A 56,985-nucleotide genomic window follows, 5' to 3' on the forward strand; every position below is an offset into this window, starting at 1 on the left:
AACCTATGCACAGCAGCTGCTGGACGAGGCCAAAGTACCGGGAGCTGCGATCGGGGTAGCCCGTTACGGGAAAATGCTGTACAGCAAAACGTTTGGCTATCGCGACAGAGAACGTGAGCTGCCACTCTCCATGGATACCGTGTTTGGCATCGCGTCGATCACCAAGTCCTTTACCTGCGTCGCCATCATGCAGCTGCAGGAGGCGGGTAAGCTATCTATTCATGACCCAGTCGTTATGTATTTGCCCGAATTCCGTGCGGGTGACCAGGAGCTGTCTACTCGTATCACTATTCATCACTTCATGACGCATACGCCGGGAATGGCACCCTTGCCTTTTTTGGACGGAGCCATGAAGCGCAGCATGGAGCAGGACCCTGCGATTATCGGTACGGAAGCCGAGACTGACCTCTTAGGCCTGCCGTATTTGGATACGTACGAACAGGTGATGGAGGCAATCGCCGGATTTGATGGGAAGCCACTCGGTGAGCCAGGGACTGCTTTTAGCTACAACAATGACGCGTATGGCCTTTTAGGTGCGATCATTGAACGAGTGAGCGGGAAAACGTACGAGGAGTACGTGGCAGAACATATTTTACAGCCGCTCGGCATGACGCGGACAGTCTTTGATGTAGAAGCCTTGGCGGATCAGGACGATGTCACCGTTCTGTACACGAACAAGAAAATCGAGGGCGTGGACCAGGTGATTGCCGCTCCGTTTTGGCACGATGCACCAGCCATGCGGGCAGCTGGCTTTCTCAAATCGACCGTAAACGATCTGCTCGCCTATTTGGAAGTATTCCGTACAGGTGGAGATAGTGGTGCAGCGAACGTATTGTCGGCAGATAGCGTTGCCCAGATGCTTTCCCCGCACGCCAGATGCGATGGCTATCGCTACTACGGCTACGGGCTGATGGTTTCGCCTGCTTTTCCTGATGGACAATTGATCGAGCATGGAGGCTCGCTGAAGGGCATTAGTTCGCACATCTTTGCAGTTCCTGACAAAGGTTTGACGGGTGTCGTGCTGATCAATGTTGATGGAGTCGCTGTACGGGAGCTGGTCGTGGGCTTGCTGAATACGATCGCTTCTAGGCCCGCAAACGAGCCGCTTTATCCAGTCGTGCGCTATGAGATGACCGAGGAGCAGCTATCCGAGTACGCGGGGAGCTATGAGTCGAAGGAGTGGACCAAGGCCCTGATTGAAAAAAGAGAGGGTGAGCTGTACCTCGAAGTAGACAGCCTTTCATATCCTCTCATCCCCACAGACAAGGACAGCTTCCTTTTCAAGAGAAGAGATTCGTTTGTCTGGATTGACTTTTTCCGATCACCTGAAGGTCAGATCGAGAGAATGAGTTATTCCTTGCGCCAGTTACTCAAAACAGGTGCGAACTAAAGCCTGCAACGGTTGTTGCTACAGGAAAAAGGACAATTCGTTTTTCTAGCGAATTGTTCTTTTGTTTGCTGGGAATTCCTGGCGGCACAGTAGGCACAATGGGAGACGAGAAAGATGGATTGGGAAGCGGCTAGGAGCCAATGGTTACATATTTTTCTTGCGGTAAAGGAAGAGATCTTGGAATTGCATATGAGAGATATGCTCTTATTTGGTGAACCCGTTTCTCGTTATTACCGTAAGTATCAGAAGCAGCAGCGAATGGGAATTCAAGGTATGCTGACGGAAGCCTTTCAACAAATTTTCGCCGAGGAGAAAGAGTATGCAGAGTATTTGCATGCTTTGGCTGCCGAAGCGTACATCTGGGGTGAGCGCTGGGCGCAAAAGGAAATTCCCAAAGAAGTGTTGCTCGAAGTCTTATTTAATCTGCGGCAAAATGTATTCGATGAAGTCAACCGTTGCAGCGGGGCGAGCGAGATGAAAGAAGCGCTGTTTGCACGCCTGTACCATATTTTAAATGTACGCTATCACCATACGATACGCGGGTTTCTGGCTTCCAAGGATCAGATGATCAGCCATTTACATCAGCAGAAGATCGGAATCATCGGGCAAATGGCTGCGGGAATGGCACATGAGATTCGCAATCCCCTCGCTGCCTTTCACGGATTTCTTCAGTTGATGGGTCAGAGCATAGAGCAGGAATCCGAGGAAATCAATCGGAAGCAGTTTACCCAGTACATTCAAATTTGCCAGCATGAGGTGCAAGCACTGGAAAAGCTGGTAACCAATTTTTTGATATTAGCCCGCAAAAACGAACAAATGGACAAGCAAAATGAGGCGATAACATTGCGGCCTCTTCTTGAGCGGGTAAACGATCTGGCCAAGCATTACAGCGTTGAAAAGAATGTCTCTCTGTCTTTTACGTATGAAGAGGATTCCTGCCTGGTATGGGCGATACCGACTCATGTGGAGCAGATTTGTCTGAACCTGATCAAAAATGCAATAGATGCGGTAGCCATGAATGGTACTGTAATGGTCCGCACCAAATTATTGGTGATTGAACCGTATGTCTGCATAACGATTGAAGACAACGGCTGTGGCATTTCAGAGCAGCGCTTGAAGCATCTCTTTGAACCGTTTTATACAACCAAGGAGAAAGGGACAGGGATTGGGTTATCCGTCTGCAAGAAGCTCATTGAGGAGATGGATGGGAAAATTAACGTTGAATCAATAGAGGGGATAGGGACAAGAGTGGACATTCGACTGGCTGCAGTCACTTCGTCAACATACGTTCAAGGAGCCGGACATGCTTGACACCTGAGCGGGTCAGGCTTTTTAAATTGTCGTGGTCAAATCAGGCTTCGAACCGCAGTAAGTAACCCTCGTCTGCCTGTGACAGTCGGGGTTTTTGTTTGGTTAAAGGGAAGGGAAATTACCAGGATTTCGTGTTTTAATAATGATTCCATAATTCAATTGTGTCGTTCTTTTCAAAACGATATACTGGCATAAAACTGAGGATAAAGAATGAAGAAGGCAGGTGAAGGGGTTTGCATCACCAGATACACGGAACGTACGATAGCTTCCTTGTTATTCTGTCTTATTTAATCGCTGTTACAGCTTCCTATTCTGCTCTCGATTTGGCAGGAAGAGTGACTATGAGCAAGGGGAAACACCGACTCCTCTGGTTAGTCTTTGGTGCAACCTCGATGGGACTAGGAATCTGGTCCATGCATTTTGTCGGTATGCTGGCGCTTACTCTCCCGATAAAGGTTCTCTATGACATAGAGTTAGTGGTTCTTTCGGTTCTCCTAGCTATTTTTGTTTCAAGTATTGCGTTGTTTACTGTAACAAGAGATGAGCTGAGGATAAAGGACCTTGTCATCTCCGGCGTACTGATGGCTGCCGGTATATCGGGGATGCACTATGTCGGGATGGCAGCGATGATCATTGAAATAACCTATGACAGCTGGGTGGTTGTTCTTTCTGTTATCATTGCAGGCACTGCCTCTGTGGCGGCTTTGTGGCTGTTGTTTTATTTTCGTAAAGATCAATCGAAATTTGCCTACTTGTACAAGCTGGGCAGTGCCCTCATTATGGGAGCGGCGATTGCTGGGATGCATTATACCGGAATGGTTGCGGCACATTTCCATGCAAGTGAGCAGATCATGGGTACTATGGATATGCAGATTGAAACGGGCACATTAGCTTATATTATCGTGTTGGCCACCTTTCTGCTGCTCGGGGTTACTTTGGCTGGGGTGTTTATTAATAAACAGTTTTCACAAAAAGATTCCGTCATTCAAGAAAATGAAAGCTGGTATCATTCGCTTTATAAAAATAATGAGTACGGCATTATTTCCTTGGATACGAATGACATCATCATCAATATGAACCCGGCAGTAACCAAGATTTCTGGACTTCGACTGGATGAATACATGAATCAGCATGTTTCCAAGCTTGGGTTGCATATAGCATGGGAGGAAAGAGACAAAGCCAAAAAATTATATAACCAAGTTCAGAGGAATCTCCCTAAAAGCTTTGAAACGGTTTTGCATCATGCAAATGGGAGCAAAGTCGAGCTGAGTGTAATGATCGTACCGGTAGATATTGAAGGAGAAGTAGTAGGGAACCATATTATTATTAAGGATGTAACCGAAGAAAATTCGGCTAAGGAGAAAATCAAGCATTTAGCCTATCACGATGAATTGACTGGATTACCCAACCGAAGAAAGTTCAATCAGATCCTCAGCGAGACGATTGAGAGAAGTGATCACGACTCATCCACATTTGCTGTAATGGTTCTCGATATTGATCGGTTTAAAATGATCAATGATTCCTTGGGGCACACCTATGGAGATATATTTTTACAAGGGGTCAGCAAGAGAATTACGAAAAGCGCAGAAGGGTACAATGCGACCATTGCCAGAATGGGCGGGGACGAATTTACGATCATCTGTGAGACGGAGGCAGACGGTGGGAGAGCGGCTGAATTGGCTGAAGGGATGATTGATGCCCTCAAGCAGCCATTTCATTTAAAAGATAACGACTTCTACATTTCAGCCAGCATTGGCACGGCTATATTTCCCTTACATGGGACAGATGCTGTCGAGTTGCTCAAGAAAGCGGATGCCGCGATGTATGAAGTGAAGAAACAGGGAAAAAACGGACATCTTTTTTACACGCCGGCCCTTGATGTCCAGCTGATAGAGAATATTGAGCTGGAAAGTGATCTTAGAAAAGCCATTGAACGAAATGAACTGGTGGTGTATTACCAGCCGCAATTTCATGCTGAGCACAATAATATGATCGGATTGGAAGCACTCGTCAGATGGAATCATCCTTCCAAAGGGATGATGTCTCCTGGGACGTTTATCCCCATTGCTGAAGAGACAGGTTTGATTTATGAAATTGGTACATGGGTTCTTCGGGAGGCTTGTAGACAGATGAAAAAGTGGCATGACGAAGGAGGACCGCTTATACCGGTGTCTGTGAACCTTTCATCGCATCAATTCCATCAGCCCAACTTGGTGGAGTATATCAAGGACATACTCGAGGAAACGAAGCTGGACCCCAAATATTTGGAGTTGGAGATAACAGAGAGCATGATGATGGATCCGGCCGTATCCATTAGTATACTGGAGGAGCTTAACAAGATCGGAGCCCGGATCAGTTTGGATGACTTCGGAACAGGCTATAGCTCACTCAGTTATTTGAAAAAATTTCCGATTCATAAATTGAAAATTGATCGTTCCTTTATCACGGATATATCAAAAAACAATAACGACAAAGCGATTGTGGCCACTATCATCGCCATGGCCCAGCATCTCAAATTGGACGTAATTGCAGAAGGAATTGAAACAAAGGATCAACTCGACATTCTTACCGAAAACGACTGTATGGAAATTCAAGGGTACTATTTCAGCAGACCATTATCTGCCGATGAAGTGGAAAATGCGTTCTTTGTTCCGTCTAGATTGCAGTAGTTATTTCTCGAATAGTGCTGTGTCAAACAGAAAAAAGGGGGCCATATACAGTCTATTCCCAAGGCCCGACTATCTCTATGAAAATGGATGTCTATATAAGGAGTTTTTAACCAAAGACCTCGTCTCTCCATATGGAGACGAGGTTGAACTCTATCTCACATTTAATCAGCACGCTTGGTTTCCATTCCATTCCCTTTTTCCTTTTCTAATGGTATACAGGCATTATTTATTCCCTAAAAAAACGCACTTTTTTTGATTTCTGGTCCCAATACCCGGCATAATAGAGCTATTACGTTCAGGATGTGATTATACATTGCAAATTATCGTGTTTGACTTGGAAACCACACTTACTCATCAAAAAGACAAGATACCCGAAATTATCGAAATAGGAGCTGCGAAAGTCGTACCGGGGAAAAACGGAGTGGAAGTAGAGACCTTTCAGCGCTATACTTTTCCCGCAATTGAGCGCAGAATTACGGAGCGGACGCGCAAGTTTATCGGTCTGGATAAAGAAAACATGCCGACCTTCATCCCGTTTCGCAAAGCCTTTGCCTCCTTTTTGGAATGGATCGGGGAGGATTCCGATTACTATTTGTGCACGTGGGGAAAAGACGACAAACGGCTGATGATTGAGCACTGCGCCCGCTTCGGTCTTGATTTTTCTTGGCTCTGCAACTATAACGATATCCAGCCTCCGATCAGCATGCTGCTCGCTGACCGCAAGCAGATGAGTTTAAAAGAAGCGATTGATACGGCGGGAATCATCCAGGAGGGGAGACTTCACTCTGCCTTGGTAGATGCGATCCATACTGCCCATCTGCTCATCAAATTCAACAAGACCGTCCACCTTGTTGAAAACACACCAGAAGAGAATTACAGCTTATCCAGCTCGCTTTATATTACGTGCCGTTCGTGCAAAAAGAGTAAATACTATACGGCTTTTGGCAGAAAAAGCAGAAGATGTGCAGCCTGCCTGGAGCAGCGCAAGCAATCGGAGCAAGCGGCAGTAGAAGCTGCAACTGTACAACAAAGCTAATATAAGAAGCAAATGGGAGAGAGCAGAAGGGGGAGCATAATGATTCGAGAATGGCTGCCACCAGAGAGAGAGTCAGTCGTGAAGATGATTGGAGAAGGCATCCTGTGGCGACTGGAAGAAATTGCGGCAATGCTGCAGAACTCTACGGTCTATGTTTATGAGGAAAAAGGACAGATCCGGGCCTGCGCCATGTATGATCTCACGTCTTTCGGAGATGATGGAACAGCCGAAATCCATCTGTATACACATCCAGCCAGCCGTAATCAGGGGATTGGCTCCGCGCTTTTCGACAAGGTCTGGACAGAATTACAGGATAAAAAACCGGCCGCCGTTGCCACCACCTATCGGGTCGATCAACAGCCGTCTACCGATTTTTTTGCCCAACGAGGCTTTCAGCCCATCTGGGGCCATCATTTTATGAAATACATAGGTGAAGCTGGTCCTGAGCCAGTGCTTTCGGTACGAAAGTTTGAGGAAAAAGACCTGGATATGTACATACAGTCGCAAAGTGATGCCTACTATGAGGTGCGAAAAGGAATAGATTTAAAGCCGTACAAGCTGACAGACTACACAGAGAAAACGATGACTTCCTGGAAAACATGGATTTTAAACGACATGCGGGAGGATATTTATTTGTTTTACGATCAGGAGTCGTTTGTAGGCTCGCTGATTTTGACTCCACATGGAGAAGTGTATGATGTGTTTGTAGACCCGGTTCATCAAGGAAAAGGCTTTGGCGAACAGCTCGTTCGTTTTTTCGTCAACCGCACACTGGAAAAAGGGCTGCAGCCGCACCTAATTACAGGTACACATAATCATCCTGCCATCCACTTGTATGAAAAGGCAGGCTTTCAAATTTGTCAGACGACGACAACCGGGAAGCGAGAGCTTGCATAAAGCTGCACGGGTCGCGATAACCCCACAAAAAAATGCCGCGGGCGAATGACCCAAGCGGCATTTTTGTATGTATTCCTTGTTACACTCCGAGCAAGAGCAAGATGATGGAGGTCAAACTAAAGCACACGCTGATCAAGCAGAGAAACGCGACGACTTGCTTAGGATTGAGTCCCATGCGAAGCAATCGGTAATGCACTTGACTGGCATCGGCTTGATAGATTGGCTTCCCTTGCATAAAGCGCTTCGTCACGACAAACAGATTATCGAAGATCGGCACACCGAGAGCCAAAATCGGGATGAACAGGGAGAGCACCGTAGCTTGCTTGAAAGCACCGTCCAGCGCGATGACCGCCAAAATAAAGCCGAGGAAGGTCGCTCCCGCATCCCCCATGAAAATCTTCGCAGGTGGTTTGTTGTAACGCAGATAAGCGAGAGCGACACCGATCAGACTGATCGCCATGATTGCCGAGGTGCTCTGCCCTTTTGCCAGTGCGACGACGAACAGGGTTCCGGCCGAGATTGCTGATAGTCCTCCGGCCAACCCGTCCATGCCATCAGAGAAATTGATGACGGTGGTGACGCCAAAGATCCACAGGATGGTCAAGACGAATTGCAGCCATACAGGGAGCAGAATGTATTCGCCGCTCAGCGGATTGTAAAAGCCGGAAAAGGTGATGCCAGACAGGTAGACGATGACAGCCGCCGATACTTGGACAATCAGCTTAGGCAGCGCGGAGAAATCCTTGCCTTGTGTTTTATACCAATCATCGATCGTTCCGATGACGAGCAGCAGTAATGATCCTGTCAGGACAGCAATTGTTTGCTCAGGTGATTCTTTTGAAAAAAGAACAAACGATGCTGCAAAACCAATGAAAATGGCATAGCTAGCGGTTAACGGGATGGGTTCCCTGTGAATTTTCCGTTCTACGTCTTTGCGAGGCTTGTCCACAAAATCAAGTCGAAATGCCAATTTGCCGAGTGGCGGAATCAACACAAGAACAATAAAAAAGGACAGCAGAAAGGAAATCGCATATGTAATCATAATCATCTCCTAGAATGAGAGAGCTTTTTTCTACAAATCTATTATAGGTAGAATCCCAAATTTTGTCGACTCTTGTTGTCCGACAGGGGAGGTACCAGAAAAAATTGGTACTTATGACATCTGGGGCAAAAAAAATATAATCCCTTTTAGGAGGGATCGAAATGGAATACATGGCATTATGGTTCATCTTGGGCATTATTTTTATGATTACGTTGATCACATCCGGCGTCAGGCTGTGGCAAAAAGCAGTCATAATTTGCTACTATCTCGTGCTTTCCTACATCTTTATTTCGCGAAAAGAAGAGATATACCGCCAGTACCATACGCTGCCTGTTCCGGAAAAGTACTGGGAATCCAATTCGGAGTGGGTCTATTTCATGCTCGATTTTTATTTTCTCCCCTTCCTTTTGATTCTGTTGTTCAACTACTTCCAATGGTTCAGGAAAGCAAAGGGGACGAAGAAAAAATGGTGGATTGCTCTGTCGCTTCTTCCTGCCGGGGCTTTGTACGGGTGCATGGTCATTATTTTCGGGATGTACGGATATCGTCCCTAGGGCATGGATGGAAAGTAACTGATCAAGGTGGTTGCATCATAGTTCGTAAAAAGGCTGTCTGTCGCTACAGATGGCTTTTTTGTTGCCCCTGCAAGCAAGAATACCCTTTGGAGTATTAATTTTCGAAATTTATTATCCATTTACTTAATTTTTATTTATTGTATAATTGCTTACTAATCTTATTTTTGTGATTATTATGGAAAATAAAGGGAGTTGACTAAGCCAAAACAAACGGTATTTTGAAGCTAGCAAGAGGTTTATAGCGCAAAAAAAGAGCTTCTTGCAGCCAGATCAACTGGCAGAAAAATGAACATTTGAAAGGAAACGAAACGATGCTTCAATCTCTTTTACACCGCTTACAAGAGCTTCATCCTGACATGATTGAGATTCGCAGAGACCTGCACATGTATCCCGAGCTGTCCTTTGAAGAGGTGCGAACACCGCAAAAAATCGCCGAGTTTTTGCAAGAGCTGGGTCTGGACGTAAAAACCGGAGTCGGAGGTCGCGGAGTAGTGGCCACGCTCACAGGCGGAAAGCCGGGCAAGACAGTGGCGGTACGCGCCGATTTCGATGCGCTGCCGATTGAGGAACAGACAAATACACCGTATGCCTCGAAAAACCCGGGCGTCATGCATGCCTGTGGTCATGATGCGCATACAGCGATCGTACTGGGGCTAGCCAAGGCTTTCTCGGAAGTACGCGAGCAGCTGCAAGGCAGCATTGTCTTCATTCATCAGCATGCCGAAGAGGTACTGCCTGGCGGAGCGATCCAGATGATTGAGGATGGCTGTCTGGAAGGGGTGGATGCGATCTTTGCCACCCATATGGAGAATGATTATCCTGTCGGCACCGTTGCGTATCGCAGCGGGTACATCATGGCTGCGGCCGACGATTTTTTCATTGATGTGATTGGCGTAGGCGGACATGCCCAGGCTCCACATCAGGCCAGGGATGCACTGGTTGCAGCGGCACAGATCGTTTGCAACCTGCAGCATATCGTCAGCCGGCGTGTTGATCCGTTCAAGACCGCGATCGTTTCCATCGGCTCGCTGCATTCCGGCACAGCCACCAACATTATTAGCGGGGAAGCGAGGATCGAAGGGACGGTTCGGGTGTTTGACGAACAGATTCGCAACAATATTCAGGAAATGATAGAGGATATCATCGCATCAACCTGCAGGGCTGCGGGCGTGAGCTACAAGCTCAATTATGAGCGCGGGCTTCCGGCTACGTGGAATCATCCGATGGAGACAGAGCTTTTGGTTGAGGCCGCCAAACAGGTACTGCCCGCGGAGAATATTGTGGAAATGGATGCCATTATGGGCTCGGAGGATTTTGCCTACTACTTGCAAAAAGTGCCGGGTTCCTATTTCTTTACGGGTTCAGCCAATCCCGAGCTGGGAGAGGTTTATCCATACCACCATCCCAAGTTTGACATTGACGAACGCGCTTTACTGATTGCCTCCAAAACCTTGGCAGCAGCTATACTCCAGTTTTTGCAAGAGACTTGAAATCAAGGGGGAATTGGTTATGAAGAAGTATGCTTTTTCCATAGCAAGTATCTTTCTTGCGGCAAGTATGATGATGGCAGGCTGTACGGGCAGCAGCGTCCAGCAGGGACAAGCAGAGACGACATCTGATCAGGGAACCGAACAAGCGGCCAAAGGAGGAAAGCAAGTATTACGGCTGAATTTTCATACCGAACCGCCTACGGCTGACCCGGGGATCGCGGACGACAATACGTCCAGCGTCGTGCTGCGGGCTACGTTTGATGGCTTGACACGGCTTGACCCAGATGGGAAGCAAAGCCCTTCTGTCGCCGAGACCATCGATGTGTCACCTGACCTGAAAACCTACACATTCCATCTGCGCGACAGCAAGTGGAGCAATGGAGATCCTGTAACGGCGCACGATTTCGAGTTCGCCTGGAAACGGGTGCTGAATCCGGAAACGGCTTCTACGATGGCCTATGAAATGTACGTGATCAAAGGGGCAGAGGCGTATAATAAAGGGAATGGCAAAGCAGAGGATGTCGGCATCAAGGCGACAGATGACAAGACACTGGTCGTTGAGATGGAAAATCCATCCCCGTATTTCCTGGAGCTGACCTCTCTCTATACGTTTTATCCGTTGAACAAGAAAGCGGTTGAAGCGAACAAGAACTGGGCGACGGAGGCTGCCACACATATCGGAAACGGTGCTTTCAAAATGGATGTTTGGCAGCACAAAAGCAAAATGACGCTGTCCAAAAACGGGGAGTATTGGGACAAGGACAAGGTGCAGATTGATAGAATCGAGTTTTCCATGGTGGAGGACGAGAGCACCGAGTTGTCCATGTTTGAAAACGATGATCTCGATTGGGTCGGCTCACCGATGAGCCAGCTGCCTGTGGATGCGATTGGACCGCTCAAGGAGAGCGGCCGCTTGCAAATCCAGCCGATTGCGGCTACCTATATGCTCAAATTCAATACGAACCAGGCTCCATTCCAAAATGCGAAAATTCGCAAAGCGTTCGCCTATGCCATCAATCGTCAGACGATTGTGGACAATGTACTGCAAGCAAATCAGGAGCCTGCGACAGGGATTGTTCCGGGTGTGATGCCCTTGAACAGGGACGGATATTTTAAAGACAACGATGCAGAGAATGCCAAGAAGCTGCTGGATGAAGGAATGAAGGAGCTGGGGATTACCGAGCTGCCCAAGATCACCTTCTCCCTCAACTCCTCGCAAACCAACAAGACTATTGCCGAAGCGATGCAGGATCAATGGAAGAAAGTGCTGGGCGTTGATGTGAAGCTGGAGCTGCAGGAATGGAAGGTATATCTGGACACGATGCGCTACGGCAAGTATCAGTTGGGACGGATGACCTGGTCTGCTACATACAAGGATCCTGTTACTTTCTTGAATATTTTTAAAGACAAAACAGGAGAAAACAATGAAACCGGCTGGGAGAACCCGCGATTCAAGGAATTGATTGAAGCCTCCGGCAAGGAAGCGGACAATGATAAACGCCTCGGCATGCTGGCTGAAGCAGAGCAGATTTTGATGGACGAAATGCCGATTGCACCGGTTTATTTCAACGCTCATTCCTGGATGACCAATCCCAAAGTCAAGGGTGCCTTGCCAGACGGATTGGGGAACATCGACTTCAAGTGGGCAACGATTGAATAAAGAACGGAGTTAGCGAAATGATGATTCACTCCACAGTGGAGCAGTTCAAACAGCTCGATCGACGTATCAGTCACTACCAGGATATCGTCAGCCTGATCAACTGGGACGCGGCTGTCACCGCACCGCGAAAGGGAATACCGCTCATGGCGGAAGCAAAAGGTACGCTGGCAGCCGAGCTGTTCCAGCTGACGACATCCGAGCAAATGAAAAACTGTCTGGAAGCGTTGAGTGACCCCCTTGTATGGGAGCAGCTTGATGCGCTAACGCAGGCCACCATTCGCCAATATCGGCGGCGAATGGACAAAACGGCAGCGGTCCCCGTAAAGCTGTATGAACAGTACGTGGTTCATGCCGCCAAGACGCAATTGATCTGGGAGGAAGCGAAGGAGAAGAATTCCTTTGCGCTGTACCACCCGGCTTTGGCAAGAATGGTTGAGCTGGCCATAGAATTGGGGCAAGCGTATGAGGTAGGAGACCATCCATATGACGGTTTTCTCGATCAATACGAGCCGGGCCTGACGGTGAAAGCGTTGGACCCGCTATTTTCACGGTTGCAAAGCGCTACGGGCGAACTGCTGGGGCGGATCGGGCAGGCTCGGAAAAGCTTTGCTGAAGACGTTTTTTTGCAAAGTTATCCGGTCGCCAGGCAACGGGAGCTGATCCGTGTGCTATTGACCAAGCTCGGATACGATTGGGATGCCGGTCGGGTGGATGAGAGCGCCCATGCGTTTGCCGCTGCGATGAACACGGGTGATGTACGCGTAGCGGTACGGATTGTGGAGCATGATTTGCGCCGGGCGATTTTTAGCACGATCCATGAATGCGGCCATGCTTTTTATGAGTTGGGGATTGATCCGGCATTGGAAGGTTCTGTTTTGCGGGGAACAGCCTCGATGGCTATCGATGAGTCGCAGTCGCGCTACTGGGAAAATTTCATCGGGCGCAGCCCGGAATTCTGGCATTTCTTCCTGCGAGAGGTGAAGAAGCTGTTTGGCAGCCAGCTTGAAGCACTGACACCGGAAGACGTGTACAATTCGATTAATCAGGTTCAGCCTGGAGCAATTCGCGTCGGCTCTGATGAGGTGACGTACAACCTGCACATCATCGTCCGCTATGAACTGGAAAAAGCGCTGTTAACAGGGGAGATCACGGTAAAGGAGCTGCCTGGGTTGTGGAACGAGCAGATGCAGAGCCATTTGGGCGTCACACCCGAGACGGATGCGCAAGGTGTTTTGCAGGATAGTCACTGGGCCTGCGGAGAATTCGGTTACTTCCCCTCCTATGCTCTTGGTAACATGTATGCAGCACAGTTTCATCATACATTGAAGCAGCAAAAGCCAAAGCTAGGGGAAGGGATAAAGCAAGGCGATTTCGGTTCAATTCGTGAGTGGTTCGCACAGAATGTTCATCGCCACGGCAGACTGTACACGCCATCTGAAATCATTGAGCGCGTCACAGGAGAAGCGTTGAATACAGAGTATTTGATTCGTTATTTGGAACAGAAGTATACAGGAATCTATCAAATGTAGCGCTTAGCCGCCATGACAGCCTGATGGGGGCGGGTAGGAAGGGGATAAGCCATGAAAATCACAAAAGTGACTCTGCAAACAAGCAAACTGGAAGAAATGGTTTATTTTTATCATCACAGCTTGCAGATGTCTCTCATGGAAAGGACAACTCACTCGTTTGCCGTCTCTGCAGGGCGTACGATTCTGGCATTTGAGCAGACGGAGGAAAAGCCCTTTTACCACTTTGCCCTGGGGGTTGCCGAGGCTGCATTTGATCGCTATGCCGCACGGATCAAGGAAGTGGCCCCGATCCTGACGAGCAAAGAGGGAGAAGAGATCATGCGCTCGTATATGTGGAAGGGAAGGCAGCTTTATTTTGAAGATCCGGAGAAAAACATTCTGGAGATTCTCTCCTTTCCTTCCGAGACAGGGAAGGAGTGGCTGGGTGTCCAGGAGGTAGGAATACCTGTGCCTGATATTGCGCAATTTGCGAGCGGACTTTCACCGCTGGAGACCGAATTTTCCGCTGAATCCGATTCCTTTTGCTTTTATGGGGATCAGGAGGGGGTGTTCGTGCTCGTCAAAGAAAAACGCCCGTGGTATCCGACAGATCGAGCCGCCTCAATCAATCCGATCAGCATCGAGCTCGCCCATCCCTCGGGCTTTGTAAGCGATTTTGCGAAGCAGAACCTCCCTTATCATGTTGTCTCTGTTAGCAAGTAGAATACATCAAGTTATATGCAGTGATGACAAGCTGAAGCTCCCTGGCGGGCTTCAGCTTTTTTAACGCCGTAACGGATTATGTAGGGAAAGGAGTTGTGCACCGATAGAAAAACCCAATATAATAAAAGGAAACATACTTAAAAGCACAAGAAAACAACAAAAAGCATTCGTTGAAAGCGAAAAGCGTACAGGCAAGTTCAACGCAGAAAGCCGTTGTTGTCCTGATAAGTCCAGAAATAGAGAGAGTGTGTGCAGAAAGAACAGGGGATTTCCCGGGACAAACGGCAATAGGGAGGGAAGAGCATGAAAGTAGATTATCACGTACATCTGGAGGAAGGTCCGTATTCATTGCGGTGGTGGAGTCGTACAGCCGAGGCTCTGCTCCACTTTCGTGAGCCAGCGCAGGACAGGCACACACGGGAGTGGATGGAGGAGCTGGCGTCATGGATGCATGAGAGGATTAACCGTGGTGCGTATTCCCATGAGTGGCTCGATCTGTACCGTGTGCGCGCCAAAAAACTGGGCCTCTCTCATGTGGGAATCGTCGATCATCTATACCGTTTTAAAGAGTTCAAGCCTTATTTTGAGCACCATATGCACCTTAAAGACGGTGATCTCGGACGCTTGCAGCGCATCTGGCTGGATCAAGTCTGCACGAATTCGATTGATGAGTTCGTCGGGTTTATTCAGGAGCAGCAACCGATTTGGGAGGCAGATGGTATTGCGCTCAAACTCGGAATCGAAGCCGATTATTTTTCGGGCGGGGAAGCTGTACTCGCTCCCATGATTAAGAGCTATCCGTGGGATCATGTCATCGGTTCGGTTCATTTTGTAAACGGTTGGGGCTTTGACAATCCAGAGACGCAGGAGAGGTTTAGGGAGGCAGACTTGCTCTCGCTTTATCAGCAGCAGTTTCAAGTGGTAGAAGAAGCGATTGCATCCGGATTGTTCAATATAGTGGCTCATCTGGACAATTTGAAAGTATTCGGATACCGTCCGCCGGAAGAGGAATTGCTCCCGTACTACCACCGTATTGCCGAGCTTTTACAGAAACATGGGGCAGCGACGGAAATCAATACGGGATTGTACTATCGCTATCCTGTCAAAGAAATGTGCCCTAGCTACAGCTTTCTGCAGATACTTCGGGAGTATGGAGTGCCGATCACCACTTCCTCCGACTCTCATTTTCCAGATCATTTGGGCAGCTATCTGGATGAAGCACGGCAAATGTTGATTCGTGCAGGGTATCGGCAAATCGTCACTTTTGATAAGCGCATACGGCAAACAGTCGAGCTTTTGGACGAAAACTAGAAATTGGTTTATGAAAAAATAAACTGTTGAGTCTGTCAGATACAGATCCAGCAGTTTTTTTGCGTCTCTAGAAAAACTGTATTTTACGGACTGTCGGAGATGCTCGTGAGGAAACATAAGCGATGTACCCCTTTATCTCACAAATACACAGGGAGGAATCTGCGATGAACTACGTTTTGTCCTTGATTCCGCTGATGCTGATGCTGACGCTTCCGCCCCAGCAAACCGTCGATGCTGCCAGAGCGGAACAAGCGTATCGAAACAACTGTATGATTTGTCACGGACAGGGTTTGGAAGGAGGATTCGGCCCTGCACTTCTGCACGTCGGCTCCCGTAAAACGAAAGAGCAGATTGCCCAGCAAATTAGGTATGGCGGCGCCATCATGCCGGCTTTTGGCAGCCAATTGGATACGAGGACCATCGATGCGCTTGCCGAATGGCTGTCTCTGAAAAAGTGAGGGAAACCCTTTGAGGACTCTGCACATATTCTTAGGAAAGATAGGCAGTAGTCGCTTGGGAAAGGGGATAAAAAAGATGGACGGATCTCTTGAACAACGGCTTCCCGTTTCGTTTCCCGAATGGGAGTTTCGGGCAAGAGCGGTTTTGCCAGACGGGCCATTCGGCTATATTGCCGGTGGAGCAGGCGCAGAGGATACGATTCGAATGAACAGCGAAGCGTTTCGAAACTGGAGGCTTCAGCCGCGTTTCCTGCGGGACGTATCCAAGCGTGATAAAAGAGTTACCTTGCTCGGCGAGACGTATCCTGCTCCTGTTTTGCTCGCCCCGATCAGCATTCAAGGCATTGCCCATCCAACGGCCGAGCTGGCATCCGCACGAGCTGCTGCCGGGTTAGGAGTTCCATTTATCCTCAGTACAGTCTCCTCCAAGCCGCTTGAAGAAGTTGCTGCTGTGATGGGAAAAGCGCCTCGCTGGTTTCAGCTATTTTGGCCGAGTGATCCTGATGTGGCTGCCAGCCTGGTTCGCCGGGCAGAAGCCGCTGGATACTCTGCAATTGTGGTTACTGTTGACTTGCCACTGTACGGCTGGCGGGAGAGAGACGTGCGAAATGCCTACAATCCTTTCCTGGCTGGAGAAGGGATTGCTAATTTTGTGACAGACCCGGCTTTTCGCTCGAAGCTGAAAAAACCGCCGGAGGAAGACTGGAAAGCAGCGATCGCCTTGTTCGGGAGCATGTTTTTTCACCCAAGCTTGACATGGGAGGACTTGCCGATATTACGTCGCTATACCAGGTTACCGATCCTCCTCAAGGGGATTCTGCACCCGCGCGATGCGGAATTGGCTTTGCAGAATAACGTGGATGGCATCATCGTCTCCAATCACGGAGGCAGGCAAGTGGACGGAGAAGTAGCTGCACTGGATGCTTTGCTGGATGTCCTCGACATCGTACGTGGACGGATCCCGGTCCTCATGGATAGCGGTATACGTGGAGGCTCCGATGTCATCAAGGCTATCTCGGTCGGGGCGTCGGCAATCCTGTTCGGCCGCCCTTATATTTATGGATTGGCCGTGGCGGGTGAAATGGGGGTTAGACGGGTCATCCAGAATTTACTTACGGATTTGGATCTGACGATGGCAAACTGCGGGATGAGATCCATCGCTGAAATGAACCGTTCTTTTCTAATCAGACGGTAAACCAGGTACTCCTCCAGGCGTATGCACATAGGCTATATATCGAATGTTAAAACGGAGGGAAGGCCTTGGAAGATCGCAATTATCAGCAGACGGCGTCGTTTGAGCATCAATTTTGGCTGCAAGTTTTCGGGGATCACGCCCGGATGATCTATAATGCGTTGCCACGGCAAGCGGAGACGGACAGTCAGCGGGCTTTCTATTTCATTTCCGCCTATGACCGTTTATTGATGCAAGCACGCAAAGGGTTGAGCGGTAATCAACTGCAATTGGTAAATCAGCAGGCGTATGCTTTGACGCAGGAGCTGTCGGAAGTAACAGACGTTCAATAACCATCGTGCAATCCGGCTCGCCCGCGCTTGCAATCATAACAGAATCCTGGTGCGGGGATATTTTGGGAAACGAAAGGAATAAATTTGATCCAAAATAAAACAATAACATTGGGTACGCAATACAACAGAGGGTGAAAAACTCATGCTAAGAAAGAAGTACTGGATCGCATTTCTTATCGTTTCCTTTGTTTTGCTGATCAATTTGGGGTTCACGTACGCAAAGCAAAAACAAGCAGAAGCCATAAGCGAACGCCTATCTGCCGACACAGAGCAAAACGTTGGCGAAAACGAACCCGCTTACGATCTTTGGGGGCGGACCATCACCAAAAAAGAAGCAGAAGAGTTAAAGAAGACGGAACAAGGGCGGGCCATGCTGTCGCCGCAAAACGGCGCGATAAAAATGGACCAAGCGCTGATTGACTTGGGGAAAAAAGCGTTTTATGAAGAAACGTTCGGCAATGAAGTGTTTATCACTGACATCATGGGAGCTTTTAACGGCCCTATTACGCTTGCCAACGTGAAAAAGGCGATTGGGGAGCTGAATGGACAGGGGACAAGCAATCTGCAGGTGGAACTGGAGAAGACCGTAACCATCGGGGGTAAAACCTTCAAAAAAGGGACGAAGATCGACACCGGATTAGATGTTCCAAAAGGATGGAATCAAATCCTGGGAATGCCGCTCAAGCAATCACAAGGAACATGGAAAGCAGGCATATCCTGTGCCGCTTGTCACGCGACGGTGGACCGTGACACCAAACAGATTATTGAAGGTGCGCCAAACGTTGACTTGAACGCAGGCCTGTTTATAGCCATGGCGACCAATTCGGCGGCTTACTTTGCACACACGGATATAGAGTCACTGCAAAAGTACATGAAAAATCTGGATCGGACGGTTGAGACCAGCGATGGGAAAAGGGCCGCGTTGCCTGATCCTAAAGCGTTGGAAGACGCAGTTGATGCAAACGCTCTGAAATGGCCAAAAGGGAATTTTGATTCTACGATTGACATGAAAAGCAATCCGGCACAAATTCCCGATTCGTTTACCCTTGGGGATTTTCCGTACGGCTGGAGCGGACATGCTATGGCTGGACCATTTAAGGGCTTAAGTACCTTTAACAACAATGTGCATGCGCAAAATTCGGATTCTCTGACCCAATCGGAAGTCAGCCGCGAGCTGTTCGGCATCGACAAGGAAGTGTATATCGGAACAATTCTTCAAAATGCTGCGAGCCCTACATACCGCTTTTCGACGGAAATGGGAATTAAGCCATCAGAGTTTTTTGCTAAAGTGGACCCGACGCCTGGAACGCCAGGAGTAAACCAGGTCATTTTGCCGCCTTCGTTTCCGAAAGCGACGCTGATTGCCCCGGATGGGCTGATCGTGAGCTCTCCCGGAACGAAGGTCAATGAACAAAACAATGCCATGTCCGTTTGGCAAAACAGGCTCGTGCCGCCTAAACCGCCGATAACGGCCAATGCGTCGACACTAGATTTGGGCCGGGACGTATTTCAACGGGCGTCGTGTATCAAGTGTCACGCTGGCGATTTTTATACCAACAATCGGATTGTCCCAGCACCGGAAATCGGAACCGATCCGTCCCGGGCACAAGCCCTGAAGGTGACGGAAAAAATCTGGGGAGAAGCAACGATCTTCTCGCCGGATACTCCGGTGCCCGTACCTCCAGACGCCAAAGTATTGAAGGTTCCTACAGACATGCTAGATCCCGAGCAAATCAAATTGGCATTCGCCAAAGGGGATTCTCCCGGCGGATACAAGACACCCAGTTTGATCGGATTGTATTGGACAGCCCCTTACCTGCATGACGGCGGGGTAATCGTAGGGGCAGACGCCAAAAAACAGCTCGGATTTCCAGGAACCTTGGACAAAGGCATCCAGCCTGATCCTGCAAATAGCTTGCGGGCGCTCGTAGACAAGAAGCTGAGGGAAAAGGTGATTGCCGCCAACCGATCGGCCAACCTGCAACAGGTCCACGTACAGGGAATTGGCCATGAATACTGGGTGGACGGGACCACAGGATTTTCTCCCAAGGAACAAGAGGCATTGATCAAGTATTTGCTTTTATTAAAGTAAACAAGGGAGTCGATGTTCAAGAACTGAGCATCGACTTTTTTTACCAGTAGATTTTAAATTCAAAAAATTCAATAAATAATGCAGGAATTTCGTTTTTGAGCTTGAATATACATATTGCAGAATGACAAAAGTACAGATCATGAGCATTTGTAACAGAGAGGTGTATTCCTATTCTTCCAGATGAGAGAAAAATGTTGATCAAAATTGCCCACTATTATTACAAGCAAGGGCTGACGCAGGATGAGATTGCGAAAAAATTGTCCATTTCTAGACAAAAAGTGAATCGGCTTTCGCAACGGCTGATCGAAGAAGGGATTGTCAAAATTGAAATTGTGGAAGATGGCGAGTTATGTATTGAGCTTGAAAACAAACTGGAAAATACATTTGAACTGAAACAAGCCATCGTCGTTCCAATAGAAAACAATGAGTTTTCGCTGGAGCGATTAGGAAAAGCAGGAGCCAACTATATTAACAATCTGATTCAGACAGACACCATCATAGGTGTTTCGTGGGGGAAGACTTTATCTTCTGTCGCTAAACATCTTGTCCCTAATCATTCCGCTGAAAATGTTTCTGTAATTCAGTTAGTCGGTGGATTAAACTCTGCTGATCGTTCTAGCAAAGCCGATGAAATTACGAGAAGTTTTGCAAGCCAACTGGGTGGCACACCCTATTTGATGTATGCACCCGCTGTCGTCAAAAACAAGGAAATGAAAGACGGACTCATGTCCGAACAATCCATCCAACAAGTATTTGCGATGATACAAAAATGTCATGTGGCTATGGTAGGGATTGGTGAACTGGATGAACAAGCAACGCTTTTTAAAGAAAATTATTTGGAGCTGCAAGATTTGAATTCGCTGCAACAACTTGGCTGTGTTGGAGATATTTGCTCCAGATTTTTTAATCTCGAAGGCGAAATCAAGATCACTCCTCAGTACGAGCGTGTCATTGGCATTAGTCCCGAAGAGTTGAAAAAAATACCTTTGGTCATCGGAATAGCAGGAGGGGATAAAAAAGTAGATGCCATTGTCGGTGCTTTGAGAAGCGGGTATCTGGATGTTTTCATTACGGACGATCATATGGCTGCCAAATTACTCGAATCTTTTTGAGTGGGGATGTTCAAAAAGTCCGGGAAACATAGCTGTCGAATTTCCGCGTTGCGTTGCCCCTCCGCTGCTCACGTAGACTCACCTACGCTCCGCTGCTCGGGCCTGCCGCGCCTTGAACTTCTCGGCTCTGTTTGTACCCTCTCATCGGGGTATCGAAACATCCTCCTTCTTGAACAGGATCAAATAGACAGGGGGGAAGGTGAGGTTATTGCTTCGAGAATATTTGCTGGGAATTGACGCTGGTACGAGCAGACTGAAAGCAGTGTTGTTTGATGTACATGGCAAAGAAGTTGCGGCAATCGGTAAAGAGAACCAAATCATCGGAAAAAACGGCAATTGGGTTGAGCAAGATATGAATCAACTGTGGTTCACACTTGCCTCAATGATTCGAACGCTCCTGAAGAACCAGCATGTGGACCCCTCGCAAATCAAGGGGATCGGAATCACCGGTCAAGGAGAAGGGTGCTGGTTAGCGGATCAGAATGGCCGACCCGTGCGTCCCGCAATCCTATGGTCAGATGGAAGGGCTGTCCGAATGATAGCGGAAATCAAGGAAAATACGGAAATACGCAATACGATCAAGCAAATTACAGGCTCTTTTCCGTATGCGGGAGCAACCTCAATCCTTCTCAAATGGCTTAAGGATCATCAGCCAGAGGTATTCAAACAAGCCCATTACTGCTTCTTTTGCAAGGACTGGTTGAGGTTCAAGCTAACAGGCAACGCCAATCTGGAGCTAACGGACGCATCTGCATCGCTAGTGGATCTAAAAAAGCGGACCATTTCAGCTTCATTGTTTCACATGCTGGACATTCCGGAAGCGATCGGGCTTTTTCCAAATGTTCTAAAGCCTCATGAGCTGGCAGGGTACATAACACCAGAAGCTGCTCTGGAGACAGGACTGCAGGCAGGGACACCAGTTTGTGCGGGGATGATCGATATTGCGGCAAATACAGTGGGCACCGGAACCATTCAGCCTCATGATATTTCTACGATTCTAGGCACCACTTGCAGCAATCAAATTGTCGCAGACCATGCGGAGTGTTTCAGCATGGAGGGAGCCGGGACCCAATGCTACATTGATGATCACTTATACCTGCATATCGTTGCTTCCATGTCGGGTACGCCTAATCTGGATTGGTTTATTCGAAATTATTGCCAGGAAGAACGGAATGAAGCCATGCAAAAAAGGATGGATATCTTTCGTTTACTTGAGAATGAGATCAAAGCGATCCCCCCAGGTTCAGGAGGAGTGATTTATCATCCGTACATTAGTCCTTCCGGTGAAAGGGCGCCCATGAACAATCCAAACGCAAAAGCCCAATTTTTCGGGATCTCTTCCCAAACAACGAAGCATCATATGCTCAGAGCGATCTATGAAGGAGTCGCGCTATCTATCAAAGATTGTCTAACAGAGGTGAAAACGAAGCGGAAAATCATCCTTGCAGGAGGTGGTGCCAAAAGCGCAGTCTGGTCGCAAATGATAGCCGATTGTACCGGAACATCAGTAAGCGTTTTACAAGGGAACGAGCATACGGCAAAGGGAGCAGCCTTGGCGGCAGGTGTGTGTATCGGAATATACCCTGATTTTAGGCAGGCAGCCTGCCAAACAGTGCGCGAACAACAAGTATTTTATCCCGACCCCCAAAATGCTGCACGATACGATGAGATGTACAGCGTGTATACACAGGTAAGAACAGCAAATGCTGCTGCATGGGATTTGCGCAGCAAGATTCAATGGTAACGGGAGGAGAATGAGATTGGAAGCTCTTGTCACAGCAGAATTGGATCTCTCTTTACTAGAACAATTGAAGGAATGTTGCGAAGTCACCATGGCCGGTTGGGCTGAAAATTTGCAACTGTTACCTGAAAATGAACTGATCGAATTGTTGAAAGGCAAACAGATCGTAATCACTAGCTACGATGAAGTCACCAAAAGAGTGATTGATGCATGCGAAGATTTAAGGCTAATCGCTTGTACGCGATCAAGCCCGGTAAACATCGATATCGAAGCCGCAACACTGCGTGAAATACCTGTCATCTACACCCCCGGAAGAAATGCGGATTGTGCTGCAGAGTATACGATCGGGATGATGCTCGGTATCGCCAGGAACATTCCGATGGCCTATAAAAGCTTGAAAGAAGGCCATTTTGTTTCGGAGCAGCAGACAGAAAAGATCACAAAAGAAGGGCTAAAAGAAGATGTGACCTGGGCACTCAGTGCCGAAAGCCCGTATGTCCTCTTCAAAGGATTCCGCTTAAAAGGGAAAACGCTCGGTTTGATTGGGCTTGGAAGCATTGGCAAAAAGGTGGCAACCCTTGCCAAAGCATTTGGCATGAACATTTGCGTGTTCGATCCGTATGTTCCCCAGAAAGAGATGGAAGACGTCGATGCGAAAAAGGTAGAGCTGGAAACATTGCTGCGAGAATCCGACTTTATCAGTTGCCATGCTAAGGTAACCAGGGAAACAACGAGATTGATCGGTGAGCAGGAATTCAGAATGATGAAGCCAACGGCCTATTTCATCAATACATCCAGAGGAGCCATTATGGACGAGCGGGCTTTAATTCACGCGCTGAAAACCAAAACGATCGCCGGTGCGGCCCTGGATGTGTTTGAATCAGAACCATTGTCTATAGAACACCCCTTTATCCAAGAACTGGATAATATTGTCGTTACCCCTCATCTTGGTGGCGCCACATACGATGCGATCACTAACCATACAACAATCATCATCGAAGAAATCAGAAGATTTGTAGCAGGTGAAAAATTGCTGTTTCAAATTAATCCATTCGGGGAGGATGCAAAATGAATAAAAACTGGAGTTTTGAAACGAAGGCTGTTCACGTAGGTTCAGAGCCAGATCCGCACACAGGGGCTGTTGTAAAACCAATCTATCAAACGTCAACGTATGTGTTTAAAAACACCGAAGAAGCGGAGAAAATTTTTTCAGGAGAATCGTTTGGCTATATTTATGGGAGAACCCAGAATCCGACGCAATCCGAATTGGAGGAAAAGATTGCCGCTTTGGAAGGAGGAGAAGCGTGCAAGACGTTTGCGTCAGGAATGGCCGCCATTACAGCTGCGACAATGGCGATCCTCAAAGCAGGCGATCATGTGATTTGCGATGATGTGGTATACGGAGGCACATATGGACTGCTTACAAAAATATTTCCACGGTATGGAATAGAGGTCACCTTTATAGACACTTCCGATATAAAAAATATCGAAAATGCACTGAAACCAAACACAAAGCTGGTTTACGTTGAGACGCCGGCCAATCCGACGTTGAAAATCATCCACATCAAGGAAGTGGCGGATTTCTGCAAGAGCAACCGCTTGCGCTTCGTCGTTGACAACACCTTCATGACCCCTTATTTCCAGCGTCCTTTGGAATTAGGAGCTGATATTGTTGTCCACAGTGCAACCAAATATATGGGCGGTCATGGTGATTTGCTCGCAGGCGCCGTGATCGGATCAGAAAATTTTGTTCATGAAGAACTGCATGATCCTGCATCGAAATTGGGCGGAGGCATTTCTCCATTTACTTGTTTTCTCATCAAAAGAGGATTGCAGACTCTGCCATTACGGATGGAGAAACATAACTCGAATGCAATGAAGGTCGCTGACTATCTGAAAAATAATCCGAAAATTAGGAATGTTGTGTATCCTGGTCTACCGGACTTTCCGCAGCATGCGTTGGCCAAAGAACAAATGTCTGGTTTTGGCGGCTTGATTTCTTTTGAGGTAGAGGGGGGATTGAAACAAGCCCGTCAATTTTGCGACAGCTTGAATATGATCGGATTTGCTGTCAGCCTGGGTGATGTAGGGACTTTAGTACAGCTTCCGGCCTTAATGACACATCGATCGGTATCAGCAGAGGATAAAAAAGAAAGCGGAATCTCTGATGGTTTACTAAGACTTTCTGTTGGTTTGGAAAATGAGATTGATATTATCGCTGATATAGAGCAAGCGTTAGAAAAAGTAAAATAGGGGGCAGCGATGTGATGAACAACTTGATTTCGGTTGGCATATGGGCGTTTGGTTCAATTCCCGACCGGTTCTGCGAAAAGGGCTATCAGGAAAAGAAGTCCTTTGCCGAAAAAGTGAACGCAGCTTCCAAAGTAAAAGGTTTGGATGGCGTTGAGATTCACTATAACGGAGATATCAACAAAAACAATGCCTACGAAGCGAAACAAATAATAGAAGCTTCAGGTTTAAAAGTATCCGCAATCAATTGTGAAATTTTCGGCGACAGTATGTTTAAAAAAGGCGCTTTAACTTCAAGGAACAATGAGATTCGCCAAAAAGCGGTCGATTTGATTAAAGAAGCAAGCGAAATAACGGAATTCTTTGGAGCAAGTTTGGTGAATATTTGGCCGGGAGCAGAAGGTCATGATTACCCGTTTCAGGTCAACTACTTTCAGCAATGGGATGTGTTAATCGAATCGATCAATGAGTTTATCGTTACAAAGCCGGATGTGAGGTTTTCCCTGGAGTACAAATTAAGGGAACCGAGAGTGCGGTCAACCATCAGTACAGCAGGTACTGCGCTTGTAGTTGTAAAAGAATTAAACCATGAGAATCTTGGAGTTACTATTGACTTTGGGCATTCATTGCAAGCAAGGGAAAACCCGGCTGAAGCGGTCACTCTGCTGCAAAGATACGGAAAGTTGTTTCATGTACATGTAAATGATAACAGCAGAGATTGGGATGATGATTTGATTGTTAATTCTTATCATATATGGGAAACATTAGAATTTATTTACTATTTAAAAAAAGCGAACTACACAGGATGGATCAGTTTAGATGTAGCGCCAGCCCGTGAAAATCAAATCGATGCTGTCGAATATTGCATTGAAAGCATCAAAAACATGTCTGCTCTGATAGAAGAAATCGATACAGAAGAGCTCCATCAGGCACTTTATGACATGGATGCCGTTAAGGCTCACCGCTTTATTTCAAGCAAACTGTTTCGATGATTTCGAGGAAGGAGATGATCAGAAACATGTACGTTATGGATTTAACAGGAAAAGTGGCAATTGTCACAGGAGGAACGAAAGGTATTGGGAAGGCGATTGTTCAAGCTTTCATTGACTGTGGGGCCAGGGTAGCTGTCGCAGCCAGAAATATTGACGCAGCAGAGAAGCTGGCAAATGAGATCGGGGGTGAGCGGGCAATAGCGGTCAAAGTGGATGTATCAAGAAGTGATGACGTGATACAGATGTTCGATCATGTGCAAGACACTTACGGCAGATTAGACATTCTTGTCAATAACGCAGGTGTTTCGACAATGGATTTTGTTGAGAACATGAAAGAAGAACACTGGGATAAGGTGATGGACATTAACGCAAAAGGTAGCTTTTTGTGCAGCAAGCTAGCCGCTCAGGTCATGAAAAAACAAGCTGAGGGCGGAAAAATCATAAATATTTCATCACAAGCTGGCAAGAATGGCTATGTGTGTATGGGCAGTTATGTTGCTTCAAAACATGCTGTTTTAGGTTTGACGAAAGTGATGGCGCTGGAACTGGCCAAGCATCGAATCAACGTAAACGCCGTTTGTCCCGGCATTGTAGAAACGGATATGAAAAAAACAGAAAGGGTATGGGGAGGTGACTTAAGGGGAATTGGAGCCAAAGCGGTTGAAGAGGAGGATTGCTCGCAGGTACCGCTTGGGCGAACTGCTCAACCGGAAGATATTGCAAATGTTGTGGTGTTTTTAGCATCCAAGTACGCTGATTACATGACCGGGCAAAGCATTAATGTTACTGGCGGTATGACAATGAATTAATTCATTTATAAAAAGGGGATGAATGTATGTCGGGTCCAAAAGTGGGTAATTCAATGGCGCTGCTTCCTTTATTGCTGTTTTTGGTCTTGTTTATTGGCACTGGAATCCTCACAAAAGATATTTCAAATATGCCCCTCGTCGTTGCTGCCATGATTGCCGCTTTTGCCGCTCTTTTGATGAATAGAAAAGAATCTTTTGTGAAAAAAGTTGATATCTTTTGCGTTGGCGCCGGTCATCCGAATATCATTCTGATGTGTTTGATTTTCCTGTTAGCCGGCGCCTTTGCCGCCGTTGCCAAGGGGATGGGCGGAGTTGATTCAACAGTGAATCTCGGTTTGTCGCTTCTGCCGCAAAACCTTTTGATCGTGGGGGTATTCGTGATCGGGTGTTTCATATCACTTGCGATGGGGACTTCCATGGGGACTGTCGTTGCTTTGGCTCCCATTGCCATCGGTATTTCCGAGCAAACGAACATTCCAGTCGCTTTATCTTTGGGCGCAGTCATCGGCGGTGCGATGTTTGGCGACAATTTGTCGATGATTTCGGACACCACAATTGCCGCTGTCAGAACCCAAGGGACAGAGATGAAAGAGAAGTTTAAAATGAATTTTTTAATGGTTTTGCCGGCAGCTATTCTCACCGCGATTATTCTGGGCATGATAACCGTAGTGAATAATGGTTCCTTGGGCGGCGAACATCCCTATTCATTGATAAAAGTTATTCCGTACTTTGCAGTAATCATAGTTGCTCTTATGGGAGTTAATGTGATTAATGTGTTGGCAGGAGGAACTATTTTTGCGGGCATCATCGGATTGATGGACGGATCGTTTAATCTTTTAGGGCTGTTGAAACTGGTTGCAAGCGGGATGATCGGAATGGAAGATATCGCGATTATTGGATTGATTATCGGCGGAATGGTCGAGCTTATTAAGCATAACGGCGGAATCGATTACTTGTTGCATTCGATAACGGGTAAAATAAAAACAAAAAAGGGTGCTGAATTTGCGATTTCCGGTCTTGTAAGCGCAATTAATGTAGGCCTTGCCAATAATACGATTTCGATTCTCACGGCTGGTCCGTTGGCAAAAAACATTATTGATGAATACGGGATTGACCCGCGAAGATCTGCCAGTTTACTGGATATTTTCTCTTGTTGTGTTCAAGGTATTCTGCCGTACGGCGGACAGCTGTTAGTCGCAGCCGGTCTGGCTTCGATATCACCGGTTGCCATTATGCCGTACGTATTTTACCCGATATTGATTGGAGTTATTGGAATCATCTCAATTTTAACCGGTTTTCCCACAGGAAAAAAAGCTTCTAAACCTGTGAATTTAGACACTGTATAGAGAAAATTAATTTGATAAAGGAAGAGTGTAATTGCAAGCGGTGTTACTTGCTAACCATCGGGAGGGAAAATAGATGTTGTTGAAAAAAGAAAGAGAACTGATTGTTGCGTATGGACAAAAATTAATCAAACACGGCCTCACTACAGGTACAGGTGGAAATCTCAGCGTGTTTAGCCGTGAGCAGCGATTAATGGCGATTACCCCTTCTGGAATGGATTATTTTGAAATTGAGCCGGAAGATGTGGTGATTCTCGATTTAGAGGACAATATCGTAGACGGAAATAAGGTGCCTTCCAGCGAGTATCAAATGCATAAAATTTTTTATAAAAACCGAACAGATATCAATGCGGTCGTTCATACCCATTCGAAATTTTCCACAACCATAGCTAGTTTGAATTGGTCAATTCCCGCGGTTCATTATTTGGTGGCCTTTGCCGGAAAAGACGTCCGCTGTGCAAAATACGCCACATATGGAACCAGTGAGCTTGCTGAGAATGCGTTTGTGGCGATGGAAGACCGCAACGCCGTTTTATTGGCGAATCACGGTCTGCTAACAGGGGCCGATACGCTTCCGAGAGCGTTTGATATTGCCGAGGAAATCGAATTTTGTGCCGAAATTTATTACCGTACAAAATGCATCGGAGAGCCGGTCATTCTGCCTGAAGCAGAAATGGATTTGATGGCAGAAAAATTTAAAACATATGGACAGCATTTTAAATGAGGGATTAAGCGCGGGAAGTAAGAGGATTAATGAAAGGGAGTCATTTATGATGAACAAGCTTTCATTAGGATTTCTCTCGGTGTTACTAGCAACAGGAGCCGTACTAACTGGTTGCGGCGGAGGTGCTCAAGGAGCCGGTACATCAACTTCGACCTCAAACTCAACCTCGTCTTCAGCATCAACTGGCGGCGGCAAAGAACAAGCGGCAACAGGAGGAAAAATCTTGATTGCCACACAAAGTCCCTTATCCGGTCCGTCGTCCAACCTTGGTGACTCGATTAAATCACCGCATCTGTGCCCGTGACGACCAGCAAGGGCCTCAAGCAGCAAAGTACGCCAAGAATCAGCTCGGGGTAAAGAAAGCGTTTTTGATTCATGACAAGACTGTCTATGGACAAGGTCTCTCGGAGCAGGTGAAAAAGCAATTTGAGGCTGACGGCGTAGAGGTTCTCGGCTTTGAAGGGATTACCCAGCTTGAAAAGGATTTCAGTGCGGTTCTTACCCAAGTTCTTTCCAAGAATCCTGACGTAATCTACTTTGGTGGCATGTATACAGAGGCTGGAATTTTGGTGAAACAAGCCCGTGAAAGAGGGTATAAAGGTTACTTTATGGGGGGAGACGGCCAAGACTCCTCTGAATTGATAAAAATCGCTGGTGAAGTAGCAGACGGCGTCCATGAATGTAATCCTCAATGGCGTGCTTGAAGCAATCAAGGCAAAAGGCGGAGCGAGACCAACTCGAGAGGAAGTTCTGGAAGCTGTTCATAAAACGAAAGACTTCAAAGGACTCTTTACAACCGTTGCATTTGATGAAAAAGGTGACAACATCAATTCTGATGTATTCATTTATCAATTTACAAAAGATAGGTCCGTGTTTGTAGGGAAAGCTGAATGATTGCAGGCATATCATTGAAAAAAGGGGCTGGCACTCAGGTGACTCGCTCCTTTTTCTAACGTATAGGAAAGTTTAATACCACACATTCCTATGAGGGAGACAAGACAGATGGCGGAGCTCAGTCTAATCGTTCACGAGAGTCAACAAGACAATCGAATCAAAATCCTTTCATTAAACCGTCCAAAGCAACTGAACGCGATGAATGGCGATATGTTGCATGAGCTGCGCGAGCAATTGGATCATTTAGCGCGCAATCCAACCATGGGCGCATTAGTAATAACAAGTGAGCTGACTCGGGCCTTCTGCTCAGGAATTGACATGTCCTTTGTACAAGAATTATCCAATACAGACGCTGCCCAGTTTTTTGCCATGCTGGCGGATACGCTGGAGCAATTGATACACTTTCCAGCTCCTACGATCGCAGCAGTAAACGGTTATGCGTTTGGAGCGGGGGCTGACCTGGCATTAGCCTGCGACCTGCGTGTCGCGGGAGCATCATCTCGTTTTCGTTTCCCGGGCCCTCAGTTCGGTGTTGTTTTAGGAACACAGCGCCTGTCCCATGAGGTCGGACCATCAAGAGCGCGCCTGTTAGCCTTAACGGGGCAAACCGTGGATGCAAGAGAAGCCCAGCAATATGGTCTCGTGCATCAAGTTACGGAGGATGAAAGCTGTCTGGAAACGGCTTTGGCCCTCGCCGCAACATTCATCCACATGCCTTCCTACACGCTGCATACGATTCGGGACATTTGCAGGAAGGATGAGGCACGTGGAGAGAGTCGATCATGCGCGAATGAATGGGCAAGAAAATCAGTCCTGGAAGGAGACTTTCGCGAGCGGTTTAGCCAATTTGTCAATCAAGCACGAGATCGGAAATAGAATTCAGGCATGGTGGAGGAGGATCAATGATGCGGGATCTGTTAGTGCAAGCACCGTTAGCGGGAATAAAAGTGATCGAGCTCGGCCAAATTGCGGCGGGACCGTTTACAGGCATGCTATTAGCTGACCTCGGAGCCGATGTTGTCAAGGTAGAGAGGCCGGACGGAGGGGACGGAATGCGGCAATGGCCTCCCTTGATGGAAAACGGCGAAGGAGAGATGTACAGTGGCAACTTTGCATCCTTGAACCGCAACAAGCGGAGTATAACCATTGATCTAAAAGATGAATATCAGTTGGATCGGCTAAAACAACTATGCGCCGAGGCTCATGTATTCATAGAAAACTACCGGCCAGGTGTCCTTAAGCGCGTTGGGCTTGGTTTTGAAGAACTGAGGAAAATAAATCGGAGGCTTGTTTACTGCTCCATCTCCGGGTATGGGCAGAGGGGACCCTATGCGAAAAAGGGTGCATTTGATGTCACTGTCCAGGCGATGAGCGGCCTCATGAGTGTGACGGGTGAAGAGACAGGTCCCCCTGTGAAATGTGGAGTTCCTGTTGGAGATTTCGCTTCTGGGTTATATGCGGCTTATTGCATCATGGCAGCACTTGCTAGGGCGAACCAGACAGGCAACGGAGCTTATATAGATTGTTCCATGCTTGGAAGTCTTCTGGGCATTTCTGCATTACAAACAAGTGAATATTATGGCACGGGAGAGGTCCCAAAGCGTTTGGGTTCATCCCATCCAAGAAATGCTCCTTATCAAGGATTTCAAGCGAAAGATCGACCGTTTGTCGTCGCTGCCGGAAACGACAAATTGTGGAGAGAAGTTTGTGAGACTGTAGGTTTACCCGAACTGGCTTGCGATGACCGTTTTATGACGCAAGTATTGCGTGCAAAAAATCAAGGAGAGCTCGCATCCATCCTACAGCCGATTTTTTCTACCCGCAGCGCTGAACAATGGCTTACTGAACTCGACCTGAGGGGTGTTCCGTGTGCTCCTATCAATCACTTTCAGGAAGTTCTAGAAGACCCTCACGTACAGAGTATGAATATCATCGGAGACTTGGAGTTGCCAAATGGAACGACGACAAAAAACATTGGATTTCCAATCTCTATCTCAGACTTTGAATTTAGCGTATTCAGAAGGCCGCCAAAAGTCGGAGAGCATAATGATGAAGTGTTCCGTGACTGGATAGAATCGGATCATAAATACGAAAGGTGTGGGGATAGATGAATCCATCCCTTCAGAAATTCATAGCGGATGTGGATGCAATCGTTCGAAATGGCGGGGACGAATACAACATAACGAAACGGGTTGCAGCGCGGATGCAAGAACTGTTAGGCGGAAATGACATCCTGCCTGCGGCGTTCATGAAGCCGAACCCGGATAAGTACACGTTGTACCCGGTATATGTGGCGCCCGATGACAGCTTTTCCATTGCATCGGCTGTGTGGGACGTTGGGCAATCAACACCTATTCATGATCATGGGACGTGGGGAGTCATCGGGATCGTGCAGGGAACAGAATACGAGGTGCGCTATTCGCAGCCATCTTCCAACGGGCAAACGCCGCTCGTACGGCTAGAAGATCGTTACATTCGCAAGGGGGAGGTTGAAATTTGCTGCACGCGGGACCAGGATATTCACGAGGTTACATGCGCATCGGATGAGCCATGTGTTGGCCTTCACGTATATGGGGCAAATATCGGCAAGATTACACGCCATACGTATGAGCGAATGACAGGTGACAAGAACGTTGTGGTTACAGCTTGGGAGCCTGCACCATTTGAAAAATAGATTTTTTTCTGGGCCAGGGACTATTCCCCGGCCATTTTTTTTACGAAGCTAAACGTTATCAAAAGATGACATGCAGCATCATGTCACCCGTCATGTGGGCGATCATTGCGTATTCCAGCCCCTTTTTCCAATAGAGCCACCCAAACACAATCCCACCCAAGCAGTTCAATACAATCCCACGGAAAACGAGCATCGGAGTAAGCTCGCCAAAAGCTTGGAAAGTCGCTGGAAGGTGGAGCAGACCAAAAAGCAGGCTGGTAAAAAGGATGGCGAAAACGAACATCCAACGGCGTGTTTTCTTACCGAAAAGGCGATATGGCAACCAGACGAGAAAAGTCATCAGACCCAAGCGTACCTGCAGCTCTTCTACGATCCCCCCGTAAAAGAGAGTTGTAAGCCCAATCCAGCGAGAAGTCTCAGGTGCCTGAAACTGTGCCAGTTGTGGGATGTGGGGGAGAAAGTAGAGCCTATCGAGAGCGATAATGATACAGGAGACGGCAATGCCTCCGCTGATGGCGATCAGCACTGCTTTCTTCTGAAAGCCCTCATTTGTTCTGCGATATACCCAGCCCTTCCAAAGAGATAGCTGCAGCCCTACCGTAGAGGAAAGACGAATGCCAAGATAGCTCAAAAGAAAGGTAATGATTCCCGTCTGAAGAGCGGAGCTAGCCAAAAGTATAGCTGGAGGAACGGGAATGCCGGCAGGAAGTGAAATGATCTGAAGCTGATACGGGATCATGATAAGACTAGCCAAGATAGAGATAGCGGCAAAGATCAACGCCAAGCGAATAGGTCTATCTGCCATCACTGTCTCTCCTTTCTCTTTTCCATATCTTCCGTACGACGAGCAGGTAGACGAGTAAAGGGGTGGGGATGCTCGTTAACCCCCATAACCCCCAAAGCCAAGGAAAACGGCTTCTTTTCTTGGCGTCTAGAAAAAGCCAAGTACCTTGAATGGCAGCGAGAGTTAACAGGGTCAGCAATAGCCACAAAGGTACATCATGGAGTTGTGTCATGCTTACCTACCCACTTTCCTGCAAGAATAAGAACAAATGCGAGAAAGGATAAGCCTTGAACGATGATGTAAAAGACGGGTGCTTGCAATTGTATGAAGTAGAGAATCGAAAGCACCACAAGAGAGACACTCCAAAAAGCGAGCAAATCATAGCGAATGCGTTTTTTTGTGCGTTCAGTTGTGTCGTGGACTATTGTTTTGAAATAGGCGGTGTCAGGGGCAGAGGTTGGAAAAAGTTCATCCAGCTCATCCAGACTTTGCCGCATCTTTTGATAGAGCCTGTCATCGTCATGAAGATGGTTTTTCATCGTCTAACCATTCCTTTCTCAACTGTTGACTGGCGTGGTGTACTCTAGACTTGACGGTACCTTCACGCACATGCAGGATGTCCGCAATCTCTCTATACGTGTAGCCGTAGTAATGTTTTAAAATTAGCGGAATTCGATATTCCTCGGTTAACGTGAGAAGAATTTCGAGGAATTCGGGCCAGTCCCGATTTTGATGATCTGCCGCCCATTTCATTTTGGAAATGGCTTTTTGTCGTTCGGTCCATCGTTTTTCTGTGTTCTGCTTGCGTAGGGAATCAATATAGAGGCGGGAACCGATCGTAATGAGCCAGCTGGAAAAAGAAGATCTGCCGTCATACAACGTGATTTTCTCAATCGCTTTGATCAGTGTCTCCTGCGTCAAATCCTCAGCTATGTATGGATTTACCGTAATTTTGAGGAGATAACTTTTTAAAAAGACGTAATGCTTCTGTAAAATATCGGACAAAGCCTGGTGATTCCCTTGTTGTGCTTGTTTGATTAAGTCGCGTTCATCCATGGATGATGGAGCTCCTCTCGAGGCATTCACCCTTAATACGTTTAGCTTACCTCAATCGTTCATAGAGGCTCATTCATTTTTTTACGAAAAAATATTTGAAATTTTTAGTCAATTGACTATATAATAAAAACAAAAAACAACTAAAAAACGGGAAAACAAACTAATTTGTGTGGGATTAGTGTTGTCTTAACCGGAAGTCAGCTTGGAAGGGGAGAATGGACTAGAAACAAAAGGGGAGGATTCTGGATGAACAAATGGGTTAGCACTTTTGTAGTGAGCGTACTGTCAGTTGCGCTTTTAGCAGGATGCGGGCAATCTTCGAGCTCGACCGGTGGCAAGACAGGCTCATCCGAACTGACCGTATACACAGCATTGGAGGATGATCAGCTCAAAGCGTATGTGGGAGCGTTCAACCAGGCGCACCCCGAGATCAAGCTCAACATCGTCAGGGATTCGACAGGTGTCATCGTTGCCAAGCTGATTGCCGAAAAAGACAATCCACAAGCAGATGTCGTGTGGGGGACAGCGGCGACCGAGCTATTGGGAGCGGAGTTTCAAGGTGTTTTGGAAGGCTACACCCCAAAAGGCATTGAGCGAATCTCACCCGAGTTCAAAGACTCCAAGGACCCGGCGCACTGGGTGGGGATTGATGCCTTTGAGACCGCTTTTGTCGTAAACACGAAGGAATTGGAAAAACGCAATCTTCCTATCCCCCGGTCCTACGCTGATTTGATCAAGCCTGAGTACAAAGGGTTAATCGTCATGCCCAATCCGTCTTCATCCGGTACAGGTTTCTTCACCGTCGCTGCTTGGAAGGAGCTTTATGGAGATCAGGAAGCTTGGAGCTACATGGATAAACTCCACGAGAACATCGCTCTTTACACGCACTCCGGTTCGAAGCCGGCCAAGATGGCGGCGGCAGGTGAGTACCCGATCGGCATCTCATTCGGCTACCGGGGAATTACGGAAAAGAAAAAAGGAGCGCCGCTGGAAATCATATTCCCTCCTGAAGGCGCTGGCTGGGATGTAGAAGCCAATGCTCTCGTAAAAAAAGCGCAAATCAAATCCGAAGCCAAAGTGTTTCTTGATTGGGCAATATCAGACGAGGCAATGAAGGAGTACAATAAAAACTTTGCCATTATTACGGTGAACAATGGTAGTACCACACTCCCTGAAGGATACACCAAAGACCCCAGATCGCAACTCATCCACAACGATCTGACTCAGACAGCAAAAGATCGCCCGAGCATCTTGGCTGAATGGGACAAACGCTATAGCACAAAAAGCGAGCCGAAAAAATAGATGCGGATCACTATCCAGAGCAAATTTCAGGAAAAGGGGAGAAGGGAGGGGCGTATGACAAAGCCATATCTAAGTATTCAAGGTGTTCAAAAAACATTCGGCAAGTTTGTTGCTCTCACATCCATCGACATTCATATCCAAAAGAATGAGTTTATCTGTTTGCTAGGCCCAAGCGGATGCGGCAAGACAACCCTGCTTCGGATATTGGCAGGATTGGAGCAGCCGTCGAGCGGGAGAATTATGGTAAATGATCGGGACATTACCGTTCTTCCGCCAGCCAAACGAAATTTTGGGATGATGTTTCAGTCTTACGCTCTCTTCCCTAATTTGACAGCAGCACAAAATATCGCATACGGTCTGCAATCGAAAAAGATGTCCAAGAAAGAAATAGAGGAAAAAGTGCGGGAAGTACTGGTGCTGATAGACTTGGAGCACATCCGGGACAAATACCCGTCGCAGCTGTCTGGCGGACAGCAGCAGCGTGTCGCTTTGGCCCGTGCTATCGCTCTATCGCCAGACTTCCTCCTGCTGGATGAGCCCTTATCTGCACTCGATGCAAAGGTGCGGCTCAAATTGCGCAGAGAGCTCAGGAGCCTGCATGAAAAAATCGGAATTACGACCATCATGGTGACCCACGACCAGGAAGAAGCATTGACGATGGCCGATCGGATTGTCGTCATGAACAATGCAGAAGTCGTTCAGATCGGCACACCGCAAGAAATTTACGAAAAGCCGAACAGTCCATTCGTCGCCGATTTCATTGGAGCGATCAACTTTTTGGAAGAATCCGTATTTGCAGGCCGTGCCATCGGGCAGGATCGCCTGTTTGCCATCCGTCCAGAAAATATCCATTTGATGGACCCGGCTGCCGAGTACAGTCTGAAGGCCGTTGTACAGGACATGGAGTTTCGAGGATCTTTTTACAGGGTGAGCCTTCAACTGATCAATCCGCAAAACGGGCTGCTCCCGCAGTTCGTCACGATTGATTTATCTGTACAGCAAACCCATCGTTTGGGGCTTCAGCGGGATAAACAGGTCGCTTTTGAATTGCCACTTGAAAACCTGATTTCGTTTGACCAGGCTGCCGTGACGAAGAAAACGGGGAGTGGTTAACATATGAGCACCCGAACCGTTCGACAAAAGATGGGCAAGGATGAGTGGCTGCAGAAAATATTAATCGCGAGTATCGTCATTGTCCTGTTTGTCAGTGTTCTTTTGCCGCTGGGAGACTTGTTTAGCAAAGCATTCATCAATGAGGTGGGCGAGTATATCGGACTTGCCAACTTCGTCAAGTATTTCGCTACACCGGCGCTCGTCCAATCCTTTTCCAACACGATGTACGTATCAGGGGTCACGACAATTCTATCGGTCACTCTTGCATTTCTGTACGCTTTTGCTCTGACGCGGACGGATATGAAAGGAAAAGTATTTTTTCGCTATGTGGCTCTGCTGCCGCTTTTTGCTCCCACAATGATGCACGGGATTGCGCTGACGTATTTATTTGGCAACCAGGGGATTATCACGACCGGATTTTTTGGGCTATTATCCGGTTTCGATGTGGAGCTGTACGGCCCGCTCGGGATTATCCTCTCGGAAATGTTCTACACCTTTCCTCAGGCTTACTTGATTATGGCAGTCTCACTCGCTTTTGCCGACTACAATTTGTACGAAGCGGCGGAGACGATGGGGGCAAGCAAGCTGCGAAAGTTTCTGACGGTTACGTTGCCAAATGTCAAATATGGATTGGTTAGTGCGATTTTCGTCTGCTTTACCTTGAGCTTTACTGACTTCGGTGCGCCGAAAGTCGTAGGCGGGCAATTCAACGTACTGGCTACGGATATTTACAAGCAAGTCATCGGGCAACAAAACACAACGATGGGGGCGACTGTAGGAATTATCCTGATCATTCCGGCGATTCTCGCGTTCATCGTGGATCGGATCGTGGAGCGAAAGCAGAATTCCTCGGTGAACGCCAAATCGACGCCGTACAAGATCACCCCGCAGCGAGGGCGAGACGTCTCCTTCTTTATCTACTGCTCGTTGATTTCCGTTTCGATCTTTTTGATGCTGGGCACAGTGATCTTCGCGTCACTGGTCAAGGTTTGGCCTTATGACCTGACGATTTCGCTCACGCATTACGACTTTTCCAAGGTAGCAGGCGAAGGAATGCAGCCTTTCTGGAATAGCTTGCTCGTCTCTTTTTACAGTGCTGTGATCGGTACGATCGTGACGTTCATCAATGCGTATTTGATTGAGAAAACCCGTTTCATGAAAGGACTTCGGCAAATTGGCTATTTTCTCTCGATCTTGCCGCTTGCCTTGCCGGGACTGGTCATCGGTCTTGCCTACATCTTTTTCTTCAACCATCCGGATAATCCGCTGAACTGGATGTACGGCACGATTCTCATCCTGATTTTGGCTAACCTCATCCATTTTTACGCTGTTCCTTTTATTACGGCTACAACCGCACTGAAAAAACTGGACAAGGAATTCGAGCTAGCTTCCGAGTCAATGGGTGTTCCATTCTACATCACCTTTTGGCGGGTGACTGTACCTATGTCGCTCCCAGCTATCCTGGAAATTGCCGTCTATTACTTCATCAACTCCATGGTAACGATCTCTGCCGTCGTTTTCCTTTATTCAGCCGATTTCAAGCTAGCGTCCGTATCGATAGTCAATATGGATGATGCAGGCGATGTCGCCCCAGCGGCTGCCATGTCTGTCCTGATTGTCCTGACCAACGTCCTGGTGCGGATCTTCTATGAAGTCGGAGCGAATAAGCTGAGGGAGAAAACGCAGAGATGGCAAAAAAGATAAAGGAAAAAGGTGGGAGAGTAGAAATGATTCAAGCAGTGATTTTTGACTGGGCTGGAACAACGGTCGACTATGGATGCTTTGCACCACTTGATGTGTTTTTGGAGGTATTCAAAAAGCGGGGCATTGAAGTTACGCACGCAGAAGCGCGAGAGCCGATGGGCATGCTCAAGTGGGACCACATTGATACGATGCTGAAAATGGATCGCATTGCCCAGCTGTGGCAAGCCAAATACGGCAGGCTGCCGGAGAAAAAGGACGTCGATATGCTGTATGCGGACTTCGAGCCGATGCTGTTTTCCATTCTGAAAAACTATGTGACGCCGATCCCCGGTGTGCTGGAGCTGGTGGCGCGGCTGCGGGCAGCGGGAATCAAAATCGGGTCGACAACGGGATACACGGCGGAAATGATGGCCGTCGTGGCTCCTGAAGCAAAGAAGCGAGGCTATTGGCCTGATTCCTTGGTGACTCCGAGTGAAATGCCGGCAGGTCGCCCATTGCCATGGATGTGCTATCAAAACGCCATCAACCTCGACGTTCACCCGATGAAGCACATTATCAAGGTAGGCGATACGACGAGTGATGTAAAAGAAGCAGTGGCCGCAGGAGCATGGGCTGTAGGCGTGATCAAAGGAGGCAGCGAGCTGGGCATGACCGAGAGAGAGGTGCTGGAGTGTGACCCTGACGAGCTGGCGGACCGGATGGAGGTTGTCGCGAAACGATTCAAGGATGTAGGAGCTGATTATGTGATCGAAACGATTGGTGAGCTGGATTCGCTGATTCCCAAAATCAACCTGCGCCTCGCGCAAAAGGAGAGATAATCATGAAACTCACGCAATTGCCGGAGAATCCGTACCTGCTCTTGACCCCGGGACCGCTGTCCACCTCCAAAGGTGTAAAAGCCGCTATGCTGCGCGACTGGTGCACATGGGACAACGAGTACAACGGCCTGGTGCAGGATATCCGCCGTAAGCTGGTTAGTCTGGGCGGTAGTAATCATGACGATTACACGACCGTACTCATGCAGGGAAGCGGCACCTTTTCCGTAGAGGCTGTGATTGGCTCCGTGGTCCCAGAAGACGGCAAGCTCGTCGTTTTGACCAACGGCGCTTATGGGAACCGCATCGCCCAGATCGCCAAGGTGCTCAAGGTGGGCACAGTAGTGATCGACTTCGGGGAAATTGGCCAGGCAGAGCCAGAAAAGCTGCGTCAAGTACTTGCGAGCGATCCGGAAGTGACGCATGTCGCTGTGGTCCATTGTGAAACGACAACGGGGATGCTCAACCCGATTGCAGAAGTAGGGAAAGTAGTGAAAGAATACGGCAAGGTGTTTATCGTGGATGCGATGAGCAGCTTCGGAGGAATCGCGATTGATGTGGCAGATTTGCAGATCGACTATTTGATCAGCAGCGCCAATAAATGCATCCAAGGTGTGCCCGGATTCGGATTTATCCTGGCCAAAACAGAGGAGCTAAAAAAATGCAAAGGGCAGGCACGCTCCCTCTCCCTCGACTTGTATGATCAGTGGGAAACAATGGAGAAGCATAACGGCAAGTGGCGCTATACCTCACCGACCCACGTTGTCCGTGCCTTTTACCAAGCAATGCTGGAGCTGGAAGAAGAAGGCGGCATTGAGAAAAGGCAGGTTCGTTATCGCGAGAACCAGCGTACGCTCGTGGAAGGAATGGAAGCCATCGGTTTTCGCACGCTGCTGCCTACGGAATTGCAGTCTCCCATCATTACGTCCTTTTACTTTCCAGACAGCCCGCAGTTTACGTTTGCTGCCTTTTACGAGCGGTTGAAAAAAGAGGGGTACGTCCTTTATCCGGGGAAAATTTCACTGGCGGATACATTCCGCATCGGCAATATCGGTGAGGTCTACCCGCACGATATGAAAAATTTGGTGCAGGCGATTGAAAACAATATGTTCTGGTAAGAGGGCAGGAGGACTTCAACCATGTCTTTAGTGGGGGAAGAACGCAAAGATGCGATTATGAATTTGCTTAATTATGCCGGTAAAGTAAGGACGAACGAGCTGGTCGAAAAATTGCAAGTATCCTCGGAGACGATCAGACGGTATTTAGAGGAGCTGGAAAATGAAAATCAGCTCAAGCGTGTGTACGGTGGAGCTATCAAGATTAATTTTGAGCGGGAAGAACCGTCTCATCTGATGCGGGAGGTCTCCCATGCGGAAGAGAAGAAACGGATTGGCCGGGCAGCGGCAGGTCTCGTACAGGATAACGACGTCCTGGTCATCGACGATGGAACGACGACACTGCACATGCTCCATTTTCTGATGAACAGAAAAAATTTGAAGCTCATCACGATTTCGGTTCCAGCGCTCAATTTATTGATGGAGTACCATAACAAGGAGCTTTTCACAGGTGAGATTTACTTTATCGGGGGAAAAGTTCAGTCCAAGCATTTTCGAACAGCGGGCACATTGGCGGAAAACATGATGCAAAACTTTTTCGTCGACAAGGCATTTATTTCGATTGACGGTATCTTGGCGCAGCATGGCATTTCCAGCTACGATTGCGAGAAAGCCATGTTTGCCAAGCGCATCATCGAAAATTCGAAGGAAAACATTGTACTGACGGATCACTCCAAAATCGGTATCAGCACTTTCTACAAGGTGGCGGATCTGAAAGAGATTGATACAGTCATCAGTGATGTGGCTGCACCAAAAGAATGGACAAATGAACTGGAAGCAAAAGGGGTTAATTGGATCGTAGCGGATTGAAGGCAGGGGCAGGAAGTAGAGGCTCTCTATTTTTTGGACACAAACACAACCAATATCAACTAAAACAACGTAAAAGCAAAATAATAACTTGAAATTCATTTGTATTAGCGTTATTTTCAGGATATAGAAGTACTATTCTGACTACTACAATTCGAATGCTAGGGAAGGGTGAAATCCAAATGCTAGAACATGGCTACGCCTTGGGGATGATTGAGACCGTGGGTTTTCCCGCCCTTGTCGCAGCGACAGACGCGGCAGCCAAAGCCGCAGATGTTCGCTGCGTGACCTACCAGGGAGCGGATGCGGGGATTGTCACCATCTATATCGTGGGAGATGTTGCCTCTGTTACGGCAGCAGTTGCGGTAGGCGAGGCGGAAGCAAGACGAGTGGGTCAGCTTCGTCACTCCAGGGTCATTCCCCGCCCAGATCAAAGTGTGATGCAAATGGTATTGCAGCAGTTGGACAAGGAAAAGACCAGAGAGGCACCAAAACCGTCTGGAAAACCAGCAGGTGACAAAGAAAAAAGTGCGAAAGCAGCACCGCAAGCGACTGCACAAATAAGCAAGGAGGAATAGTCATGGGAGATGCATTGGGGATGGTGGAAACAAAAGGATTGATCGGCGCTGTTGAGGCAGCCGATGCGATGGTAAAAGCGGCGAATGTAAAGCTTGTAGGAAAAGTACATGTTGGGGGCGGTCTGGTGACCGTGATGGTACGCGGGGATGTGGGAGCGGTCAAGGCATCTACAGATGCGGGTGCTGCGGCTGCGGAAAAGGTAGGAGAGCTAGTTTCTGTTCACGTGATTCCGCGTCCTCATTCCGATATTGAACTGATTTTGCCTAAGCTGGAGTAGTCATATTTCACGTAAAAAAGATCCGTAAACGGCTGAGAAGAGGTGACGGTATACCGTGATGCTAGACGTAGATTTGCAATCAGTCCAGGAAGTACGACAGTATTTGCTCACAGCCAAGGAAGCACAAAAACGGATACAAGTTATGTCGCAGAGTCAAATTGACCAGATCGTGCAAAGCATGGCGGAGGCGGCAAAGTCAGAAGCAGGTCGCCTGGCAGTATTGGCCGTTGAAGAAACCGGCTATGGCAGAGTGGCGGATAAAACCGTGAAAAATCTGTTTGCTGCAAACGATGTATATCAGGCTGTCAAAGAGATGAAGACAGTGGGGATTATTAAGCGGGACGAACAAAACCGCGTGTGGGAGATCGCCCAGCCTGTTGGCGTCATCGCTGGAATCGTTCCTTCGACTAATCCTACCTCAACCGTCATCTTCAAGGCATTAATCAGCGTAAAGGCAGGCAATGCCATTGTTTTCAGCCCGCATCCGCAAGCCGCAAAGTGTACAAAGGAAGCGGCAAGAATCATGCAGGCTGCGGCAGAGCGGGCAGGTGCTCCGGCAGGACTCATCTCATGCATCACCCACCCTACGTTGGCAGCCTCCCAGGAGCTGATGGGACATGACTGCACGGATGTAATCCTGGCTACAGGTGGGACAGCGATGGTAAAAGCAGCGTACAGCTCCGGTAAACCAGCCTTTGGGGTAGGGCCGGGCAACGTGCCTGTCTATATCCATACAAGTGCCGATATTCCGGCCGCTATACGGCATACGGTGCAAAGCAAGACATTTGACTACGGGACTATTTGTGCTTCCGAACAGGCTCTCGTCGTTGACAAGGAGATCAAGCGCAAGGTCGTTGCTGAGTTGAAGCGGCAGGGAGCCTACTTCCTCGACGATTATGAGACCAAGCGGGTAGCTGCCATCATCATGAAGGAAGGCGGACTCAATCCGGCGATCGTTGGGAAGTCGCCGCAAGCGATAGCAGAGCTGGCGGGGATTTTGGTGCCAGAGGATGCCAAGCTACTGATGGCGGAAGAAACCGGGATCGGCCGCGAGTTTCCGTTTTCGATTGAAAAGCTTGCACCGATTCTGACCCTCTATACGGTTTCGGACAGTCAGGAAGCCAGTCATATTTGTGCAAAATTGCTTGCTTTTGGGGGTCTGGGTCATACGCTTGGCATCCATTGCCAGAATACGCAGGTGATCGAATCGTTTGTCGTCGATAAACCGGCTTCTCGCATTGTGGTAAATACGGGGACGACCTTTGGCGGGATTGGTGCGACTACGGGGATTTTGCCGTCGCTAACCCTGGGCTGCGGCTCTTTTGGAAATAACGTGACATCGGATAATATCGGTCCGCAGCATCTGTTCAACGTAAAACGTGTCGCTTTTGGGTTGCGTGAGATGAAGCTGGAGGCACCCGAGAATGTGACCTTTGCTGCTGTACCTGCTCCGGCTGCACCTGCGATCAGCAGAGATGAAATTACGGAAATTATTAAAAGTGTTCTGATGGAATTGCAGTCTTCTAATCGGTAAGGAGGCGTAAGGGATGGCAGGAGAATGGGCAGCACTGGGCATGGTCGAAACAAAAGGCCTGATCGGCGCAGTAGAAGCAGCCGACGCGATGGTGAAAGCAGCGAATGTCAAGCTGATTGGTAAAGTACACGTAGGCGGAGGGCTTGTGACCGTCATGGTCCGTGGGGATGTAGGGGCAGTAAAAGCTTCAACCGATGCAGGAGCAGAAGCGGCACAAAAAGTGGGGGAACTGAAATCCGTACATGTCATTCCGCGACCACATTCTGATATCGAGCTGATCCTTCCCAAGCTGGAAGGGTAAATCACTAGCCTATGGCTGTCATTACGGAAACGACACTGCGGGCCATGCTTCGAACAGGGATCCCCAATCCATTTCTGGTTCGTGCAAAGGACATATTCACCCCGGCTGCAACCGACTTTTTAAAGGGGAGAGGGATTCGCGTGGAATCGGTGGAATCACAAGGAGCCTTTTCGCAGGTGAGAGAAGCGGGTGGAGCAAGGACCATTCCAATAGGGGTATCCAACCGACACATTCACTTATCCCCCGAAGATGTAGAAAAGCTGTTTGGTCATGGATACGAACTCACTCCCTTACGCCCTCTCTCCCAACCCGGGCAGTTTGTCGCAGAGGAACAGCTCACTCTGCTCGGACCAAAAGGCATTTTAAAAGGAGTGCGGATTCTAGGGCCGGCACGGGGAACGAGTCAGGTGGAAATTTCCAGAACGGACGGCTTTTTGCTCGGCATACATCCTCCGATCAGAGCGTCAGGCTCGCTAGAGGGGACACCAGGGATTACCTTGATTGGTCCCGCTGGATGCATTGTATTGGAATCGGGTGTCATTGTAGCGAAATGCCATGTGCATATGTCTGATGAAGATGCTCGTTCCCTTCAGGTCAAAGATGGAGATAGCCTGATCCTGCAAATGATCGGGGAACGAGCCCTTATTTTCCCTGACGTAACGGTGAGAGTCAGTCCTCGGTATGCACTCGATTTCCATATTGATCTCGATGAAGCCAATGCGGCTAGCCTCAAAACAGGCGATGCGGTGCGCTTGCTCGGGAAAAATGGCCGATTCTTTTCCGCAGAAGGGAGGTGATAGGATGGATGTTCAGCAAATGATCGAGTCGATTACACGGGAGATTCTGCAATCCATGAAGGCGGACGCATCGCAGGTGAAAAAGGACAAATGGCTCTATATCTTCTGTGACAGTAAAGCTCACGAGTCTTTTGACGATCAGTTTATCGCCTTGCAAAATAATGGATTGTGTCACGACATTTTGTTCCTGGACGGAGAAACTTCCTCATGGCTCGGGATGCATCGCATTGAATGCGGAGGCGCTGGCAAAATAATCACGGCAGATGAATATGCGCCCATCCCTTTGGAAGTACCCAAGCAATATGAAGGTGTCATCATTCCAGAAATCGATCTGGATAACGCAGCGCGGGTGGCAGCGGGCCTGAAAGGAACGATTAAGGCGGAGATCATTTTTTCAGCGCTCGTATTAGGAAAACCGGTTTTGGTCGGTGAAGACGTGCCGGGAATCAAGCGGGCGGATCGGCGCTCATTAAAAGCCCTGATCCTGCCGGGGCCGTATCAGCAGCTTTTCTTGCAGCACGTAAACGAAATGAAGGAACTGGGGGTAGAATTTTTTCCGCAAAAAGGGCTGGCTGAAGCTGCTATTCGAAAAAGCAGGGCCAAGAAGCAGGAACAGACGGTTAAATTGTCGAATCGAGTCGCAGAACCGCAGGCAGCTATTCCTACAAAGCTCTTGACGGCTGACTGGGTAAAATCGCAAACGGATTTCCCGGATGCTGGGCTCATCCTGCGACAGGGCACGATCGTCTCTCCACTGGCAATGGATCTGCTCAAGGAAAAAGGAATCGCGGTCCACTACGATCGGTAAAGGGGGAGCGCCATGTTTTTGGGAAAAGTGATCGGCAGTGTCTGGTCCACACAAAAAGAGGATGGCATGGAGAATTTAAAGCTATTGGTTGTCCAGCCCATTGACTGGACAGAAAATGAAGGTGGACAAACAGTGATTGCAGCAGATCGCATCGGAGCGGGCTTTGGTGAAAAGGTCATCGTCTCGAGCGGTACTCCTGCGCGGATCATTTTTCACAACAAGATGGTCCCCATTGATGCTGTCATAGTGGGAATTGTGGACTCCTATGAAGTGACAAGAGAAGAGTAGAAAGAAGCCTGGTGTAGTCCCTACAGACTGCACCTTTTGGCGTTTACAAGTGGAAGTCCAAAAAGAGAGCTGGGAGAAGTATGTCTACCACCATTTTGCTGATCCTGTTGTTTGCAGCCATCTGCCACGCGATTTGGAATGCGCTGTCCAAGCGAATCGAGGAACGAGACGCCTTTTTTACGTTGATCTTGGGTGCCTCGGTCATTTTGTATTTTCCGTTGGCTGTTTATTTGTGGCAAACGTCCGCCTTTCCGGCAGGCGCCATCAAATGGTTGTTGCTTAGCACGTGTTCGGAAGTCTTGTATTTTGTCGCTTTGGCCAAAGCTTATCAAAACAACAACCTGAGTCACGCTTATCCAATCCTACGCGGTACGGCACCCATTGTGACCACGATCCTGAGTACCTTATTGATTGGTACGGCAATCGCCTGGATGGGATTCCTGGGTATCCTGATCATTGTGGCAGGGGTTGTCTTTATGAACCAGCGCACCTTTTCGTTTCGCGAGCTCAGTCACTTGGTCAAAGACTGGGGAAACATGAAGTGGGTGTTTCTGGCCGGGAGCTTTTCCGCTTGCAGCAGTGTGGTTGATGGCATGGGGGCAGCAATGATGTCGGGTTTATTGTTCAAGTACATTGTATTTTTCGGAATGTTCGCGGGGAAATGGATCATTGATCGCAGGGCAGCAGTAAAAGTCTCGTATCTCTCTTTAATCAAGCGATATCCGTGGCATACGCTGGCGGGAGGACTTTTTGTCTTTGTCTCCAATTCCCTCGCTGTATACGCCATGCAGACGACTCCGGTCACCTATGTCGCGTCCGTCCGGGAAATCAGCATCGTCTTTGCCACCCTGATCGGAGTTATCTGGCTCAAGGAAAAGGTAGGACTCGTCAAATGGGTATCGATTGGGATGATTTTAACTGGGGTTGTCATTATTAAGCTGAGCTAGTGAGTGACAATAAGAGAGTATTGGTGAAATAGAAACAGGGACCTGAATAGAGTCCCTCTGGTTGTCGATAAATTGAACTGCACCCCGTAAAGTAGACAGTACAAATAATAAAAGTCAGTTAAGCGGCCTTTGTCCTTAATTCCATAGGACTGAGGCCGTCTCATTTTGACACAAAAAGAAACCCCAAAATGCTTGGGGTTTCCAGGCAGTCTGAGTTCAAGCAAGAATGAACTCTTTTTCTCTTGTCGTCAATGCTGCGAGCGCCAGCGGTTCAGTAGCTCGTTTAGTGTGTCCAAATAATACCCGGTGCCCTTTTGAATGTCCGCAAAGCGCAGGGAGACCTTCTCGTTGTCTTGCACGCTTTGAATCTGCGCACCTTTTTCAATCGCCTTTTTCAAGGAATGGACCCGCTCGATTGAGGCGAGGAATTCCCTTTCCAGCGCATTTTCGGAATATATATAGTAGGTGACGCGGTCACCTGTTACGCTCTTTTTTTCCACGTGCCCAGAGCGCAGTAGCAGGCGAATGTTGGTCGACACACTGCCAAGGCTCACCTGGAGTGTGGACGCGATCTGCTCGGCGGACAGTGCGTCTTCTGTGACCATCAGCAAGCCCAAAATTCGCCCGGCGATTCTGGAGATGCCCTGGTACTCGTGATACAGGCCGATTTCTTCGATATAAGCCAACAGTTCTGGAGATAACTTATTCAACGCCATTACTCCCTTTGGAAAAACGCCGCGACGTTTCTCAAGCAACTTGGCTAGGCCGTCTTTGAAACGAGCCTAGTCCTTTTCATTATTATAACAACATTAGCTTTTCCTGTCTGCTTTGGCGAGCTGACGGTACCCAAAAAGCATCCGGCAGACCCGGCCATTCTCGTCACGGATGAATCTCACCGGATTGGCCATGCCGGGGCCCAGCCCTGCAATGAATTGATCGGGGCCGACAGCAGCTAGCGGAATGTCGGTTTTGATCGGCCCCAGCTTGACGGAGATGATGAGCGTCTCGCCCGCGAAGCTGGCAGAGGCCTGGCTCCCCTCGGAGGATGAATAGTCACCGCTGTATTCGGCCAAAGCTGCTGCGTCTGGCACGTAGTGCGGATAGGGAAATTCGGTTGTTACCACAGGTCGCTCGTGCAGGGCATTGAGTGCGGCTGCTAGCAGGCCCCTTGCTGCGAAAGCGCCGTCCGCATTGATCAGGACGATCCCGGTGATGCCCGCTTCAGGCAGGATATGCATCTGCGCCGTAATCCCTTTCAGTCCGCCGGAGTGTTCGACCAAAGAGCCGCCGTGATAATGCGGAGCCGGTGTAATGAACAGCCCATAGCCGTAGTGAATAAACGAATCAATCGCGATGTGGGGCATCATCATCTGCGCCACGCTCGCTGCCGAGAGAATCCGTACATCGCCGACGCAGCCGCCTGTCCGGAAAATTTCGGCGTAGCGGAGCATATCGCGGGCGGTTGATTTCAAAAATCCGGCTGCACGCTGTGCAGGCGCATCCAGCCAGTAAGGGGAGGCAAACAGCTCAGGCTTGCCGTCGGCCACTCTTTTGGTATAGAGCGTGGAAATGGCGGTATCGTCCGGCAGATCGGCGATGGAAAACGCCGTGTTGGTCATCCCGGCGGGCCCTAGGATGTGGTTTTTCACATACGTTTCATACGGCATACCGCTGACTCGCTCGATGATTGCGCCCAACAGACCGAAGGCGTCATTTGAATAGCTGAACTGGGTTCCGGCCTCGCCTAAAAGCGCGAGGTCCGAGGCAGCGAGATAGGCGAGCAAATCATCGTGCGTCTCAATGTAAGGGAGCTCCTTGATACTCTTCTCATCAAAGGGCGGCAAGAAATCGGCGTGATCGGGATCGTCCTCGATGCTCCGCCGCAGCGCGCCGAACAGGGAAGCCAGCGGCGGAATTCCTGAAGAATTGCTCATGAAGTGATGGATCGCAATTCGCTTGGATGCCGCCTCATCCGCGAAGCGGAACTGCGGTAAATAGGTGGCGACAGGGTCTGTGACGGACAGCTTGCCCGCCTCCTGCAGTTGCAAAATCGCAATGCAGCTGAACGACTTGGTGATGGAACCGATACCAAACACGGTGTCTAAGGTGATTTCTTGCTGACGTTCGACATCGCTGTAGCCGAACGCATGTTCATAAATCAGCTCTCCATCCTTGGCAAGCGCGATAATCGCTCCGGGAACCATTAGGGGGTCGATGATTTTGTCGGCATGCGCTTCGAAAGCAAAGGTCCAGTTTTGCTTGTTCATGATATTCATCCTTTCTGATTTGAGGATTGCGGTTCGTCCGCACGATTTCGCAGTTGCACCATGACCAGCCATGCGGCCTCGATCTTGAACGGCGCACAGGTCGCGAATCGGTGGCATCGACCATTTGGGTCCTTACCTCACCTCCTTATTCACACGCGTTCATGGGAGCTTGTTCCCGGTCAGGGTGCCCTTGCAGCGAGCGGCAGGTTTGATCCGCACGCCGATCGCTGCGGCTATGGACAGCACTAGGCCCGTCAGGAGAAAGACAAAGCTTGCCTCGAACGAAATATGCGCAATGATAGCGCCCATGAGTACAGGCGTAATGATGCTAGCAGTCTTGATTCCTGTCAGGAGGATGCCGCTGCCGATGCCCAGCACATGTGCAGGGATGATCCGCATGGTCAGCCCTATGACCGGCTGGTTCGTCATGGAGAGAAACGCGAAGGCGGCCGACTCATACAGGACGAATTGCAGAACAGTGCTGGAGGTGATCATGAGAATGAGAAAAAGAGAGGAGAGCAGTAAGGACGGAATCACCATTTGATGAAAACGATTGCTAAGATAGCGGTCAAACAGCCAACCGCCTGCGATGTTCGCCAACATGGCGGCGAGTGGAGGGAGCGATGCCGCAAAGCCGGTCTGCGTCAAATCGAGATGCTTTTCGGTCGTCAAATAGGTCGGTACCCACGTGAGAAACCCTGTAGCGACGATGCTGATGCCAAACATGATCAAGGTCAGCATCCAGATTTGGCCGTTGCGCAGCACATCGGACAATTTCATGCTAGGCTGCTGCTCGCTCTGCTGTGCAGGGGCATTCGCAACTTTTTCCACCGCCGGTTGGGCAAGCTCTGGGGGAAGCGGTCGAGGCAGCAAAAACCAAATGACAGGAGCCATTAGCAGCCCGAGCGCCCCGAGGATGATCGATGTGTTGTGCCAGCCCTGCATCACGATAAGCGGGGCTACAATCAGCGGCGTAAGTGCGGAGCCGAACGGGTCGGCGGTCAGGACAAATGCATTCGTCGTCGTGCGAATCTGCGAGGGTGTCCGCTCCGCAACAGCTTTGAGGATCGCCGGAGACAATGGCGCCTGGATGATGCCGAGGAGCACGCGCACGGCGAACAGCGTAACAAAGCCGTTTACAAAGCCGGTGAGTGCAGTAAAGAAGGCCCAAAGCACCAGCCCGATGGCAATGATCCGCTTCGACCCGACCTTGTCGGCGAAAGCGCCGCCTGGAATCGTAAAGACAGCGTACCCGAGAAAATAAGCGCTTACAATTGCCCCCAGCTCAACCGAGTTGAGCTGAAATTCCACGCCAATCATGGGAAGCGCCATGATGATGCCGGTAACGCCGATCACCTCCACAAGCAATGTCAAAAACAACAGTGCGGCACTGATTGAAACATGCTTCTTCACTATACGTCACCACCAATCCCAGATATGTGTCTAATCTTACTGAATTTCAGTAATTTCAGTCAATACTAAAATTACTAAAATGCAAAAACAAAATCGTTCCGTGCGGCTCCGTTTCTACTATATTTTCCGTCTACAGGAATGCTAACGGGCTGTAATGTTAAAAAAATATGTAGATATGGTAGAATTAGGGTGAGGTATCGGAACTAGGGGGAGTAAAATTTGAACAAACATAAATTTGGTGTATCTGGAAGTACAATTTTAACTAATCCCGAACAATTTGACGAATTATTTTGGGATGATATTGACTTAATCGAAATTGGAGAATTTCCTAATGAAACGGCTTTCAGTGCTTTCTTAGATCTTTGTAGAGTAAAACAAACTCCCTTCGGCGTTCATTCACCGTTACTACGAAATGGAAGTAAATACGACTTGCTTGAAAAAGTTTCAATTGACCTTTTGGTCGCACGGGTCTGCAAGAATTGTGCCGAATACAAAAAAAATACGCCATACCTATTATATGTGAACCGAAATTAGGGATTGGACGTTCTGTGAAAGGAATACAATATCTTGATTCTTTTCCTATAGAGAAATGGGAAAGGTATTCCTTGAAACTCTGCATAGACATAGGTGATTATCTAATTGCAACAGGAGATGAAATATTAAAATATTTAGAGAAGTGGAAGGAACACATCAAAATAGTTCATTTGCATAACGTTGCGTATGAAGACAATAAACATATTTGGATTCCAGTACATCCGAGTCATGAGAATAACGGAAAGCAATATAAGCTAGCACATATCATAAGATTCTTATCACAATGCAAAGAAATAAATTTTATATTTGAACATACACCACATAGCAACCCAAGCAAAGAATTCGTTCAGCAAGGATATATTTGGACTAAAAATATTGTTATGTCTAGTTGAACTAACGTGCAGTTTAGTTACAAATAAAGGAAGAATCAGTTTCTTCGTGAACATTATGTATTGAGACTTTTATATTTACGAAGTTCATGAAATGCTGTTATCGAAACTTGGGGCAAGGCTTTTAATAAAACAGAGAAGGAGAATAATCAATTGAATAATTTTTTTCATTTTGATTCAGAGGAAAGTAGACAAGCCTTGCTCTCGCGTGCGAGAAGTGTTGTTTTAACAGCCCTACAACAGTATGAACTAGAATGGAATTGCATCCGATTCATTCAGTTGTCAGATACCATTACATATAAAATTGAAACAAACACATTAAATAGTTATTTGCTTCGCATTCATTCGGAACGAATGAATAAAGAAGAGATTTATTCTGAGCTATTATTTCTTAATGAATTAAGAAACGTACATGGTTTAATTGTCCCTGTAGGAATTGTAAGCATTAATGATTCTTATGTTTTGGAGTGTGTTACTGAAGAGGGGTATAATAGACCTTTTGTCACCCTAATGAGTTGGGTGGACGGAGAGCATTCAAGTGGAGAATTTACGGATAACCGTGTAAATAGCATGGGTGTTATGATGGGTAAACTGCATGAAGCTTCTTCTCGTTTCGTTACACCTCATAATTTTGTTCGACCTCATTGGGGCATCACTAGCTTTATATCCGATATCCGCAAACTAGAACTTTATTATGCAAGATTTTTATCGAGCAGCGCTTGGAGTCTGTATCAATTAGCTATAAATAAGATTGTAGACCACCTTGAAGGTATGGATCAGACTGATCAGAACTATGGTCTTATTCATGCTGATTTACATTCTGGAAACGTTGTTTTTTGTGATGAACAACCACACCTAATCGATTTCGGAAGATGCGGCTATGGATACTATTTGTATGACATGGCGAGTGCTTTGTTAGAACTTTCCCCCCAACATCGACAATTATTTATTCAAGGTTATGAGAGCGTTAAGAGTTTAGGTATGGATTATATTCACAAATTAGAGTGTTTTTTTGTCATGTTCATGATTGAAAATTATAGTCATCACTGTTCTGATCCCACTGAAATTTCGAATTTGATACATGAACAAAAGTATGCCCAGGCATATATTAAAGAGTACTTAAATGGTAATTCCTTTCTTTTCAAGGTGATAGAACCCATAGAAGTTGATGAAGCAAAAGATAAATTTCCCCAAAGCAAATTAAAGGAGGGCAACCCCCCACATTAACAGAAACGATAGCGGAGTGATATGACGGTCAGGAAAGGAAACGGACGATAAAGGAGCTTATAAAGTTATTGAACTCCCTCGGTACGATTTAGTTTTCTCACGAGTGCTCGCTTATTCGCAGAATTTCACCCTTGGTTAGCGGGAAGAAAGAATGGAAGAGAGACCCCGTTAAAGACCCGGACAACATGAAGGCATACGAAAATAGAGGCGGAGTTTCTGCCCCATATCCTTCCATATAATGCACGCATTCTCCACGCCACCCCTGGAGTTACGACTTCAAAATGGCGTTCTGAGAGCCACCTAGAAACGTTGAGCCAATAGTGTCCGGTCGGTTCCATGCCAACGAAGGATGCGGTTAAATGATGGGCGGTTTGTAGATGCTGGATCCATTGCAATAGGTTGTGAAAACCGTCTTCGTCTTAGAAAAGGACAGGGGGTTTCCGATTACAATACCGCGAAAGTTTACAGCGCGTGCGACATGCGTCTGCTGGGCCCTGAATGATGGGATTTGAAGGGCTATGACCCGTTGCGTGGGCAGTTTAGCGAAGTATGCCAGTCTACCAAAAAAACCAGAGTGCTGATGTACCTGTGTGTTACTGCTTTGATTGGACGAGAGAGCGGCTCCTTCAAGCCAATGGCACCGACCAAAAACATGCTGACCAAATCAAAGCTCATGTTCATGCGGGGCGATGTGGGTGTGAGGTAAACAACCCCCAAGGGGCGTGTTGCTTAGGTAATGTGAACGCTTTTGTACGGGGTCTCAAAGAGGTGTAAGTAGGAAAGCTTGTATGAAACATTATGGTGTGATTCAACTACCGTCAATTACTTAGCAAAAATATCAGAGGCAGCTGAGATGATACGGCAGCCTCATTAAGCTATTGGGCAATATATTTAATTCAATATTGATACGTTTAGCCGTACACAAGTAACGGCAAGTTGTCGTGTTTTTACAATACAGGGTTTCGCGATTTTGTTAAATTTGGAGGATAAATAGGGCAAGTCCCATTTCGTAAATAGAGGTAGTGGAAAAGTGAAACTATCGCAAGTCCGACTGTTGGTAAGAAACTTCGATAAAAGTGTGGCGTTTTACAGAGATGTGATGGAGATTCCATTGGGATTTTCCGAAGAAGATGCAGTTCGCATCGTTTAAGACTGGCGAAACCAAAATAGAAATTTTTTCCGATCAAAATATGGCGGAAGTGATCGGTGAACACAATCTTCTAACCGAGGCAGAATCAAAATCGAAATTCTTACTCACTTTTGAAGTGGATCAAGTTGATGAGGTTTGCGCCCGTTTGAAAGATAAAGGGGTGGTACTCCTTAACGAGCCTCATGATAGGCAGGCCGCTGTGAAGCCGTTTTTATTATTTGCGTGTTTGAATTGATAATGAAAATCAATGGGTAGTTAGATTTTTGGGTTGTCATTTTAGGATGTTGCAATGTATAAGCGGGTATGTTAAGATCGTGCTGACACTTAACGATTGGAGTTGAAGAGGATAATGTAATATTTCTTGCCACTTTTTGAAGAATAAAGCAGGATTTGTTTTATTCTTTATTGGCAAGAAAGTTACCTTATTCTTTTCACTCAGAAAATATATCTTTTTCATTCCCTGAACCGGGTTGGATTTGCCGTATTTTTTTGAGCTACAAGAAAGGTAACTTTCTTGTAGCTCTTTTTTATTTTGACAAAGGAGGTTACCGACATGTCATTGATCAAGGTAACGAACCTGACGTTTGCCTATGACGGCAGTTACGACAACATCTTTGAGGATGTAAGCTTTCAAATTGATACCGACTGGAAATTGGGCTTTACGGGGAGAAACGGACGGGGCAAGACCACGTTTCTCAATCTGCTGCTCGGCAAATACGAATACAGCGGAACGATTTCGGCCAACGTCAGCTTCGAATACTTCCCATTCCACGTTGAACACAAAGAGAACAATACCATCGACATCGTCGCCGACATCTATCCAGACTTTGAGCACTGGCAGCTTCTTCGCGAGCTTTCGCTGCTGAAAGTGTCGGAGGACGTGTTATACCGACCGTTCGAATCGTTGTCCAACGGAGAACAAACGAAGGTGCTGCTGGCGGCCCTGTTTTTGAAGGAAAACCGTTTTTTGCTCATTGACGAGCCGACCAACCATCTGGACCTGCATGCTCGGAAGCTGGTCAGCGATTATTTGAACGACAAGAGCGGATTTATTTTGGTGTCGCATGACCGGGCGTTTCTCGACAACTGCGTGGACCACATTCTTTCGATCAACAAGACTAATATCGAAATCCAGAAAGGAAATTTTTCTGACTGGTGGGAGAACAAACAGCAACAGGACAACTTTGAGATGGCCGAGAACGAAAAGCTGAGGAAGGACATCAAGCGGCTGTCCGAAGCAGCCAAGCGGACGAGCAACTGGTCGCACGAAGTGGAAAAAACAAAAAACGGCACCCGCAACTCTGGCTCCAAGGTCGATAAAGGGTACATCGGTCACAAGGCTGCCAAAATGATGAAGAGGTCCAAATCGATTGAGCAAAGACAACAATCCGCGATCGAGGAAAGATCCCAGCTGCTTAACAACGTTGAAAGCTCGGAAAGCCTGAAAATATCTCAGCTGGCGTATCACAAACACCAATTAGTCGAGCTTGACCGCGTTTCGATTCATTATGGCGAGAAGAAAGTTTGCCGCGAGGTCAGCTTTACTGTCGAGCAAGGGGACCGCATTGTGCTCTCCGGTCCGAACGGCTCAGGAAAATCCAGCTTGCTCAAACTTATTTGCGGCGAGGAAATTCCTTATTCCGGCGCGTTTCGAATAGGGAGCCAGCTAAAAATTTCCTTCGTTTCGCAAGACACCTCGTACTTGCGGGGCAATTTGTCGGAATTCGCCAGAAACAGCGGGATTGACGAAAGCCTGTTCAAATCGATTTTAAGGAAATTCGATTTTTCGCGCTTGCAATTCGAAAAGGACATCGCTTCTTTTAGCGGCGGTCAGAAGAAAAAGGTGCTGATCGCGAAAAGCCTCTGCGATCGGGTTCATTTGCATGTTTGGGACGAACCGCTCAATTTTGTCGACGTCATTTCCCGGATGCAAATCGAAGAACTGCTGCTGGAGCATTCTCCGACCATCCTTTTTGTGGAGCATGACAGCGAGTTTTGTAAGCATATCGCGACAAAGATTGTGGAACTGAAAGAGATAAACAAATTCTAGGAGGATGAAAGCGATGAAGAATGAGGTTGTAGATGATTGTGTGAACCGGTTCCAGTTAGGTGAAGCGGTTCACAAAAAAACAAATCGGTTGCCGGAGGTTTACCAATCTATCGACTGGTGCACGTAGCGATCCGTCTGCAAACGTATGCGCTTTTTCTGTATAGTTGGTTAATGACGTGTCAAAGTGCCAACTGACGGTTGCTTTTTTACGTTTTCTCCGGCGGTAAGGAGAAGACATGAGACTAACCTCGAAATTTGAAACGATTCGGCGAATATTGTCCGACTTCAAGCAGCCCGAGTATCGGTATGCTCAGATTATGGACGCGATTTTCAAGCAGAACGTCGGCGAATACGGACGGATGACGATACTGCCCAAATTTTTGCGCGACGAGTTGACCCGGATGCTTGGTCCGAAGGTCTGCAGCATCGTTCCGGTAAAGGAACTCACGTCGAAACAGGTCAGCAAGGTGCTGTTTGCCATTGCGGGCGACGAACGTGTGGAGGCCGTACGACTTACTTATGAGCGGGGGTGGAAATCGTATTGTATTTCCACGCAGTGCGGCTGCGGATTCGGGTGCAGGTTTTGCGCCACCGGTACCATCGGCCTGAAACGAAATCTGACCGCCGACGAAATTACCGACCAATTGTTGCACTTTCGCTTGAACGGCCACGCCTTGGACAGCGTCTCATTCATGGGCATGGGGGAGGCGCTTGCCAACCCGCATATTTTTGATGCAATAACGATTTTGACCGACCCGCATCTCTTTGGCTTAGGACATCGACGAATTACGATTTCCACCATCGGCCTGTTGCCGGGGATCGACAAGCTGACACGGGGGTTTCCGCAGGTCAATCTAACCTTCTCGCTGCATTCGCCGTTTGACGATCAGAGAAGCGAGCTGATGCCGATCAACGACCGATTCCCGGTCCGCGACGTGCTGAAGGCATTGGATCGTCATATCCGGCATACCGGGAGAAAGGTGTATATTGCGTATATTCTTCTTCGAGGAGTCAACGACTCGACGGCGCATGCGGAAGGAGTTGCCGAGTTGTTAAGGGGAAGGGGACCTGGGGAACATCTCTATCATGTTAACCTGATTCCATTCAATTCGACCGAAGTTACGCCAGACAGCTATCGGCAATCTGATCCTAGTCGGATTAAAGCGTTTGTTCGGATCTTGAAGTCAAAGGGTATCAGCATCACGGTCCGAACTCAATTCGGATCGGACATTAACGCGGCATGCGGCCAGCTATACCGCTCCAAATAATCGATGTCGGAAACTAAATTTATTACGCCGGACGCAGCGGGTCTGCGACTGTAAATCAAAACGGCTGCCATGAAGAGGGCAGCCGTTTTGATTTACGACGTAGGCTTACAAGTAAATAAAAAGACGGTCCTACCTGAAAGTGGGGAGTTATCGTATTTCCCTTCATTAATAATTGGGGTTATGAAACCGACTAATGTGGGAGAGCACATCGCTGATGGTACGTTCAGGAACGTGG

At 47.9% G+C, this 56,985-nt stretch carries 51 protein-coding genes and 5 pseudogenes (1 of these 56 cut by a window edge); 48 read left to right on the forward strand and 8 right to left on the reverse strand.

Translation table 11 applies throughout. The features are described from left to right. The 5 genes from ACIFQN_RS32440 to ACIFQN_RS32460 form a co-directional block, all read left to right on the forward strand. Positions 1-1,390 carry the 3' portion of a serine hydrolase gene (locus ACIFQN_RS32440; protein ID WP_429837184.1) on the forward strand. 26 nt of this gene lie to the left of the window's left edge, so only the last 1,390 of its 1,416 coding nucleotides appear in the window; its start codon lies off the left edge, out of view; its stop codon occupies positions 1,388-1,390. Positions 1,391-1,504: 114 nt separating this feature from the next. Continuing rightward, positions 1,505-2,701: a sensor histidine kinase gene (locus ACIFQN_RS32445; RefSeq protein WP_429837185.1), complete on the forward strand. Its 1,197-nt coding sequence runs from the start codon at positions 1,505-1,507 to the stop codon at positions 2,699-2,701. Between the two features lie 233 nt (positions 2,702-2,934). Then, on the forward strand, positions 2,935-5,370 hold the full coding sequence (locus tag ACIFQN_RS32450; protein WP_429837186.1) for a bifunctional diguanylate cyclase/phosphodiesterase: 2,436 nt from the start codon (positions 2,935-2,937) through the stop codon (positions 5,368-5,370). A 313-nt stretch (positions 5,371-5,683) separates the two neighbouring features. Then, entirely contained in the window at positions 5,684-6,406 is a 723-nt protein-coding gene (locus ACIFQN_RS32455) for an exonuclease domain-containing protein (RefSeq protein ID WP_429837187.1), read from the forward strand. A 39-nt stretch (positions 6,407-6,445) separates the two neighbouring features. Then, positions 6,446-7,303: a GNAT family N-acetyltransferase gene (locus tag ACIFQN_RS32460; protein WP_429837188.1), complete on the forward strand. Its 858-nt coding sequence runs from the start codon at positions 6,446-6,448 to the stop codon at positions 7,301-7,303. 79 nt (positions 7,304-7,382) lie between these two features. Here the strand turns inward: ACIFQN_RS32460 and ACIFQN_RS32465 are convergent, their stop codons facing one another. Then, positions 7,383-8,351, reverse strand: coding sequence for an MraY family glycosyltransferase (locus ACIFQN_RS32465; RefSeq protein ID WP_429837189.1), 969 nt, complete (start codon positions 8,349-8,351; stop codon positions 7,383-7,385). A 155-nt stretch (positions 8,352-8,506) separates the two neighbouring features. On the opposite strand from ACIFQN_RS32465, the gene ACIFQN_RS32470 reads away from it, so the two are divergent. The 22 genes and pseudogenes from ACIFQN_RS32470 (at position 8,507) to ACIFQN_RS32575 (ending at position 32,225) form a co-directional block, all read left to right on the forward strand. Next, the gene (locus ACIFQN_RS32470) at positions 8,507-8,899 is read left to right on the forward strand and encodes a hypothetical protein (RefSeq protein WP_429837190.1); all 393 of its coding nucleotides are present in this window, start codon (positions 8,507-8,509) and stop codon (positions 8,897-8,899) included. A gap of 332 nt (positions 8,900-9,231) precedes the next feature. Further along, the gene (locus ACIFQN_RS32475; protein ID WP_429837191.1) at positions 9,232-10,410 is read left to right on the forward strand and encodes a M20 family metallopeptidase; all 1,179 of its coding nucleotides are present in this window, start codon (positions 9,232-9,234) and stop codon (positions 10,408-10,410) included. A gap of 19 nt (positions 10,411-10,429) precedes the next feature. Then, positions 10,430-12,070, forward strand: coding sequence for a peptide ABC transporter substrate-binding protein (locus ACIFQN_RS32480; protein ID WP_429837192.1), 1,641 nt, complete (start codon positions 10,430-10,432; stop codon positions 12,068-12,070). A gap of 17 nt (positions 12,071-12,087) precedes the next feature. Next, positions 12,088-13,599: a carboxypeptidase M32 gene (locus ACIFQN_RS32485; RefSeq protein WP_429837193.1), complete on the forward strand. Its 1,512-nt coding sequence runs from the start codon at positions 12,088-12,090 to the stop codon at positions 13,597-13,599. Positions 13,600-13,650: 51 nt separating this feature from the next. Then, complete coding sequence (locus ACIFQN_RS32490) at positions 13,651-14,301, forward strand: VOC family protein (protein WP_429837194.1); 651 nt, start codon at positions 13,651-13,653, stop codon at positions 14,299-14,301. 303 nt (positions 14,302-14,604) lie between these two features. Continuing rightward, positions 14,605-15,612 carry a histidinol phosphate phosphatase domain-containing protein gene (locus tag ACIFQN_RS32495; RefSeq protein ID WP_429837195.1) on the forward strand — a complete coding sequence of 336 codons (1,008 nt, stop codon included), beginning with the start codon at positions 14,605-14,607 and terminating at the stop codon, positions 15,610-15,612. A 164-nt stretch (positions 15,613-15,776) separates the two neighbouring features. Continuing rightward, positions 15,777-16,070: a c-type cytochrome gene (locus ACIFQN_RS32500; RefSeq protein WP_429837196.1), complete on the forward strand. Its 294-nt coding sequence runs from the start codon at positions 15,777-15,779 to the stop codon at positions 16,068-16,070. A 76-nt stretch (positions 16,071-16,146) separates the two neighbouring features. After that, positions 16,147-17,265 carry an alpha-hydroxy-acid oxidizing protein gene (locus ACIFQN_RS32505; RefSeq protein ID WP_429837197.1) on the forward strand — a complete coding sequence of 373 codons (1,119 nt, stop codon included), beginning with the start codon at positions 16,147-16,149 and terminating at the stop codon, positions 17,263-17,265. Between the two features lie 65 nt (positions 17,266-17,330). Beyond that, entirely contained in the window at positions 17,331-17,594 is a 264-nt protein-coding gene (locus ACIFQN_RS32510) for a DUF2935 domain-containing protein (protein ID WP_429837198.1), read from the forward strand. A 142-nt stretch (positions 17,595-17,736) separates the two neighbouring features. Beyond that, positions 17,737-19,686: an electron transport protein gene (locus ACIFQN_RS32515; protein WP_429837199.1), complete on the forward strand. Its 1,950-nt coding sequence runs from the start codon at positions 17,737-17,739 to the stop codon at positions 19,684-19,686. 191 nt (positions 19,687-19,877) lie between these two features. Further along, positions 19,878-20,798: a sugar-binding transcriptional regulator gene (locus tag ACIFQN_RS32520; protein WP_429837200.1), complete on the forward strand. Its 921-nt coding sequence runs from the start codon at positions 19,878-19,880 to the stop codon at positions 20,796-20,798. Positions 20,799-20,997: 199 nt separating this feature from the next. Further along, positions 20,998-22,542 carry an FGGY-family carbohydrate kinase gene (locus ACIFQN_RS32525; protein ID WP_429837201.1) on the forward strand — a complete coding sequence of 515 codons (1,545 nt, stop codon included), beginning with the start codon at positions 20,998-21,000 and terminating at the stop codon, positions 22,540-22,542. Positions 22,543-22,558: 16 nt separating this feature from the next. Next, on the forward strand, positions 22,559-23,611 hold the full coding sequence (locus tag ACIFQN_RS32530) for a 2-hydroxyacid dehydrogenase (RefSeq protein ID WP_429837202.1): 1,053 nt from the start codon (positions 22,559-22,561) through the stop codon (positions 23,609-23,611). Beyond that, entirely contained in the window at positions 23,608-24,792 is a 1,185-nt protein-coding gene (locus ACIFQN_RS32535; protein WP_429837203.1) for a trans-sulfuration enzyme family protein, read from the forward strand. The genes ACIFQN_RS32530 and ACIFQN_RS32535 overlap by 4 nt, the downstream gene beginning before the upstream one ends. A 14-nt stretch (positions 24,793-24,806) precedes the next feature. Continuing rightward, positions 24,807-25,781, forward strand: a complete 975-nt coding sequence (locus tag ACIFQN_RS32540; RefSeq protein ID WP_429837204.1) for a sugar phosphate isomerase/epimerase family protein — start codon at positions 24,807-24,809, stop codon at positions 25,779-25,781. A gap of 35 nt (positions 25,782-25,816) precedes the next feature. Next, positions 25,817-26,590, forward strand: a complete 774-nt coding sequence (locus tag ACIFQN_RS32545) for an SDR family NAD(P)-dependent oxidoreductase (RefSeq protein WP_429837205.1) — start codon at positions 25,817-25,819, stop codon at positions 26,588-26,590. A gap of 26 nt (positions 26,591-26,616) precedes the next feature. Continuing rightward, positions 26,617-27,936 (forward strand): Na+/H+ antiporter NhaC family protein, encoded by a 1,320-nt coding sequence (locus ACIFQN_RS32550; RefSeq protein ID WP_429837206.1) that lies wholly within the window; start codon positions 26,617-26,619, stop codon positions 27,934-27,936. A gap of 73 nt (positions 27,937-28,009) precedes the next feature. Continuing rightward, positions 28,010-28,657 carry an L-fuculose-phosphate aldolase gene (locus tag ACIFQN_RS32555; RefSeq protein WP_429837207.1) on the forward strand — a complete coding sequence of 216 codons (648 nt, stop codon included), beginning with the start codon at positions 28,010-28,012 and terminating at the stop codon, positions 28,655-28,657. 284 nt (positions 28,658-28,941) lie between these two features. Beyond that, a pseudogene (locus tag ACIFQN_RS32560) lies at positions 28,942-29,551 on the forward strand (branched-chain amino acid ABC transporter substrate-binding protein); the annotation flags it as partial. Between the two features lie 108 nt (positions 29,552-29,659). After that, positions 29,660-30,427, forward strand: a complete 768-nt coding sequence (locus ACIFQN_RS32565; RefSeq protein ID WP_429837208.1) for an enoyl-CoA hydratase/isomerase family protein — start codon at positions 29,660-29,662, stop codon at positions 30,425-30,427. 26 nt (positions 30,428-30,453) lie between these two features. Next, a complete protein-coding gene (locus ACIFQN_RS32570) occupies positions 30,454-31,662 on the forward strand; it encodes a CaiB/BaiF CoA transferase family protein (RefSeq protein ID WP_429837209.1) in 1,209 nt (402 codons plus the stop codon). Beyond that, positions 31,659-32,225, forward strand: a complete 567-nt coding sequence (locus ACIFQN_RS32575; RefSeq protein WP_429837210.1) for a hypothetical protein — start codon at positions 31,659-31,661, stop codon at positions 32,223-32,225. Before ACIFQN_RS32570 ends, ACIFQN_RS32575 begins: the two co-directional genes overlap by 4 nt. A gap of 58 nt (positions 32,226-32,283) precedes the next feature. Here the strand turns inward: ACIFQN_RS32575 and ACIFQN_RS32580 are convergent, their stop codons facing one another. The 3 genes from ACIFQN_RS32580 to sigY form a co-directional block, all read right to left on the reverse strand. Beyond that, positions 32,284-33,030 (reverse strand): CPBP family intramembrane glutamic endopeptidase, encoded by a 747-nt coding sequence (locus ACIFQN_RS32580; protein ID WP_429837211.1) that lies wholly within the window; start codon positions 33,028-33,030, stop codon positions 32,284-32,286. 194 nt (positions 33,031-33,224) lie between these two features. Then, a complete protein-coding gene (locus ACIFQN_RS32585) occupies positions 33,225-33,548 on the reverse strand; it encodes a YxlC family protein (RefSeq protein ID WP_429837212.1) in 324 nt (107 codons plus the stop codon). Then, entirely contained in the window at positions 33,529-34,065 is a 537-nt protein-coding gene (sigY, locus tag ACIFQN_RS32590; protein ID WP_429837213.1) for an RNA polymerase sigma factor SigY, read from the reverse strand. The genes ACIFQN_RS32585 and sigY overlap by 20 nt, the downstream gene beginning before the upstream one ends. A 246-nt stretch (positions 34,066-34,311) precedes the next feature. Here sigY and ACIFQN_RS32595 point away from each other — a divergent pair, with 246 nt between their 5' ends. From ACIFQN_RS32595 to ACIFQN_RS32660, 14 genes and pseudogenes are all read left to right on the forward strand, one after another. Further along, positions 34,312-35,367, forward strand: coding sequence for a putative 2-aminoethylphosphonate ABC transporter substrate-binding protein (locus ACIFQN_RS32595; protein WP_429837214.1), 1,056 nt, complete (start codon positions 34,312-34,314; stop codon positions 35,365-35,367). Between the two features lie 54 nt (positions 35,368-35,421). Further along, entirely contained in the window at positions 35,422-36,480 is a 1,059-nt protein-coding gene (locus ACIFQN_RS32600; RefSeq protein ID WP_429837215.1) for a putative 2-aminoethylphosphonate ABC transporter ATP-binding protein, read from the forward strand. Positions 36,481-36,483: 3 nt separating this feature from the next. Next, on the forward strand, positions 36,484-38,184 hold the full coding sequence (locus ACIFQN_RS32605) for a putative 2-aminoethylphosphonate ABC transporter permease subunit (protein ID WP_429837216.1): 1,701 nt from the start codon (positions 36,484-36,486) through the stop codon (positions 38,182-38,184). Positions 38,185-38,207: 23 nt separating this feature from the next. Beyond that, the gene (gene phnX / locus ACIFQN_RS32610) at positions 38,208-39,002 is read left to right on the forward strand and encodes a phosphonoacetaldehyde hydrolase (protein ID WP_429837233.1); all 795 of its coding nucleotides are present in this window, start codon (positions 38,208-38,210) and stop codon (positions 39,000-39,002) included. Between the two features lie 2 nt (positions 39,003-39,004). Then, positions 39,005-40,117: a 2-aminoethylphosphonate--pyruvate transaminase gene (gene phnW, locus ACIFQN_RS32615; protein WP_429837217.1), complete on the forward strand. Its 1,113-nt coding sequence runs from the start codon at positions 39,005-39,007 to the stop codon at positions 40,115-40,117. A gap of 21 nt (positions 40,118-40,138) precedes the next feature. Continuing rightward, positions 40,139-40,924 carry a DeoR/GlpR family DNA-binding transcription regulator gene (locus tag ACIFQN_RS32620; RefSeq protein WP_429837218.1) on the forward strand — a complete coding sequence of 262 codons (786 nt, stop codon included), beginning with the start codon at positions 40,139-40,141 and terminating at the stop codon, positions 40,922-40,924. Positions 40,925-41,103: 179 nt separating this feature from the next. Next, the gene (locus ACIFQN_RS32625) at positions 41,104-41,499 is read left to right on the forward strand and encodes a BMC domain-containing protein (protein ID WP_429837219.1); all 396 of its coding nucleotides are present in this window, start codon (positions 41,104-41,106) and stop codon (positions 41,497-41,499) included. A gap of 2 nt (positions 41,500-41,501) precedes the next feature. Further along, positions 41,502-41,777 carry a BMC domain-containing protein gene (locus tag ACIFQN_RS32630; protein ID WP_049741198.1) on the forward strand — a complete coding sequence of 92 codons (276 nt, stop codon included), beginning with the start codon at positions 41,502-41,504 and terminating at the stop codon, positions 41,775-41,777. 55 nt (positions 41,778-41,832) lie between these two features. Then, entirely contained in the window at positions 41,833-43,311 is a 1,479-nt protein-coding gene (locus ACIFQN_RS32635) for an acetaldehyde dehydrogenase (acetylating) (protein ID WP_429837220.1), read from the forward strand. Between the two features lie 13 nt (positions 43,312-43,324). After that, positions 43,325-43,612, forward strand: a complete 288-nt coding sequence (locus ACIFQN_RS32640) for a BMC domain-containing protein (RefSeq protein WP_049741197.1) — start codon at positions 43,325-43,327, stop codon at positions 43,610-43,612. A gap of 11 nt (positions 43,613-43,623) precedes the next feature. After that, positions 43,624-44,409 carry a phosphate propanoyltransferase gene (gene pduL / locus ACIFQN_RS32645; RefSeq protein WP_429837221.1) on the forward strand — a complete coding sequence of 262 codons (786 nt, stop codon included), beginning with the start codon at positions 43,624-43,626 and terminating at the stop codon, positions 44,407-44,409. A 4-nt stretch (positions 44,410-44,413) separates the two neighbouring features. Next, positions 44,414-45,248: pseudogene (locus tag ACIFQN_RS32650) on the forward strand (hypothetical protein). Beyond that, positions 45,230-45,505 carry a EutN/CcmL family microcompartment protein gene (locus ACIFQN_RS32655; RefSeq protein WP_429837222.1) on the forward strand — a complete coding sequence of 92 codons (276 nt, stop codon included), beginning with the start codon at positions 45,230-45,232 and terminating at the stop codon, positions 45,503-45,505. The pseudogene ACIFQN_RS32650 and the gene ACIFQN_RS32655 overlap by 19 nt, the downstream one beginning before the upstream one ends. Positions 45,506-45,585: 80 nt before the next feature. After that, positions 45,586-46,452 carry an EamA family transporter gene (locus ACIFQN_RS32660; RefSeq protein ID WP_429837223.1) on the forward strand — a complete coding sequence of 289 codons (867 nt, stop codon included), beginning with the start codon at positions 45,586-45,588 and terminating at the stop codon, positions 46,450-46,452. A gap of 248 nt (positions 46,453-46,700) precedes the next feature. On the opposite strand, the gene ACIFQN_RS32665 is transcribed toward ACIFQN_RS32660, so the two are convergent. From ACIFQN_RS32665 to ACIFQN_RS32675, 3 genes are all read right to left on the reverse strand, one after another. Then, positions 46,701-47,168: a GbsR/MarR family transcriptional regulator gene (locus ACIFQN_RS32665; protein ID WP_429837224.1), complete on the reverse strand. Its 468-nt coding sequence runs from the start codon at positions 47,166-47,168 to the stop codon at positions 46,701-46,703. A 93-nt stretch (positions 47,169-47,261) separates the two neighbouring features. After that, complete coding sequence (locus ACIFQN_RS32670) at positions 47,262-48,719, reverse strand: serine hydrolase domain-containing protein (protein ID WP_429837225.1); 1,458 nt, start codon at positions 48,717-48,719, stop codon at positions 47,262-47,264. Positions 48,720-48,878: 159 nt separating this feature from the next. Next, positions 48,879-50,132, reverse strand: coding sequence for an MFS transporter (locus ACIFQN_RS32675; RefSeq protein WP_429837226.1), 1,254 nt, complete (start codon positions 50,130-50,132; stop codon positions 48,879-48,881). Between the two features lie 219 nt (positions 50,133-50,351). Between ACIFQN_RS32675 and ACIFQN_RS32680 the strand changes: the two genes are divergently transcribed. From ACIFQN_RS32680 to ACIFQN_RS32690, 3 genes are all read left to right on the forward strand, one after another. Then, positions 50,352-50,666: a hypothetical protein gene (locus ACIFQN_RS32680; RefSeq protein WP_429837227.1), complete on the forward strand. Its 315-nt coding sequence runs from the start codon at positions 50,352-50,354 to the stop codon at positions 50,664-50,666. A 14-nt stretch (positions 50,667-50,680) separates the two neighbouring features. Next, entirely contained in the window at positions 50,681-51,058 is a 378-nt protein-coding gene (locus ACIFQN_RS32685) for a hypothetical protein (RefSeq protein WP_429837228.1), read from the forward strand. A 150-nt stretch (positions 51,059-51,208) separates the two neighbouring features. Continuing rightward, on the forward strand, positions 51,209-52,282 hold the full coding sequence (locus ACIFQN_RS32690; RefSeq protein ID WP_429837229.1) for a phosphotransferase enzyme family protein: 1,074 nt from the start codon (positions 51,209-51,211) through the stop codon (positions 52,280-52,282). Between the two features lie 269 nt (positions 52,283-52,551). Here ACIFQN_RS32690 and ACIFQN_RS32695 read toward each other — a convergent pair. Beyond that, positions 52,552-52,820 (reverse strand): annotated as a pseudogene (locus ACIFQN_RS32695) (IS110 family transposase); the annotation flags it as partial. Between the two features lie 11 nt (positions 52,821-52,831). Between ACIFQN_RS32695 and ACIFQN_RS32700 the strand changes: the two are divergent. From ACIFQN_RS32700 to ACIFQN_RS32715, 4 genes and pseudogenes are all read left to right on the forward strand, one after another. Further along, positions 52,832-53,056, forward strand: a pseudogene (locus ACIFQN_RS32700) (putative iron-sulfur cluster-binding metallochaperone); the annotation flags it as partial. A 347-nt stretch (positions 53,057-53,403) separates the two neighbouring features. Then, positions 53,404-53,667 (forward strand): annotated as a pseudogene (locus tag ACIFQN_RS32705) (VOC family protein); the annotation flags it as partial. Positions 53,668-53,985: 318 nt separating this feature from the next. Continuing rightward, positions 53,986-55,482: an Lsa family ABC-F type ribosomal protection protein gene (locus tag ACIFQN_RS32710; RefSeq protein ID WP_429837230.1), complete on the forward strand. Its 1,497-nt coding sequence runs from the start codon at positions 53,986-53,988 to the stop codon at positions 55,480-55,482. 236 nt (positions 55,483-55,718) lie between these two features. Next, positions 55,719-56,750 (forward strand): Cfr family 23S rRNA (adenine(2503)-C(8))-methyltransferase, encoded by a 1,032-nt coding sequence (locus ACIFQN_RS32715; RefSeq protein WP_429837231.1) that lies wholly within the window; start codon positions 55,719-55,721, stop codon positions 56,748-56,750. Positions 56,751-56,985 lie beyond the last annotated feature (235 nt).

The organism is Brevibacillus sp. NRS-1366, from assembly GCF_050467985.1.

Bases quoted from the DNA above. Each gene is read 5' to 3' on its own strand.
- ACIFQN_RS32475 (WP_429837191.1), top strand. From the start codon at position 9,232: ATGCTTCAATCTCTTTTACACCGCTTACAAGAGCTTCATCCTGACATG.
- ACIFQN_RS32575 (WP_429837210.1), top strand. From the start codon at position 31,659: ATGAATCCATCCCTTCAGAAATTCATAGCGGATGTGGATGCAATCGTT.
- pduL (WP_429837221.1), top strand. From the start codon at position 43,624: ATGGCTGTCATTACGGAAACGACACTGCGGGCCATGCTTCGAACAGGG.
- ACIFQN_RS32655 (WP_429837222.1), top strand. From the start codon at position 45,230: ATGTTTTTGGGAAAAGTGATCGGCAGTGTCTGGTCCACACAAAAAGAG.
- ACIFQN_RS32595 (WP_429837214.1), top strand. From the start codon at position 34,312: ATGAACAAATGGGTTAGCACTTTTGTAGTGAGCGTACTGTCAGTTGCG.
- ACIFQN_RS32710 (WP_429837230.1), top strand. From the start codon at position 53,986: ATGTCATTGATCAAGGTAACGAACCTGACGTTTGCCTATGACGGCAGT.
- ACIFQN_RS32660 (WP_429837223.1), top strand. From the start codon at position 45,586: ATGTCTACCACCATTTTGCTGATCCTGTTGTTTGCAGCCATCTGCCAC.
- ACIFQN_RS32665 (WP_429837224.1), bottom strand. From the start codon at position 47,168: ATGGCGTTGAATAAGTTATCTCCAGAACTGTTGGCTTATATCGAAGAA.
- ACIFQN_RS32465 (WP_429837189.1), bottom strand. From the start codon at position 8,351: ATGATTATGATTACATATGCGATTTCCTTTCTGCTGTCCTTTTTTATT.
- phnX (WP_429837233.1), top strand. From the start codon at position 38,208: ATGATTCAAGCAGTGATTTTTGACTGGGCTGGAACAACGGTCGACTAT.
- ACIFQN_RS32505 (WP_429837197.1), top strand. From the start codon at position 16,147: ATGGACGGATCTCTTGAACAACGGCTTCCCGTTTCGTTTCCCGAATGG.
- ACIFQN_RS32470 (WP_429837190.1), top strand. From the start codon at position 8,507: ATGGAATACATGGCATTATGGTTCATCTTGGGCATTATTTTTATGATT.
- ACIFQN_RS32585 (WP_429837212.1), bottom strand. From the start codon at position 33,548: ATGAAAAACCATCTTCATGACGATGACAGGCTCTATCAAAAGATGCGG.
- ACIFQN_RS32480 (WP_429837192.1), top strand. From the start codon at position 10,430: ATGAAGAAGTATGCTTTTTCCATAGCAAGTATCTTTCTTGCGGCAAGT.
- ACIFQN_RS32490 (WP_429837194.1), top strand. From the start codon at position 13,651: ATGAAAATCACAAAAGTGACTCTGCAAACAAGCAAACTGGAAGAAATG.
- ACIFQN_RS32515 (WP_429837199.1), top strand. From the start codon at position 17,737: ATGCTAAGAAAGAAGTACTGGATCGCATTTCTTATCGTTTCCTTTGTT.
- ACIFQN_RS32520 (WP_429837200.1), top strand. From the start codon at position 19,878: ATGTTGATCAAAATTGCCCACTATTATTACAAGCAAGGGCTGACGCAG.
- ACIFQN_RS32715 (WP_429837231.1), top strand. From the start codon at position 55,719: ATGAGACTAACCTCGAAATTTGAAACGATTCGGCGAATATTGTCCGAC.
- ACIFQN_RS32485 (WP_429837193.1), top strand. From the start codon at position 12,088: ATGATGATTCACTCCACAGTGGAGCAGTTCAAACAGCTCGATCGACGT.
- ACIFQN_RS32460 (WP_429837188.1), top strand. From the start codon at position 6,446: ATGATTCGAGAATGGCTGCCACCAGAGAGAGAGTCAGTCGTGAAGATG.
- ACIFQN_RS32445 (WP_429837185.1), top strand. From the start codon at position 1,505: ATGGATTGGGAAGCGGCTAGGAGCCAATGGTTACATATTTTTCTTGCG.
- ACIFQN_RS32640 (WP_049741197.1), top strand. From the start codon at position 43,325: ATGGCAGGAGAATGGGCAGCACTGGGCATGGTCGAAACAAAAGGCCTG.
- ACIFQN_RS32495 (WP_429837195.1), top strand. From the start codon at position 14,605: ATGAAAGTAGATTATCACGTACATCTGGAGGAAGGTCCGTATTCATTG.
- ACIFQN_RS32565 (WP_429837208.1), top strand. From the start codon at position 29,660: ATGGCGGAGCTCAGTCTAATCGTTCACGAGAGTCAACAAGACAATCGA.
- ACIFQN_RS32570 (WP_429837209.1), top strand. From the start codon at position 30,454: ATGATGCGGGATCTGTTAGTGCAAGCACCGTTAGCGGGAATAAAAGTG.
- sigY (WP_429837213.1), bottom strand. From the start codon at position 34,065: ATGGATGAACGCGACTTAATCAAACAAGCACAACAAGGGAATCACCAG.
- ACIFQN_RS32555 (WP_429837207.1), top strand. From the start codon at position 28,010: ATGTTGTTGAAAAAAGAAAGAGAACTGATTGTTGCGTATGGACAAAAA.
- ACIFQN_RS32550 (WP_429837206.1), top strand. From the start codon at position 26,617: ATGTCGGGTCCAAAAGTGGGTAATTCAATGGCGCTGCTTCCTTTATTG.
- ACIFQN_RS32670 (WP_429837225.1), bottom strand. From the start codon at position 48,719: ATGAACAAGCAAAACTGGACCTTTGCTTTCGAAGCGCATGCCGACAAA.
- ACIFQN_RS32620 (WP_429837218.1), top strand. From the start codon at position 40,139: ATGTCTTTAGTGGGGGAAGAACGCAAAGATGCGATTATGAATTTGCTT.
- ACIFQN_RS32625 (WP_429837219.1), top strand. From the start codon at position 41,104: ATGCTAGAACATGGCTACGCCTTGGGGATGATTGAGACCGTGGGTTTT.
- ACIFQN_RS32605 (WP_429837216.1), top strand. From the start codon at position 36,484: ATGAGCACCCGAACCGTTCGACAAAAGATGGGCAAGGATGAGTGGCTG.
- ACIFQN_RS32500 (WP_429837196.1), top strand. From the start codon at position 15,777: ATGAACTACGTTTTGTCCTTGATTCCGCTGATGCTGATGCTGACGCTT.
- ACIFQN_RS32535 (WP_429837203.1), top strand. From the start codon at position 23,608: ATGAATAAAAACTGGAGTTTTGAAACGAAGGCTGTTCACGTAGGTTCA.
- ACIFQN_RS32630 (WP_049741198.1), top strand. From the start codon at position 41,502: ATGGGAGATGCATTGGGGATGGTGGAAACAAAAGGATTGATCGGCGCT.
- phnW (WP_429837217.1), top strand. From the start codon at position 39,005: ATGAAACTCACGCAATTGCCGGAGAATCCGTACCTGCTCTTGACCCCG.
- ACIFQN_RS32600 (WP_429837215.1), top strand. From the start codon at position 35,422: ATGACAAAGCCATATCTAAGTATTCAAGGTGTTCAAAAAACATTCGGC.
- ACIFQN_RS32580 (WP_429837211.1), bottom strand. From the start codon at position 33,030: ATGGCAGATAGACCTATTCGCTTGGCGTTGATCTTTGCCGCTATCTCT.
- ACIFQN_RS32545 (WP_429837205.1), top strand. From the start codon at position 25,817: ATGGATTTAACAGGAAAAGTGGCAATTGTCACAGGAGGAACGAAAGGT.
- ACIFQN_RS32540 (WP_429837204.1), top strand. From the start codon at position 24,807: ATGAACAACTTGATTTCGGTTGGCATATGGGCGTTTGGTTCAATTCCC.